Source organism: Mariniflexile sp., assembly GCF_041583155.1.
Lineage (GTDB): Bacteria > Bacteroidota > Bacteroidia > Flavobacteriales > Flavobacteriaceae > Mariniflexile.
Window position 1 is genome coordinate 1 of the sequence record NZ_JBFHGK010000018.1, and the last position, 57,387, is coordinate 57,387.

Sequence of the window (57,387 nt, forward strand, 5' to 3'; positions counted from 1 at the left end):
TAAAAGTCAAGAAGAACCAGATATTGTAAAAGCCTTGCTGTGGGCAGCTTTTATTTGGCAGTCTCTTCTTATTATCTTAATGCTTATTTTTTAAAACACATTCCAATTACAAAACTTATAACATTAGTTATTACTAATAGTATTAAAGCAATTTTTACTTGTTTTTCTTGAATTAAAGTCTTTCCTGTATATATCTTTATTAACCAATATCTTATCCAACTTAAGTTAAGTAAAATTTTTATTGCTTCGTTTTCTGTTCTAAATCTAAGCGCATATTTGTAATCTGTAAAATGGAATTCATTTTTTTTATAATAATACCTATTTAAAGTAAAATCAACGTCTTCAATATCGAAAAAGCCCATCATTGGAATATCACTGTCAAATGTGATTTGATTAAGTTTTCTGTTTTGTATTTCTACCGTACAGTCAAGGAAGGAAACAACATCTTTTTTATATTTACCTTTTATATCCATTCTTCTTCTTTACTCATTTGTTGGTGGTTTTAAATTAAACACAACTTGTTTATATCCGTAACTTTTATCCTTATATACAACCAATTTGGTTGGCTATGCAGAAGTTTTGATAGTTATTATCATTTTTATCTACCATTTCTAAAAAGATGAAAATTCGTATATTATGAAATATAAATATGTTTTATAAATTATCAAATGGATTTTTTATTTTTCTTACACTTGTTTCACTTACATGTGTATAAATCATGGTCGTTTTAGGACTACTATGACCGAGCAATTCTTGAATGTATCTAATATCCGTTCCGTTTTCCAATAAATGTGTTGCAAAACTATGTCTTAAAGTATGCAACGTTACCTGTTTTCTTAGACCTGCTTTTTCTACAGAACCTTTCAACACTCTTTGTGCACTAGAACTACTGTACTGTTCGCTATTTTGTCCTTCAAATAAATATTCCTTTGGTTTATACTGTTTGTAATAAGCTCTCAGCAAGTTCAAAAACACCTCCGAAAGCAATGTATATCTATCTTTTTTGCCTTTAGCTCCCTTTATATGTACCAACATCCTTTTACTATCTATATCCTTAACTCTAAGATTAATGGCCTCACCTATTCGTAATCCTGCTGAATATATAAGGCTTAGCAGAGTTTTATGCTTTAGATTATGCGTTTGGTCCAAAACCCGCTTTAACTCTTCAACACTTAAAACTACCGGCAACTTTTTTTCCTTTTTAGGTCGCTGTAATTCAAACCGTTCCACTTCCAACCCTTTATATTCTAGATATTTCTTAATCCCATTTATACATTGATTTTGATAAGAAACGGACTTATTGGAATGTACAATAAAATCATAATTGAATGACTCAATGAGACGCTTGCTATAATCTACAGTGTTCTTTAAAATCGAGTATCTAATAAAAAATGATGTCACTTCAACATAGGTATTTACAGTATTTTCGCTTAATCTTTTCTGCTGAAGCCATTTTCTAAATTTTTGAAGATTTTTTTCTTGACCCTCATTTAATTTGGGTAATTGTATGTTCAGCGTTTTAGAAATATTAGGCTTTTTTATTATTAACTCACTATAATTTATATAACAATTAATCAGCCTTAAATGATTATAAATTTTTGATTTGTTTTCTGTGGAGTTTTTTATGTAAAACGTTTTATGCGTGTTGCTCCATTTTATATCCAACAACTTCTTCAAATGAACTCTTATAGCATCGTCATACCCAAACTTAACAGCTATTTGCTCTTCATTTTTATGATTAAAAGGAACCAATTTCACTTCTTTCATAGGCGTAGTTTCACACATTTAAAGTAATAAAAAATTTTCAATTTATATAAAATTTAAATCTTATTTTTTCCTGTAATCTTTATCTTTAAAATTATTGATGAAATCAATTGTAAAGCAAGAGGGTAACACGCTGCGCGATGTTACTTATTTCCATCTATTTGGTTTTCAGTCGATTAAATCGTTAATTTTATTTGCCTATTTTTAAAATTGCGTTAACTTGAACGCTGAGACCAATAGAATCAGCGTTTCATTGTAACAATCTCATAAAATATGGATGATTTTAATACCATTCGGCTAAGGAAAAAGACCATCAGTAATTTTAAGGAATATTCGAAAATGATAAGCCCTAACTATTCGGAAACCCTGGATTATATGGTTGCCTACTTTAAGGACAACAACATTTCACCCTACGACCTACCAAATAAGTTTGGCCTAAAGCCTCTCATTAATGACCTCAATAAAAGAACGAATGCCATTGCTACCATATTAAGGGACATTGAGAAGAACCAACTTGAACCGAACAGACAAAGATTGGAATCGCTCTTTGATGCTATGGACGAGATAAAGGAGCCTATTTATATAGCTAAAAGCCTGTCGGAGATTGAAGCTTCAAAATCTGACACAGAAAGGATGCTGGACTATTATTCCAATGCCTATGAAAATAAAAATAGAGAGCTACACCTTGTTAAGACCGAACTTAAAAACCTTGTGAAAAATTTATCTTATGTAAACAATACATTTGGCAAAGATTATTTCAGACTGGATATGTCTAAAGAAAAATTAGAAGATATCAAGACCAGGTTGCTTTGATGTTATCTTACAAGCCTAAATGATGTTTACCATTACTTGATTTCCTCCTTCTCCAAAAACACTTCATAGTATTAGTTCGATAGATGTTGGGGCTTTTAATCCGTAAAAGAATTAAAATGCAACATCTATTCGTATTATGCTTTTATACCTGCTTTTGGTTCTTAGACAATATTAGTTTTTCAATGGCGTCATAGCTTGCCAACTGTGCATCGGGCAATATACTATCCACCAGTTCCAATACGGTTGCTATGGTCAGTTCCTTGGAACAATGGTTCAATCTGGGTGATGCAAAGTCGTTCTCACTGTCCAAAGCCAAAATACATACCCGTAATAGACTTGAAATAATATAGCGCAGTTCACCATTGTCAGTTACTTCAAAGGTCACTTCCTGCATAACAGGGTTGCCCTCCCTCCTATAGTATTTACGCTCCCGGGGGTTCAATAGCCTAAAGACTGTTTCCAATGTTTCCTTGTCCTTTTTATGCTTTTTGCTTTTTGTTTTCATCAGCTTGGGTTTTTAATTAAATTGGTGCATGAGCTTCACAGTGGACTTCCTTTAGATGTTTCAGTTGTTTTTCTCCTAACTGGTGGGCTTCCTTTAAGAAATGCTTACAGCGTTTCAAAACCTTGTCCACATCCTTTAACCCAAAATCATTTGTTCCGTTTGTGCCTTTAAATCGCATGATTTCAGATGCGTTACAAAGCATATAGTACTGGCGTTGCAGGCCAAAGGTCGTTTGGGGGAATATGTTATTGGGCAGGGATGTAAAAGTGCTGCAAAGGTGCAATAAATAGGACAGGGCATAATGATGGGGCATAAACTCCCAAAACACATACAACAGCCCCAAACATATTTGTTCCATCGCATCTTGGAGTACCGCAAGCTTCGATAATGGCTCTTCATCTTCATGGATAACATCAATAACCGAGAACAAATATTTTGACCGTTTCATACGGTGCTTCCAAATGGTTTTGATCTCTTTATAAATTGATACATGGTACATTAACCCGTATTGGCTATATCTTGACAACCCTTTATCTTGTTTATACATACAGGGGGTTTCTTTTAAAGTCCGTGTTAAAAAATTATCGCCAATATCAATCCGCTCCATGAGGTTGGACAAGGTGACATATATTATATAGACCTTGCAACGCTGTTCCATTTTATTATAAACTTCTTCCATAAAATCATCAAGGTTTTTGTGAAGTGTCTTATCAGCTACAATTAATATAATGTAGATTGCTTCCTTGTGAGCTTGTCCGTCTTTTGGTGATAAATAAGCAAGGTGCCCCTGCTTTTGCACGTATTCATATGAATAACATATACTGAATGCAATGGGATCAAGCTCTTTAAAAGGGGCAAGAGCTCCTCTCCTAAAGGAAATTTTATCGGTGCCATTATCTTTTTATTCATTTTTGCAATTATAAATTGAACAAGTTGTCATGTTACTATACGACAAATATAATGAAAAAATATTAATGTCATATTATTATATGACAAAAATGTAATAGAATAATATGACATTTGTAATATGAATAAAGAGCAGTTAAGTAAAAAAATTGGAAAAAGGATTATTGAAATTAGAACCTTAAAAGGTCTTAATCAATCTGATTTAGCTCGTGCCTGTGGAAAAGATCGCCAAGCAATTGAAAAAATTGAAAATGGTAAGGTAAACTCGACCATTCACTCATTATATATAATAGCATTGGCTTTAGAAGTTGATTTATACGAACTTTTTAAATTCAGTTAGACCTAAAAATCCTTAAATTTGGATATAATTGTTTTTTTTATACAATAAATTTCCTTTCAATACGCTCCCGTCTTCTTGTAAAGAGCGTATTGAAAGGAAATTCTTTTTTTATCCTTAAAAAATATTGGTTTAGGACTGTCCTTCGCATTTCCGCTTCTTGGTTTCAATTCTTGCAACCAAATTGTTTATATCCTCGCTTATCTTGGTCTCCACTACCCTGGCATAAATCTGTGTTGTGGACAGTTTGGTATGCCCCAAAAGCTTTGATACCGTTTCTATGGGTACGCCATTGGAAAGCATAACGGTTGTGGCAAAAGTGTGTCTTGCAATGTGAAAGGTCAAGTTTTTATTGATCCTACAAACATCTGCTATCTCTTTTAAATAGGAGTTCAATTTTTGATTTGAAATGTTTGGAAATAAAGTCTGTTTGTTTTCAGTGTTTGCATGGGTTTTGTACTTATCGATAATATCCAAAGCTTTCGATAATAAAGGAATTTTAATTGGGATGTTTGTCTTCTCCCTTTGGGAATGTATCCATTGCTTTCCGTCTATACCTATACATAGATCATTTGAGGATAAATGCATCACATCGCGATAAGAAAGTCCCGTATAACAACTGAACACGAATAGGTCTTTGATCAATTGCAACCTTGGTATCCCAAAGATTTTGTTTTCTATACGGTCCAACTCTTCCGAAGTCAGGAATTCCCGTTCCTTTCTTTCATATTTTGCTTCAAACTTCACAAAGGGATCCTTATCTATCCACTCCATCTTAAAGGCCAGACTTACCATTTTCCGTAACCGTTCAATGTGCTTCATAACGGTATTGTTTCCCATCTTTTTCTGGCCTCTTAAAAAGCGTTCAAAATCTATGATGAACTTATAGCCCAATTCAGATAGGAACATATCTGTGGTTTTATACTTTTCCTTTAGAAAGAGATAAATATATCTATGCGTTGTATAATAATTCTTTTGTGTACCCCAGCGCAAGGTGCTTTCCATATGGGTATTATGGTATGCTATGATATCGGATAATGCGTGGCTGCTTTCTGTATTTCCCAAAAAATGGGCTTTGATAACGTCCGAGGTCACCAATTTGTTCCTGTTCTCCAATTGTTGGAAGCATTCGAACAGTTTTACATTAACCTGTTCTAAGTAAGCATTGATCAACTTGTTTTCATCGCTTACGGCTTTTAATCTGCTTTTGTTGGAATCCCAATCCGAAATATAGACCTTTCGCTTTAGGGAAAGCTCAGAACGCTTGCCATTTACCGTAATTCTGGCATAAAGTGGGGCTTTCCTGTGTTTGGCACTTGCCAGTTTTAACCAAAACAGGATACTGAAGGTGTTTGAACGTGTCATAATCTTTCATTTTTAAATTAAACATTAAAAACAAAAGTCAAATCAAGTCATCCGGTTACCTTTTTTATGGCCTTTTAGTATTGGTAACCGAATAGGTCACTTTTTTTACCAAACCAAAGCAAATTAAATGAGACCCTTTAAAATGCAAAAACTTGATAATCATTCGATTACCAAGTTTTTAACACTATCTGATATACTAAAAAGTCGGGGTGGCAGGATTCGAACCTGCGACCTCCTGCTCCCAAAGCAGGCGCGATAACCGGGCTACGCTACACCCCGAAGGTAATTCTAACGGGATGCAAATATACTTTTTTATCTTATATAGAAACTAATTATTTAATTTAATTTTTAAAAATATATATTTATAGCAAATTGCAGACTAATCTTTTTCAATACGATAAAAACAATGGGCAACCTCCATGCTTTCTTTTTAAGAAAAACACGCTTTATCATAGTTTTTTTAGCAATTACTATAAAAACTTATTCCCAAGAAATCATAAAAGGCAAAATAATTGATAGTGAAAATGGCACGGCAATACCCAATGTTTCAATTCAAAACTCGACAACAAATACTTTTGTTGTTTCAAATAATTTAGGTGAGTTCCAATTAATAGAATCTGGTACATACTATTTCTCAAAAACCAGTTATCAGTCGAAAACCGCATTTTTAAAATCCGGATATGTAATTATACAACTAGACCTAAGTCCTTCAAATTTAAATGAGGTTATTGTTAGTACCAACCATATCCCTCAAAACCTAGGGAAAGCAAATACAACCATAAACATAATTACCTCAAAGGACATTGAACGCGGAAACACAACCAATGTACTGGACGCACTAAATAGAATCCCTAGTGTGTTCATGCAATCGGGCGCATTGAATACCAATAAAATTTCTATCAGGGGTATCGGCTCAAGAAATTTATATGGTACTTCTAAAATACGGGCTTATTTTCAAGACATACCTCTTACTTCTGGAAATGGAGAAACCACAATTGAAGATTTTGAATTGGCTTCCATTGCGCGTTTCGAAATCATTAAGGGCGCTGGTTCTAGTATTTATGGTGCTGGCTTAGGAGGTACTATTCATTTAATTCCAAAAAGTGCTTATTTAAATGAAACCAATTTTCAAAGCGATATCTCTTTTGGGTCATTCGGATTAATGAAAGGTATCTTGAATATAAATCATGGCTCAACCAAAAACAGTTTTAGAGCTGTTTACAGTAATACGCATAGCGATGGATACAGAGATAATAATCAGTACGACCGCCAAACTCTAACTTTAAATTCAAATCACTTTTTAAGCAACAAAGACGACATCTCCTTTTTAGCCAGTTTAGTTAATCTAAAAGGTTTCATACCAAGCTCTCTTAATGAAACTGATTACCTAAACAACCCAACATCGGCCGCTTTTACCTGGCGGCAGTCTAAAGGTTACGAAGATTCAAAACGTGGTATTTTAGGTCTTTCTTGGAATCACCAATACAACAACAACCTTAAACAAGCCTCTAGTGTTTTTACTTCTTTCAAAGATGCTTATGAACCAAGACCTTTCGACATTTTATCTGAAAACACTTCAGCCATTGGTTTTAGAAGCCGTATTATAGGAACTTTCAAAAAATTAAATTGGACACTTGGAGGCGAACTATTTAAAGATATTTATATTTCAAGAAATTATGAAAACCTATATCAGGATTATCCGGCAGGAACAGGCAGTGTGGAAGGTGAAAAATTTACAGATTTAAAAGAAAATCGACAGTATTACAATCTGTTTATGGAAACTAATTATGAGCTTTCTGAAAAAACCAAGCTTTCTATTGGTTTGAATTTTAACAAAACCTGGTATGATTTAATGGACAGGTTCATTTCTGAGAACAATGCCGACCAATCAGGTGCATACAGTTTTAAAGGAACACTTTCACCAAAGTTTGGTGTATCACATATTTTTTCAGAAAATATAAATTTTTATTCGAATGTTAGTCATGGGTTTTCACCACCAACAACCGCCGAAACCCTATTACCCGATGGCCTAATTAACACGGACATACAACCAGAAACAGGCTGGAATTTTGAAATAGGGACGCGAACAGCATTCTTAAATAACCGCTTGCAAATTAATTTAGCCTTTTACAAGCTAGCCGTTAGAAATTTACTAGTAGCCCGACGTACAGGTGATGATCAATTTATTGGTATAAATGCTGGAAAAACGGTACATAATGGCATAGAAGCTGTTTTGAAATACCAATGGATGAAAACAGAGTTTATGTCCTTAAACCAATACGTCTCTTACACTTTAAACGATTACAAGTTTAAAGAATTTGTAGATGATGGCACTAATTTCTCTGGCAATAAGTTAACAGGCGTTCCTTCCAACTTATTAAATACAGGCATAGATTTTGATACTAAATTAGGCTTCTACGCAACTGTCAATTATCAATACACTGGAAGTATTCCCATGACGGATAGCAATGCTCTTTTTACAAAGGATTACGCCCTAACCAACATGAAATTAGGATACAAACATCATATCAACAAATACCTGAAATTAAATGCTTATTTTGGTTTGGACAATGTATTCAACAAACACTATGCATCCCAAATTCTTATTAATGCTACGGGCTTTGGCGGTGCTGCTCCTAGATATTATTACCCGGGAAACCCATCAAATTATTATACTGGAATTAACATAAGTTATATGTTTTAACTATTTTTAAGGAAAAAAAATCATGAAACAGTTACATTTAATACTAACATTTATTTTACTCTCCTTCTATTCTTGCGCACAACAAAGTGAATCTAGCGTAAAAGCTGAAGATCCTACCACTGTAAATTACACTACCGAATTGGTGGTGCCTGACATAAGTATTCCTTGGGGTATTGCCTTTTTACCAGATGGAAGCATGCTAATTACCGAAAAGGCTGGTGAACTTATTCATTTTAAAAACGGCAAAAAAACCTTAATTGAAGGTGTTCCTGAAATTTATGTTCGTGGTCAAGGTGGTTTTATGGGCATCAAATTACATCCTAATTACGAAACAAACGGTTGGATTTATTTTGCATACGCTTCCGCAGAGGGTGAAGGCGAAGGTGGCAACACAGCTATTATGCGAGCCAAATTGAATAATAACAAATTAACTGATAAAGAAGTACTTTATAAGGCGAGTCCTAACTCCAAAAGGGGGCAACATTTCGGTGCTCGTATCGAATTTGACAATGAAGGCTATTTATATTTTTCAATAGGTGAACGCGGTGAAGGCTCCGCTAACGCTCAAGACCTAACACGCGATTGCGGTAAAATTTACAGACTACACGACGATGGTCGCATTCCGAAAGACAACCCATTTCTGAACGTTCCAAACGCTAAAACAGCTATTTACACATACGGTAACAGAAATCCACAAGGCTTAATAAAAAACCCATACACCGGAGATATTTGGTCGCATGAGCATGGTCCAAAAGGCGGCGACGAAATAAACATCATAAAAAAAGGGGCTAATTACGGATGGCAAATCGTTTCGTATGGTATCAATTACAATGGCACATCATTTACCGATATAACCGAAAAAGAGGGTATTGAACCACCTATTTTTTATTGGGTTCCTTCTATCGCACCTAGCGGAATGGCCTTTGTTACATCAAACAAATACCCCGGTTGGAAAGGTAACTTATTAGTCGGTTCGCTTAAATTTGCATACTTAGAACGCCTTGTTTTAGAAAATGAAAAAGTAGTAAAACGTGAAAAATTAATAGAGAAAACAGGCCGAGTTAGAGATGTAGTACAAGGTCCAGATGGTTACATTTATGTAGCAGTTGAAGGCAAAGGCATCGTAAAAATTGTTCCAAAAAATTAATAAGTAAAATTTATCAATTTATGAAATCACTTTTAATTAGCATTGTTGTTATTAGTTCTTTTGCATTCACAAGTCATTCTCAATCTGCAGAATTAAAATCCAGCATCACTCGTGGCGAGGAAATTTATACTGATTTTTGTGTGTCCTGCCATTTACCTAATGGAAAAGGAGTTGAACGCGTGTACCCTCCGCTTGCAAACTCCGATTATCTTAAAAAAAACAGAGAAGCCAGTATTAAAGCCATTAAATATGGTCTTGAAGGAAGCATTACTGTTAATGGAAAAAAATACAATAGCAGCATGGCACCTATGGGTTTAAGTGATGATGAAGTAGCAGATGTTATGAACTACATCACCAATAGCTGGGGAAATAAAAATGACAAAATGATTACTGAAGCTGAAGTTTCCAAAATCAAAAAATAAAATAGGACACGTTAAATGACTTTCATTTAACTAACTTTGCAGTTTAGTTAATAAAACTTATTCACACATGCTTATTATAGGAATTGCTGGAGGCACTGGTTGCGGCAAAACAACCGTTGTAAATCAAATACTTAACGAACTCCCAGAAGGTGAAGTTGGTGTTATTTCACAAGATTCTTATTATAAAGACACCACGCATTTAAGCTACGACGAACGGATAAAAATAAATTTTGACCATCCAAGATCCATCGATTTTGAACTTTTAGAAAATCATCTAAAAGAATTAAAAAAGGGCACACCCATACACCAGCCCGTTTATTCATTCGTTAAACATAACCGAACTGGTGATACCATTTTAACACACCCTAGAAAAGTAATGATTGTTGAAGGCATCTTAATTCTTACAAACCCTGAATTACGAGATATGTTCGATATCAAAATTTTTGTTCATACGGATACGGACGAGCGTTTAATACGCCGATTAAAACGAGATATTACTGAACGTGGTAGAGATTTAGATGAAGTTTTAACACGCTATCAAACAACCTTAAAACCCATGCATCAACAGTTTATTGAACCAATGAAGGAGTATGCAGATATGATTATCCCTAACAATAAACACAACACCGTTGCGGTTGATATGGTGCGTACTATTATAAATAACAAACTGTAAATGGGTATTTTAAATCATAAATTACTTAAGCCGTTCCGAAACATTTTTATTCTAATTTCGGCAGTTTTTATTGTATGGATGTTATTTTTTGATGCCAATTCCTGGTTAATTCATCACGAATTAAACACAGATATTGATGCTTTAGAAAGTGAAAAAGAGTATTACCAAAAAGAAATAGAGAAAGATAATAAAGCTATAAAAAACCTAAACAACGAGGAAGGTTTAGAAAAATTTGCACGCGAAGAATATTATATGAAGCGGGAAAATGAAGAAATTTATATTATTGAATATGAAGATAGCTTGAAAACGGAAGACGATGAATAATGGGTTATTTGATGAGTTTAATGACGTTTCGGCAAAACAATGGAAACAAAAAATCCAGTTCGATTTAAAAGGCGCAGATTATAACGAAACCCTTATTTGGAATACGAACGAAGCTATCTCTGTAAAACCTTTTTATAATTCTGAAGATTTAAAAAACCTTCCAGAAGTCTCAAACACCCAAGCAACCGAATGGCAAATTTGCCAACCTATATTTGTTGCCAATATAGAAAAATCAAATAAAAAAGCCCTAAAAGCTATTGAACTTGGCACAGAAAGCATCAAATTTATCATACCTAACGACACTGTTTCTATTGAAGATTTATTAAAAGATATTCAAAATACCCCCATTTTTCTGGAACTTCAATTTCTTTCTGAAAAGTATATAGAAAAAATTAAAACCATTTCTACGGAAACACCTATTCACATTCAAATTGATACCATTGGAAATTTAGCAAAGTCCGGCAATTGGTTTAATAATTTAAATGACGATGTTTCTAAATTCAAATCCATAATTAAGCACACAGAATCCTGCTATATTGATGCTTCATTATACCAAAACGCAGGCGCAACTATGGTTCAGCAGTTGGCTTATGCCTTAGCTCACGCCAATGAATATCTCAATGTTTTGGATAGTGAAATCTCGTTTGAAACAAAGGCCTCACTAAAAGTTACCTTCAATGTTTCTGTGGGAAGCAATTACTTCTTCGAAATCGCCAAATTACGAGCACTACGCTTGTTATGGAAAACATTAGCATCCGAGTATAAGGTAAATACTGAATGTTACATAATTGCCACACCTTCAAAACGGAATAAAACAGTTTTCAATTCTAGCACCAACCTACTACGAAACACTACAGAATGCATGAGTGCCATACTTGGTGGCGCCAATACCATTTGCAATTTGTCTCATAACGCCATTTTCAAAAAAACCAATAGTATAAGTGAACGAATTGCACGCAATCAATTGCAAATATTAAAGCAAGAAAGTTATTTAAACAAAGTGAATAACCCTGCCGATGGCACCTACTATATTGAATCACTTACACAACAACTTGCGGAAAAAGCATTAATACTTTTTAAAGACGTTGAAAATAACGGTGGTTTTTTAAGACAATTAAAGGAAGGTACAATTCAGCGTAAAATAAAGGAAAATGCGTCCAAGGAGCAACAACAATTTGATGCTGGCGAACTCATTTTGGTGGGCTTAAACAAAGACGCAACCCCAATTGAAAGTATAAAAAATGAGTTGGAACTGTATCCGTTTGTTAAAATAAATCAAAGAAAAACCTTAATAGAACCTATAATTGAGAAGCGTTTAGCAGAAACTTTTGAACAAATAAAATTAAAAGAGGAAGATTAAAATGGCTAGAAAAAATCTTCAACATATTGTTTTAAAATCCGAATCCGGTGAAAGGATTTCTACAGTTCCTGAAACATTTACAACTTCAGAAGGCATTACTATAAAATCGAACTATTCAAAGCGGGACATAGCTAATTTAAGGCACCTCAACTTTGCTGCCGGAATTCCGCCCTATCTCCGTGGCTCTTACAGCACTATGTATTTACAACATCCATGGACAATTTGTGAACACATTGCACTCCTTAAAACTGATCGCAAAGAACTTTCGACTCATTTAGATTTTGAAATTCCATACAATCAGAACCGCGATAATAAGGTTTTAGTTTTCGATTTTGAAAAGTCTGATCTAAACATCATTACAGTAGAGGACATGACCTTACTTTTAGATCAATTTGCTTTTGATAACAGTAGCGTTTCAATACCCTTAAATAGCACCACTTTACCATTAATGGCATTCTTTATTGTAGCTGCAGAAGAAAAAGGAATAAAACTTGAACAGCTTTCCGGAACGTTTCAGTTGAACGTTTTTAAGGTTCTCATGGCACAGGAAACTGATAGCGCTTACCAAAAACTCCTTGAAGATATTTTAAAATTTAACACGCAATACATTCCAAAATTCAACGGCATTACTATTTCAGGTTACCAACTTCAGGAAGCTGGCGCAACTTGTGATATTGAATTGGCATACACCTTGGCTTTTGGTTTAGAATCCATAAAAAAAGGTATTAAATCGGGCTTAGATATTGATAGCATAGCTCCTCGCCTCTCCTTTTGTTTTGGCGTTGGGATGAATCATTTTATGGAAATTGCGAAAATGCGAACGGCACGAATGCTTTGGACTAAATTGGTAAAGCAATTCAATCCAAAAAACGAAAATTCATCCATACTCCGTATGCATTGCCAAACTACCGAGTTGTTAAAAAAAGAAAATTCACACAACACTATTACCAGAGGTACTATTGAAACTGCTAGCGCTATTTTAGGAGGCACGCAATATTTGCATACTACCGTTTTAAACACCAATAACAGCTTAGCCCCTCATGGCGTTAAAAGTAGCACAACCCATGTCCAATCATATTTACTTGAAGAAACAAACATCACAAAAACAGTTGATCCTTGGGCAGGAAGTTTTTACTTAGAAAAACTGACTCATGATCTTGCAGAAAAAGTATGGGGTCTACTTGAAGAAATTGAAGCTTTAGGCGGCATAAGTAAAGCTATAGAAGCCGGTGTTCCACAATCGCGGATAAAAGATGCTTCTGAAAAAGAGTCCATTATTGAAGCGAACAGTTATAAATCACAAGAAAAAGACTCATTTTTAAGTTCGAAAACAGATATTCAATCAGAACAACTACAGCTTATTAAAGCGGAACGGAATCTAGAAAAAGTAAATAGGGCATTATTAAAAATAAATGGTTACTCTTTAAGTGAAAAGTCCGATGTATTAACTTTGGTTATTGAGGCTGCCAGAGAGCGTGCTACAATAGACGAAATTAGGGAGGCCCTCGATATTATTTCAAAATAAAAAAAGGTAGCGCATGTATAATAAAGAAATAAAAGTAGACGAATCCTTTAAAAAAGCCCAACAACTGGCTGATGTATTTTCAAAATTGGATGGTAGACGTCCACGTATTTTAATTGCTAGTACCAAAAAAAATGAACAAGATAATCGCGCACAAGTTGTTGCCGCAGGGTTTGCCGACGTTGGCTTTGATGTGGATATTAGTCCTGCCTTTCAAACAACAAAAGATTTGACAAAGCAAGCCTTGGAAAATGATGTACATGTATTGGGCATCTTGTTATCTGAACTAGAAAACAACGCTTTTGCCGCAGAAATTATTGAGGATCTCACAAAACATGGTCGTAAAGATATCATGGTAATTGTTGGGGTTGAGACTTTAGAAGCTAATAATCAGTTATTACTGGATGCGGGTGTAACCTCTATATTCGGACCAGATACTAAAATTAGTACTATTTCAATAAACCTATTAAACAATTTAATAGATTCAGAATAAAAAAACGCCAATTTGAGAAATAAACTGGCGTTTTAAATAATTTATTAAGATAAAATTAATCTACTTTTTTCTCTTCATTTTTAATTTCCTGTTCTATAAAATCACCCGCATTTACAACCGTCCATTTATCAAAAGGTTTAAAATATTTTTTAATTACTTTATTTACATCTGCCACTGTTAGCGATGTAATTTTACTTTCAATAGCCTTATGGAATGCCATATCTCTGTCATAATATAGATTGTTATTTATAAGCGATGACAACTCATTATCTTTAGCTCTCGATACATTTTCACCCTGCACCCAACTAGTAACGGCCACTTTTAATTCCTCTTCAGTAATACCATCTGTAATAAAACGAGCAATTTCTTCTTTAAACCCAGTTTGAACTTTAGCTGCATTTTCTGGAGCATAAATAGCATAAACTAACATTGAAGAATTTTTATCACTTTTATTGGCATCAACATTTACACGACCACCAGCACCATAACTAATCCCATCTTGCTGACGTAAACGTGTTGTAATCCTAGAACTTAAAACCCCACCTCCAAAAATTTCACCTGCTATTTGCAATGCGGCATAATCTTCTTGTTCCTGACTGCCTTCAAAGGCTAAAATACCTATGCTTATGGCATTCTTTTTATCTGGTGTTTTAATATTTACATTCACAGGGGTGTTTTGAGAAAATGTATCGGCAATGTTGGTAAAAGATTTGTTCGATTTAAAATTAGCATATTCGGTTTCGAAGTAGTTTTTAAGAGCCGATTCATCTATATTACCAATGGCTATTAAGGTAGCACTGTCAGAAAGTCCATAAAATGTATTGTAATAATCTTGAATCCCTTTAACAGAAACAGCTTTGATAGCTTCTATATCTTCTTCGATAGTGGTAGCATAAAGCGGGTGTCCCTTCTTATATTTCTGATTTAGTAACGATAATTTCTTGCTAGCTAAAAATTGAGGTTCTGTTTTATTTTGCTCAATCCCAGCCAACTCTTGAGTTTTAAGTTTTTCGAGTTCATCGGCATCAAACTTTGGATTTTTCAACATATCCGTCATTAAAGCTAAGGTTTCCATCAAATATTCCTCGGTTGTATTAATATTTGCAGTTACCCGACCATTAGAGCCTCCAAAACTAATAGAAGATTTAATAGCACTCAACTTATCTTCTATGGCTTGTCTAGAATTGTTTTTTGTGCCTTTATTAAGCATCCTTGCTGTGTAACTAGCAATTTTACCTTTGTTCATAAAATCGTTAACGTTTCCTGTTCTAAAGGTAAATGATAAGGTTACCGTTTTTCCACGGTTGTCTTTTTTAATAAAACCGTATTCAATAGGGGTTTTTGGCAAAACACCTGTATCTAATCTACTTTGGATATTATCATAAGACACATCGAAGGCCTCCCCTTCACCTAAACCTTGTTTCCCTTTGTAACTAGAAACCAAGGCTTCAACACCTTCAGTATGTTCAATTTCTACACGAATTGGCTGTTTGCTTGGTATAAAATTTCCAATTGTTCTATTGGTATTAATTAAATAACGTTGAATAGCTGCATTAACTTTTTCTGCTGTCATATTTTCAACTCTATCGCGCTGTATGAACGATAAACGCCAATCGCCTGCACCAATAAACTCACTCATATACGTTCCTAAATAGCCAGAATTTCTACTAATTTGGTCGTATTGTTTTAACAAATTAGCTTTCGCTCTGTTCAATTCCTCATCAGTAACTGGGTTATCTTTTAACCCATCTAGCAATGAAGTGAGCGTTGTTTCTGCTTCTATCAATGATTTATCGGAAGGCACATCTACATTAAAATATAAAAATGAAGGCTCCTTAGTAAACGGTGAAAAAGACCAAATTGATGATGCTTTTTTACCATCAACTAAGGCTTTATAAATTCTACCGGAGGGCTGGTCGGTTAAAATAGCTTCAGCAACGGCCATGGCTGCAAAATCTTCATGCGAACCTGCAGCTATATGGTAAAGCGCCGATACTATTTGCAAGTCGCCAACTCTACTAATTGTTACACGCTTTTCACCATCTTGAGCAGGCTCAACGGTGGGTATATCCTTTAGAGGAATACTAGGGTTTTTTATTGGCGAAAACTTTTTATCAATTAGTGCTAATGTTTTTTCAGTTTCAAACTTTCCGGTTACCATTAAAACGGCATTATCCGGACGGTAATATTTTTTATAAAATGCCTGTAAATTTTCAATAGGCACACGCTCAATATCCGAACGATTCCCTATGGTAGAATTTCCATAGTTATGCCATAAATAAGCTGCATTAATCACTTTTTCCATCAAAACACGTGTAGGTGAATTTTCTCCACTTTCAAATTCATTTCTTACTACTGAAAATTCAGACTCTAAATCTTTTTTGGCAATGAATGAATTTACCATTCTATCGGCTTCCAAATCTAATGCCCAATCTAAATTTTCATCATTTGCATTAAAAGTTTCAAAATAATTTGTTCGGTCATACCAAGTAGTTCCGTTAGGTCTTGCACCCCTTGCGGTTAATTCTTTTGGAATATCTGGGTGATTTGGAGTACCTTTAAACACCATGTGTTCAAGTAGATGGGCCATACCTTTTTCACCATAACCCTCTTGTCTAGAACCCACTAAATAGGTAATATTTACTGTAATGGTTTGCGATGAATTGTCTGGAAACAACAGAACTTTCATACCGTTATCCAATATGTATTCCGTAATACCTTCAACAGTTGCCGACTTCTTAATCTGTGCTTCAGTAATTGTTGAAAATGTAAATAAGACTAATAATAGTAGTAACTGCCTCGCTATCTGATTGCTATTTCTCATAAAAAGTATTTTGTGTTTTTGTAAAAATATTAAATTCCTCGCTACAAAAGTATAATTAGGACTACAAATAATGCCGAATTTTAAAATTACTCCATATCTAAGAGCTAATTATAAACCGTAAAATTTCTTTTCGCTAACTGTTAACAATTAGGATTTTTATTCCTAATAAATAATTGTATTTTTACCGTTCATAAAACCGAATCAATTAATGGGCAAAATAATTGCAATTGCAAATCAAAAAGGAGGCGTTGGAAAAACGACAACATCTATTAATTTAGCTGCTTCACTTGGTGTATTAGAAAAAAAAGTGTTACTTATTGACGCTGACCCTCAGGCAAATGCAACATCTGGAATAGGACTCGATGTAGAATCTGTTGAGATAGGAACATACCAACTTTTGGAACACTCTAGTAGTGCCAGAGAAGCGATTCTTAAAACAGAAACGCCTAATTTGGATATTATTCCGGCGCACATTGACTTAGTTGCTATTGAAATAGAGCTAGTTGATAAGGAATCTAGAGAATACATGCTAAAAAATGCATTACAAGAGATTAAAGATGATTACGATTATATTTTAATAGATTGTGCTCCATCTTTAGGCTTGTTAACATTAAATGCGCTTACTGCTGCAGATTCTGTTGTAATCCCAATTCAATGCGAATATTTTGCACTTGAAGGCTTAGGCAAACTATTAAACACTATAAAAAGTGTTCAAAAAATACATAATCCAGATTTAGATATTGAAGGATTATTACTTACCATGTACGATTCGCGTTTAAGGCTTTCTAACCAAGTAGTGGAAGAAGTTCAAAAACATTTTAACGACATGGTATTTCAAACCATTATACAACGTAATGTTAAATTAAGTGAAGCACCAAGTTTTGGAGAAAGCATTATTAATTATGATGCTGCAAGTAAAGGCGCTTCAAATTACTTAAGTTTAGCAAAAGAAATTATCAATAAAAACGCTTAATTATGGCTAAGGCAATAAAAAAACAAGCTTTAGGTAGAGGTTTATCTGCACTTTTAAAGGACCCCGCTAACGATATTCAATCGGCACAAGATAAAAATGCCGACAAAGTTGTGGGTAATATTATTGAGTTAGATATCGATTTTATTGAAGTTAATCCATTTCAACCCCGTTCTAACTTTAGTGAAGAATCATTGCGTGAATTAGCATCTTCTATTAAAGAATTAGGTATTATTCAACCTATAACCGTTCGTAAATTAGGGTTTAATCAGTACCAATTAGTATCGGGTGAACGTCGTTTTAGAGCATCAAAACTTATTGGCTTAGAAACCATACCTGCATATATTCGTATTGCTAACGACCAAGAATCATTAGAAATGGCATTGGTTGAAAATATCCAACGCCAAGATTTAGATCCTATTGAAATTGCATTATCATACCAACGATTAATTGACGAAATAAACCTAACACAGGAGCAAATGAGCGAACGTGTAGGCAAAAAACGTTCTACCATAACCAATTATTTACGTTTACTAAGACTAGACCCCATCATTCAAACTGGTATGCGCGATGGTTTTATTTCGATGGGTCATGGCCGTGCGTTAATTACTGTTGAAGATCAGTCTATTCAATTAGATATTTATGAAAAAGTACTTTCAAACGAATTATCGGTAAGAGATACTGAAAATTTAGTACGCAATTATAATACAACTCAAGAAGTAAAAGTAGCTCCTAAAAAAGAAAAAGTACAGGTTCCAAGTTATGTTAAAAATGGCATCAATGTATTCTCTGAATACTTTGGACACAAAATAGACGTTAAAGTTTCTAAGAATGGTAAAGGGCAAATTACAATTCCTTTTCATTCTGAAGAAGATTTTAATCGTATTAAAAAATTAGTTGAAGGTGCTAAATAAACTTTTTATAACCTGTGTATCCACACTATTATTTTGTTGTTTAATAACAGCACAAGAAAAAAACAAGAAAAAAGACGTACTTCCAGAAGCAATATCGGCAGACACGTTAGTTTTAAAAAAACCTATTAACCCTTTATCCCCAGCAAAAGCCGCCTTTTATTCGGCTGTACTCCCTGGGTTAGGGCAAGCATACAACAAAAGGTACTGGAAAATCCCCATCGTTTATGGCGGTTTAGCAACGGGAATTTATTTCTATTCTACTAATAATAAACAATACAACCGTTACAGAGATGCCTACAAAAGTAGGCTTGCAGGTTTAACAACCGACGAATTTTACTTGGATGTGAACGGAAATCAATTAACAACCCCTAGGGTTACTACCGATGGATTACAACGTGGACAAGAATTTTACAAAAAAAACAAAGAAATTTCACTGCTAGTAACCATTGGTATTTATGCTTTAAATATTATCGATGCCAATGTTGATGCGCATTTAATGCAATTTAATGTAGATGAAAACTTATCTTTGGCTCCACATTTTAGAATAAACGAGTTGGACAGAACAAGCAATCTTGGTTTAACATTAAATTTTAATTTTTAATTATGAAAATAGCATTACTTGGATACGGAAAAATGGGTAAAACCATAGAACAAATTGCTATTAAACGCGGACACACCGTAGTTTTAACAGTAGATAAGGATGATGAAGGTTACGATATCACAAAAGCTGATGTTGCCATCGATTTTAGTATTCCAACAGTAGCATTTAATAATATTTCCAACTGCATTAACAACAATGTACCGGTAATTTCCGGAACTACGGGTTGGTTAGAAAATTACGACAATGCAGTTGCCTTATGTAAAGAAAAAAAAGGTGCTTTTATATATGCATCCAACTATAGTTTGGGGGTTAACATCTTCTTCGAACTTAATAAAACCTTAGCTAAAATGATGAGTACTTTAAAACAGTACAAGGTTACTATGGAAGAAATTCATCATACTCAAAAATTAGATGCACCAAGTGGAACCGCTATTTCTTTAGCTAACGATATTATTGCTAATAATGCAAATTTCGAGCAATGGAAACTCGATGAATCTGCCGAAAAAACAATTCCTATTGTAGCAAAACGTATTGCAGAAGTTCCAGGAACGCATACTGTAAATTATGAAAGTGAAGTGGATACTATTACCATAGAACACGTAGCGCATACAAGGCAAGGTTTCGCATTAGGAGCCGTTATTGCTGCAGAATGGATTGTGGGAAAAACAGGTGTTTTCACAATGAACGATGTGTTAAATATTGGTTAATAGTTACAAAACACGTAACATCGGTAGTAAGTTTAACTACAAACAGAACAATTAAAAATTACGATTATGACATTGATGCAATGGTTTATTTTCATCTTGATTATTCAAGTAGTACATGGTTTAGGTACTTGGAAATTATATATTAAAGCCGGAAAACAAGCATGGGAAGCCTTTATTCCTGTTTATAATGGTGTTGTTTTAATGAGAATTATTAATCGCCCATGGTGGTGGGTTATTTTGTTATTCTTACCAATTGTGAATCTTATAATGTTTCCTGTTATTTGGGTTGAAACTGCCAGAAGTTTTGGTAAGAATAGTCAATTAGACACTGTTTTGGCTGTTATAACCTTAGGCTTTTACAACTACTACCTAAACTATGCTACCAACATAACTTATATTGAAAACAGAAGTTTACATCCTAAATCGGGTGCAGGAGATTGGGTAAGTTCCATTCTTTTTGCTATTGTAGCCGCCACTATTGTTCACACCTATTTTATTCAACCGTTTACCATTCCATCGTCATCTTTGGAAAAATCACTTTTAGTTGGCGACTTTCTTTTTGTAAGCAAGTTTCATTATGGCGCTAGAGTCCCTATGACAACCGTAGGTGCTCCGATGGTACATGATACCATTCCTGTTTTACATAAAAAATCGTATTTGTTTGATGACCATAAAGGTAGTAGCTCGTGGAAAAACAAATTACAATTACCTTACCTCAGAATTCCAGGGTTTGAAGATATAGAAAGAAACGATATTGTAGTTTTTAACCAACCTGCCGATACACTGCTGGATATGAATGATTTTCATCCGGACAGGAACTATTACAAACCTATAGACAAAAAAACTAATTTAGTAAAACGTTGTGTGGGAATAGCAGGTGATTCTCTAGAAGTTCGAAATGGGTATGTTTATATTAACGGAAAGAAAAACGAGTTGCCTGATAGAGCTCATTTACAATTCAGTTATTTTGTACAGCCAAAAACCACACAATTTAATCCATTATACGTTAAGGAACGCTATGATATTACTGATGGTTTTGGTATTATTCCAAACTCTAATAATACTTATTATTTCGCTGCAATTTCAGATGAAGCTTTAGCTAAATTTAAAAACAATCCTAACGTAGTAAGCATTACACCAAACATTCAAGAAAAAGGTGTTAGAGACGCTGGAATTTTTCCGCATCACCCAGATTACAATTGGAATGTGGATTTCTTTGGTCCATTATACATTCCTGAAGCGGGAAAAACCATTGCTATTAATTTAAAAGTTTTACCACTTTACAAACGTGTTATTACGGAATACGAAGGCAATACATTACAAGTAAAAGGCAATCAAATTTTAATTAATGGTGAAGTAGCCACTACCTATACCTTTAAACAAAATTACTATTGGATGATGGGTGATAATCGTCACAATTCGATTGATGCACGTGCCTGGGGCTTTGTGCCTTTCGACCATGTAGTGGGGAAACCAGTATTTATTTGGATGAGTTGGGATGGCAAAAAGCCACGATGGGATCGCTTCTTTACCACCGTTAGTGGTGAAGGAAAAGCAACATCCTTTTTAATTCCATTCTTAGTATTATTAGCAGGATACTATGGTTTTAGTAAATGGCGAGCTCGTAAAAAAGCAAATGGTTAAACTGTAAAGTCGTGTGCTGGTAAGTTGATTTACACTTTCACTATGCAACCACAACTAATCAAATGAACACAATATTACATCCTACATATTTTCCTAACATAGCGCATTTTGTTGCTATTGCCAATGCTAGCGAAATTACGTTTGAAACGGATGATAATTTTTTAAAACAAACCTATAGGAACCGTACCTATATTTACGGGGCAAACGGTAAATTGGTTTTAAACATTCCTGTAATTCACAGTCAAAAAAACAGACAAAAGTATCGGGATGTTAAAATTTTTAATGAAGAAAAATGGCAAAATAATCATTGGAAATCACTGCTATCGGCTTACAAAACCTCACCATTTTTTGAATATTATGAAGATGAATTGCAACCTTTATTCCAATTAAAAGCTGATTTTATTTTAGATTTCAACTTAAAATGCTTTGAAGTTATTTGTGATTGTTTGCAATTGGATTTGCCTATTTCAAAATCGGAAGTCTACAGAAAAAACATTGAAGACATCTTGGATTTTAGACCATTAGTAAACGCTAAAAAAGAACAAAAATATAATTTTGATAGTTATACCCAAGTTTTTGGCGATAAACATGGTTTTATTCCTAATTTAAGCATTTTAGACCTACTTTTTAATGAAGGACCTAATACCTTGAATTATTTAGAATCGCAAACTATAGCTCCTTTATAATGCTTCAAACAGTAGCTCATTACAGCTGTCATTTCGTATTGCCTCTGGCAGTTGCACTTCTATTTTACAAATCTAATTGGAAATTTGCTTACGTTATTATGGTGTTGGGTATATTGATTGATTTGGATCATTTATTAGCTACACCTATTTTTGATCCAAATAGATGTAGCATTAATTTTCATCCCCTTCATTCGTATTACGCAATGGTAGTTTATTTGCTACTATTAATTCCTAAAAAAACCCGATTGATTGGAATAGGTTTGGTTATTCATATTATTGCTGATACTGTTGATTGTTCACTGATGTAACTCCGCCTTTGAAGTGTAAAATACGACAAAGCTCTTTGTTTCATAATACAAATTTTAGAAGGACTATTATTCCCACTTAAAACTACTTTCCTAGACTTAACATGGTTGAGATAGGATAATGGTCGGAATAATGCTCATTATAAGCCTTAAAGCCATTTACAGCAAAAGCTGGATCCGCAAAAATAAAATCGATACGTACTGGGAAGAACTTGAAGTCATAGGTGCGCCCGAAACCATTTCCTGCCTCTAAAAAAGTGTCTTTCAAATCGCCTTTAATTTTTCTGTATACATAAGAAAAGGCTGTATTATTAAAATCACCACAAATAATAGTTTTGTAACGAGATTCCGACTGGTGCTTTAAAAGCATTTCCGTTTGCGATTGTTGCATTTTAAATGTAGAACTAACACGTTTAAAAATACGTTCAGAATTTTCCTTTGTTAAACTGTCGATTTGGGTGTTAATTCGAAGCGATTCTAAATGAATATTGTAAACCCGGATGGTATCTTTTCCCTTAACAATATCAGCAAAAATAGCATTGTTAAACGTATTAGGAAATTCTACAGAACCAGAATTAATAATTCGAAACTTTGAAAATATAGCTTGCCCATTTTTAATTTTCTTTCCTGAAAGATGTTCATACTTGTATTTAAAAAAGGCTAAATCATTATTTTTCCGAGGATGATAATCTTGAATACATAAAATAGCAGGATCTTCTTTTTTTATAAATTCAATTATTTTTGTGTCAATTTCTTTATCAGGAATCCATTCAAACAAATTGAATAACCTAACGTTATAATTCATCACTTTAAAATTATTAGGGTCTTCATTTTTTTTGGAAGAAGAAAACTTATATAACGATCCGAATACCAACTGACCTATTACCAATATTACTAAAGAAAGAAACAACTGTTTTCTAACCCTGAACAACCAATATAGAAAAAATAACACATTCACTAAGATTAGAAAAGGGACTCCCAAATTAACCACGGACAACACAGAAAATGTTTTGGGAGGAAGAAATGGCAAAACAAAAGCCAACAACAACACAAAGGCAACCAAAATATTGATAATATATATAAGCTTATTTATGGTGCCTAAATCCTTCATGTGTTAATGCTATTGCTTTTTACTGGCAAATGCGCCTTGCTGTGAATCATTCTAATTAGTATGGTTCTGAATTGCTAGCTTCTTCCTATTTTCCTGCTCTAAATAAAAACTCTTTTTCTTCGGTTGTTAAACTATCGTATCCACTTTTACTAATCTTATCTAAAATAACATCAATTTTCTTTTGATTATTAAACTCGTTAAAATCAGATTTAGTATAACCACCAATTTTACTTTTATTTTTATGTACGGTTTTTAGAGGTCCTTTTTTTGAACGTTTAAACATGTTTGAAAACAATGCTATTAAACTTTCAACACCTTTACCTATATCATTTCCTACCAATAGTTGCTTCGCATAAAAATAACCCAGCATCGCACCTCCAAGGTGCGCCAAATTACCTCCTGCATTTCCTGAAACAGGGTTACTAATACCAGAAAACACGCCTAAGATATCTAAAATAACTATTACTAAACCAACATGCCAAAGTTTTATATTAAACATAAAAAGCTTAACGTCCTGACTTGGCATATAAGCACAAAGAAAAATCAATAAAGCTCTAACAGCTGCCGAAGCCCCAACTAAGTTAGAATTACCACCAAAAGTGTTTGGAAATAATGTATAACAAAACATGAACAACAAACCGCCAGACATGGCCCCGAGCACATAAATATTTAATGCCATTTTAACACTAAATAAATTTAAAAACATACGTCCAATAACAAAAAGCCACAGCATATTAAACAGGATATGCAAAAAATCGTAATGAACAAATGCATAAGTAATAATGGCCCATGGTTTTGCAAAAAAATCTCCAAAACCACTTGGTAATTCAAACCAACTTAGATTTAAAAATAATGCAAGAATATACACTATCAAATTGATAGCTATAATCTTTTCTAATACGTTCAGATTAGATAATTTGTATTTTATATCGTTTGTTAAACTCATTTAGTACCATCTATTGTTGTTAAATTGATTTTTTTTCCAATACCACATAATAATGAAACCGGTTAAAGCACCACCTACGTGCGCCATATAAGCCGTATTACTTGGGCTAAAAAACGATTGTCCGGTAATACCTGAAATCAAATCCAAAATAATAATTCCAGGAATAAAATACTTCGCCTTAATTGGAATAGGCAAAAATATAAGCATCAATTCTGCATTAGGATTCATCATACCAAAAGCAGCCATAACCCCCATAATACAGCCAGAAGCTCCAACCATAGAGGCATTGAAAACTTGAAACATATCCTGCAATTCTAAAAATTGTGCTTGTGTTACACCTTCCAAAACTTTACTTGAAGTAAGCATATAATGAATATTATCGGGTGTTAATCCGGAAGCTATTAATGAATTGTAATTTGGTAAATACTGCGAATAATAATACCCCACCTGTAAAGCTACAGCACCTAAACCTGCCGATATATAAATAAACAAAAATCGCTTAGTTCCCAATACCTGCTCTACGGGTGAGCCGAACATCCATAAGGCGAACATATTAAACAACAGGTGCATGATGCTTAAATTCTCAATATAACCACCGCCATGCATGAACATATGCGTGATAATTTGCCATGGTTCGAACAAATCATTTTTGGGGAAATACATCGCAAACCACTCGTAAAAAGCACCATTGCCGATAAATATAGTACCTATAAACATAAGTACATTAATTATTATTAAATGCTTAACAGTTTCTGAAATTCGCATCATAGTTATATAAATTTTTTATCTAATTCGTCAACACTCATAGTTATAAATGTTGCTCGGTTAGTTGGTGACACATTTGGCTCCTTACAAGCAAAAAGTTTATTTACTAAATGCTCTTGCTCGTCTTTCAATAGAGATTGTCCGCGTTTTATCGCTAAACTTTTTGCCATCGATTTGGCTAATAAATCGGTGGTACTAAAATGAGTATCAGGCACATCATTTTCAACATCGCTAATTAATTGTTCAAGTATGATAGACACTTCACTATCCGGAACCGTTACAGGCACTCCTACGATCTCAATCGTTTCTTTGGAAATGTTTGAAAACACAAAACCAGTATGTTCTAAATCTTCTTTTAACTGATTTAATATTTCAATTTCTTGTGATGAAAAATGCAGTTCTAAAGGGAATAATAATTGTTGACTTACTCCTGACTTGATAGTTAAACTCCTAAGAAAATCTTCGTACAACACGCGCTGGTGTGCTCGGTGCTGATCAATTACCAGCATCCCCGATTTAATAGTGCTTACAATATATTTGTTATGAAGCTGGTAAGTAGTTTGCAATTTATCTACCTCCTTATCGTCAGTAAAAACAGAAAGTGTAGTTTCTTCACTCTCAAAATGAACTTCACTAAAATCGGGTTCTGTTTGTGTGCCTTTAGATTCTAAACCAACATACAAACTATCCCAATTATTGGTAGTTTGTTTTTTAAAAGCGGTTGTTTGCTTCCCTGGAACATAATTATTTTCCTTAAACGGATTATAACTTCTATCCACCTCAATAACTGGCGATTTTGTTTCTTTGCTACTATAATCATAAGGCATGTCTAAATTAGCATCTCGCTCAAAATCGAGCACAGGCGCTATGTTAAATTGCCCCAAACTATGTTTAACAGCCGATCGTAACAAGGCATATAAGGTATGCTCATCATCAAATTTGATCTCCGTTTTTGTAGGGTGAATGTTAATATCTATAGTTTGCGGATCTACCTTTAAATTCAAAAAGTAACTGGGATGGTTACCCCCTTTTAACAAGCCCTCGAATGCGGAACCAATGGCATGATTTAGATAAGGGCTTTTAATAAATCTATCGTTCACAAAAAAGTATTGCTCTCCTCTGGTTTTTTTAGCAAACTCTGGTTTTCCAACAAATCCAGAGATGGTTAAAATTTCGGTTTCCTCTTCAACCGGCACCAATTTTTCATTGGTTTTAGCTCCAAAGATATTAACTATACGCTGTCTATAATTGCTAATAGGCAAATTAAATGCTTCGCTTCCGTTGTTATAAAAGGCAAAACTAATATTAGGATGTGCTAGGGCTACACGATGAAATTCATCAAAAACATGGCGTAATTCTACTGTATTCGACTTTAAAAAATTTCGTCGAGCAGGAATATTGAAAAATAGGTTTTTTACAGAAAGTGATGTGCCCTTTGGAGTTACAACCACTTCTTGAGAAACAATGGTACTCCCTTCGATAACAATAGCTGTACCAACATCATCATGCGCTTGTTTGGTTTTTAGTTCTACATGTGCAATAGCCGCAATACTTGCCAAAGCTTCACCACGAAAGCCCTTGGTGTTTAGGTGAAACAAATCATCTGCAGAACGAATTTTTGAAGTTGCATGACGCTCAAAACTTAATCGGGCATCGGTTGCACTCATGCCTTTACCATTGTCTATTACTTGAACAAGGGTTTTTCCGGCGTCTTTAATAACAAGTTTAATAATGGTAGCATCGGCATCTATGGCATTTTCTAGCAATTCTTTAACCACAGAAGCTGGACGTTGCACAACTTCTCCAGCAGCTATTTGATTTGCCACATGGTCGGGTAATAGCTGTATAATGTCTGCCATAAATTATTTAGAAAAGAAAATAGTTAAATCAAAATCGATGATAAAAAGGAAAATTAAAACCAAAACAGCCACAATAATTAAAATCCGTCTATCGGTTTGCTGGTCTCTGTTATTTTTAAAATCATCTAAAGCATTATTTAACTTGGTTTTGAAGCCAGTATTAGCGCCAACAGTTTTTCTATATTCGTCAAATTTATGTTTAATTTCAAACGGGTTACCTGCACCTTTGTCATCAAAGTAACGAGGTGTATAGCTAAATTTTTTGTTTTTTCGCTGTTTTAAAATTCCCATAATTCCTAAATTAATTGAATTTTGAATCCAATATATACATACATATCAATAATAATACCAAAGCGAGGATTAATATTGGTAAAGACATAGCGCCTTTTACTTTCCGACTTCCAGCATTTTCACGCCTCCATTTAGAAACAAAATCTCTTTTTTTAAACGATTCCTCCACAGTATCAGTGTTCTTTTCTTCAGAAAAAAAAGATGGAGGATTAAATGTTTTATGTTTGCGTTGTTTAAACAAAATTGTTGCTACTTTTAGCTCAAAAATACTTAAAAATAGGCAGAAAGCGAAGATTGAAATGCTAAAAAATTCCAAAAAGCGATTTGCATTACGCCTTTAGAATCTGGGATTTTACAATAAAATTTTTAATTAGCTGTTTTTTCTTAACTCAGCCATCTTGATAGCTGCAATGGCAGCCTCGGTTCCTTTATTGCCATGTTTACCACCAGAACGATCGATAGATTGCTGCATGGTATTATCGGTTAGCACACAGAAAATTACAGGTGTTTCGTGTAATACATTTAAATCTTTGATACCTTGAGCAACACCCTCGCAAACAAAATCAAAATGCTTGGTTTCGCCTTGAATTACACAACCAATAGCAATAACAGCGCTAACCATCTGCTCTTGCATTTTTTTACTTCCGTAGATAAGCTCGAAACTTCCAGGAACATCCCAACGAATGATATTATTTGGCAAGACACCATTCTCAACCAAAGCATTGTAAGCCCCTTTATATAAGCCTTCTGTTATGGTATCATTCCATTCAGAAACAACAATCCCAAATCGAAACTTGCTCGCATTTGGGATTGTTGTTTTATCGTAATCGGATAAATTTTTGTTTGCCGTAGCCATATTATTTGTTTGCCAATACCTGAGCTTTACCAATAAAAACTTCAATAGTGGTAGCCTCAGATGAATTTGGATATTCTTCTTTAATTTTATTAAAATAAGTAAGTGCTTTATCAGCATTTCCTAATTCTAGAGCAATTGCGCCTGCTTTATATAAATACATTGGAGTTGTATATTCATTATCACGCAATTCAGCGGCTTGCTCATAATAATCCAAAGCGTCTTCAGATTGGTTTAATTGTGCAAATGCATCGCCAATATTGCCTTTTGCTAAAGGCGCTAAAATTTCGTCGTCACTTTTAAACTCACTTAAATGCTCAATCGCTTTTTTATAATCTTTTAAATGCAAATAAGCAGTTCCAGCATAATAATGAGCCAAGTTAGCCGATGGTGTACCGCTATGCTCTTCAATAACGTCTAACATGCCAAATTTTCCCTCTCCCCCTTTTAATGCTAACATATAAAGTGAATCTTTTGCAGTACCATTCACAGCTTCATTAAAATATTTTTGCGCTTGAAACATATCGTTCATCGCAGTTACTTGCTTCGGTTTGGCAATAAACTCATTATAGCCTAGATACCCTAAAACAACAGCCGCAACAACACCAATTATTATGAAAATGTATTTTTGGTTTTTTGCAACAAAGTCTTCTGTTTTTGATGCACTCTCGTCAAGTGAATTAAAAACTTCCGCAGTAGTAGAATGTTGTTCTACTTCTTCCACCTTTTCTTCCTTTGTTTTTGGTTTGTACCCTCTCTTATTATAAGTCGCCATGTATTTAGTCTAAATTTTTAATGCGCCGCAAAAATATAATTTTTCTTCATAACTAAAAGGGTATTTATTTGATATTTTTCAATAATTTGCACATCCTTAATTAAGACGCCTCTGGTTCTTATTGCCTTTAAGTTACTTTTTATATGATTTTAAAATCACTTTCATTATTAAATTATAAAAATTTCGATAGCAAGTCGTTCATTTTCAACGAAAAAATAAACTGTATTGTCGGCAATAATGGCATTGGAAAAACTAATGTTTTAGATGCTATTTATCATTTATCCTTTGGAAAAAGCTATTTTAATCCAGTAGCATCTCAAAACATAAAACATGACGAAGCTTTTTTTGTGATTAACGGAGAATATGAAAAGGAAAACAAAACCGAAAAAGTAGTTGTTAGCTTAAAGCGAGGACAAACCAAAGTAATTAAGCGAAATGGAAAACCATATGAAAAGTTTAGTGAACACATTGGCTTTTTGCCTTTGGTGATTATTTCACCCGCTGATAGAGATTTAATTATTGAAGGTAGTGATACGCGGAGAAAATTTATTGATAGTGTTATTTCACAAAGTGACAAAGGCTATTTAAGTAGCTTAATTAATTACAATAAAATTTTAGCTCAGCGCAATGCACTTTTAAAATATTTTGCTTTAAACCATACGTTTAATAAAGACACTTTAGAGGTTTACAATAATCAGTTAAACGACTATGGGGTTGTGATATTTGAAAAACGGGACGCTTTTCTTAGAACATTTATTCCCATTTTTAAAGAACGATACCAAGCCATAAGTAATGGAAATGAAACAGTTGAGCTGCAATATCACAGCGATTTATTTGAAACCGATTTAAACACACTCTTACAAAAAAACATTAACAAAGATAAAACGTTGCAATACACTAGTGTAGGCATTCACAAAGACGATTTACATTTTAATATTGAAAATCATCCCATTAAAAAATTTGGAAGTCAAGGGCAGCAAAAATCGTTCTTAATTGCATTGAAGTTGGCACAATTTGATTTTATAAAAGCACAAAGTAATGTAAACCCTATATTGCTTTTAGATGATATTTTTGATAAATTAGATGAAAATAGAGTTGCTCAAATTATCAAATTGGTTGATAATGAAAATTTCGGTCAGCTTTTTATTAGTGATACACATGCAGAACGCACGGAGAATGCGGTAAAACAAGTACATCAGTCCTACGAAATTTTTAAGTTGTAAATTAGCATAGAAAACGAAATAGATAAGCAATAAAACGTTGATTAAAGGAGCCGATTAACCAAATTACTTTCTACTTTCAAACTTTCTTCAATTAAACTTTAACCTGAAACAAAACCATGGCAAAACGCAATAACGAACATATTAGCATCTCAGATGCACTCAAAGAATTTGTAGAAACCAATAAATTAGAAACTGGATTAAATAAAGTAAATGTTGTTGATGCTTGGGCAGACTTAATGGGTAATGGTGTAAACAATTATACAACCTCTGTAAATCTAGAACGCGACACACTTTATGTACAATTAAGTTCCAGTGTTTTGCGCGAAGAATTAAGTTATGGAAAGGAAAAAATAGTAACCATGCTTAACGAAGCTTTAGGAAAAGAAATCATTAAAAAACTGGTTCTGCGCTAATTAGATATTACTACCAAAAATAAAAAAAACAACAAAAAGCAAGGATGTATGAATAATTATACTACCTTTGGCACTTAAATTTTTTATAAATAAACACAATGAGTAAAGGTACCGTAAAATTCTTCAATGATTCTAAAGGTTTTGGATTTATCACTGAAGATGACAACAACAAAGAACATTTCGTACACATTTCAGGACTTATCGATGAAATTCGTGAAGGTGACGCAGTTGAATTCGATCTACAAGAAGGTAGAAAAGGTTTAAACGCCGTAAACGTAAAAGTAATCTAAACATATACTTTAACAATTACATTAAAAGTCTATCAATCATTTTGATAGACTTTTTTGTTTTTATAAAACTTTCTGGAAAAAACATTTTTTTTTTAATGTTTTTTTATACTACATTTAGAGGATTAATTTAATAATTTAAAGTATGAGTAAAGGGACAGTAAAATTCTTTAACGATGCCAAAGGTTTTGGTTTTATAGTTGAAGAAGGTTCGAAAAAAGAACATTTTGTTCACATTTCAGGTTTAATTGACGAAGTTCGTGAGGGCGACGAAGTTGAATTTGAATTAAAAGAAGGTAAAAAAGGATTAAACGCAGTAAATGTAAAAGTAATTTAATATATACTTTTTAATTTTTTTTAAGACACAAAAAATCCCGCTGATGCGGGATTTTATCGTTATATATGGTTCAGTTCTTAAAACTGTTCTCTTCCTGAAAAATGAAATGCACCTTCAATAGCAGCGTTTTCATCACTATCACTTCCATGAACGGCATTTTCACTCATCGAGGTAGCAAACAACTTTCTAATAGTACCTTCTGCCGCGTCTGCCGGATTTGTAGCACCTATTAGAGTTCTAAAATCTTGAACTGCGTTTTCTTTTTCTAAAATAGCAGCTACTATTGGGCCGCGCGTCATAAATTCAACTAAATCTGGAAAAAATGGACGCTCATTATGTACTGCATAAAAGACTTCTGCATCAGCTTTAGTCATTTGTGTTAATTTCATCGCAACAATTCTAAATCCTGAAGCTGAAATTTTTTCTAATATTGCGCCAATATGCCCGTTTTCAACAGCATCTGGTTTAAGCATTGTAAATGTTCTGTTTGTTGCCATTCTGTTTTTATTAAATTTTAATCAAAAATACTACTTTTATATTTAATTGGTATATTAATAGTACTGTAATAATTGCTGTTGCAGTTTATTCCCTTTACCTCGCATTTCCATTAAAACGGCACCTGTTTTAAAATTAAATTTCAATAGTCCGAAACTTAATTCGGCCACAACCTTACCAACTCTAAACTCATTAATTTCGCCTTTAAAACCGCTGTATGCATGTGTTAACCCACTTGAGGTAAAATCGATTAATGGATAGTTAAGCCCTTCAAATGTCGTTTTTGAAAATTCTGAGATATGCCTATCTCCAGAAAGTAACAGCACATTTTTAGCTTTTGAAGTGGTAATCAGTGTTTTTAATTTATCAACTTCATGTGGAAAATTGCCCCAAGTTTCAAATCCATGTGCTCCAGATAACACCTGAATACTACTTACTATAATATTAAAATCGGCTTCAGAATCATTTAATTCATTTGCCAACCATCCCCACTGCTGGGCACCTAAAATGGTGCCTTCACCATATTTATTGGGTTGAAACCTCTTGTCCTTATCATCCGATTTAGTGAGTGCCGTTCTAAAGTACCGAGTGTCTAAAATTAAAATTTTAATAGTCCCACCCTCCTTTTCAATTATTTCTGAACTATAAACACCTTCGCGTTCACGCCTAGGATCGTTTTTAGGTATATCCATAAAATCCAAAAATAATTGCTGACTTACTTTTTTGAAATGAAACTCTTCACCTCCGTCATTCAATCCATAATCATGGTCGTCCCAAGTACCTACTACATTAGTAGCATTTACAAGTTTAGAATAATCTGCCTGTGTTTTTTGAACATTATAATCTCTTTGCATCTTATCCTTTTTATCGGTGTCAGAATAAATTATATCCCCACCCCAAATCCACATTTCAGGTTGGTGTTTTATAATTTCTTTCCACAATTCATTGTTCTTATATTGCATGTTGCAAGAACCGAAAGCTAGCACCAAATCGGAGGTTTCCGTTACTTTTACAGCATCTACCGATTTACACGATGCAACAAACACAACAAGTATACAAACGATGCATAACTTAATTGCAAGCTTCATTTTTTAAATTTTTGGTTAATTTTCTGTAAAAGTAACATAATCGTTATTAAAGCTTATATTATTAAATTGTATCTTCGCACTCTATGACAAAACAAGCTATTGAAGACATTAAACAGCTATTATCTACCCATAAAAAGATAGTAATTGTTCCTCATAAAAACCCCGATGGCGATGCTATTGGTTCTACCTTGGGGCTGTATCATTACTTAAAAAAAGGAAATCATGACGTGCAAATAATCACACCTAATGATTATCCAAACTTTTTAAAATGGATACCAGGTGAACGCAGTATATTAAAGCACGATTCACAGACTAAAATTTGCAATGGTTTAATTAAAGATGCCGATATTATTTTCACTCTAGATTTTAATGCACTACATAGAAGTGGCTACATGGAACCCGTACTTGCCGAAAGTAAAGCTATTAAAATAATGATCGACCACCACCAAGCGCCAGACGACTATGCAAAATACATGTTTAGCGATGTAAGTATGAGTTCTACTTGCGAGATGGTTTATCATTTTATAGATATGTTAGGTGATTTAGATGTAATTGACACCAATATAGCAACCTCTTTGTATGTAGGTATTATGACGGACACTGGTTCTTTTAGATTTTCATCAACCACAAGCAAAACTCATAGAATTATAGCACACCTTATTGAACGTGGTGCCAACAATTCGCAGATCCACAATAATATTTACGATTCCAATAGCTACAAAAGCTTGCAGTTATTAGGTTGCGCACTAACCAACTTAAAGGTTGTTCCAGAATTTAGAACGGCATACATTACATTATCGCAAGAAGAATTAAACAAATTTGATTACAAAAAAGGGGATACCGAAGGTATTGTTAATTACGGCTTATCTTTAGAAAATATTGTGCTAGCCGCCATTTTTATTGAAGACAAGCAGGAGGGTATTATTAAAATTTCATTGCGCTCAAAAGGCCATTTTTCGGTAAACGATATGTCGCGTTCCCATTTTGAAGGTGGCGGCCATATAAATGCCGCTGGAGGCAAAAGCTATTTATCATTAAACGATACGGTTGAGAAATTTATTAGTATATTGCCTAGTTATAATAAAGCCCTGAATGATGAATAAATTACACCTATTTACCTTTATTTTACTAGCTGCTATCAGCTGTAAATCGCCAGAAGCGAGACGCCCTGTTTCAGTAAAATCTGGTTCTTTTATTGATGCTTCCGTTGCGCGTAATAAAAAACTATATGCTAACGAGAAATCTCAAATTGAGAAAATCATGAAGCAACATAAAGACCGTAAATATATAGCTTCTGAAAGTGGATTTTGGTATTATTACAACACAAAAGTTGAAGTTGATTCAATAAAAAAACCAACTTTTGGAGATATTGTAAACTATGATTACAACGTAAAATCGCTTAATGGCAGTGTTATTTATTCCAAAGAAGCTCTTAAAACACAAAATTACGCCATGGATCGTGAAGAGCTATTTACTGGTTTACGAGAAGGCCTAAAACTTATGAAAACTGGCGAGACTGTAACCTTTTTATTTCCGTCTCAAAAAGCCTATGGTTATTATGGTGACGAAAATAAAATAGGTAGCAACATGCCATTAATGTGCGAAGTAACTATCAATTCAATTACCCAAAATCAAGCAGATTAAAATGAATCACCTCAGATTATCTTTTCAACTATCCATTGTCGTCCTATTAATCACATTTTCATCTTGTAAAGCACAATACCCAGATTTAGAAGATGGTATTTATGCTGAATTTATAACAAACAAAGGTTCAATGGTTGCCAAATTAGCGTTTGATAAAGCTCCCGTTACGGTTGCTAATTTCGTATCATTGGCTGAAGGCACAAACACCATGGTGGACAAAGCTTACAAAGACAAAAAGTTTTATAATGGTACTATTTTCCATAGGGTTATAGATGGTTTCATGATTCAAGGCGGCGACCCACTAGGCACCGGGGAAGGAAGTCCTGGATATAAATTTATGGATGAATTTCATCCAGATTTAAAACATGATAAACCTGGTATTTTATCTATGGCCAACTCTGGCCCTAAAACCAATGGTAGTCAGTTTTTTATAACCGAAAAACCAAAACCCCATTTAGATAACAAACACTCGGTTTTTGGTGAACTTATTTTAGGTTTAGACGTACAAGACAGTATCTCCAACGTAAAAACAGGAGAAGGCAACAAACCTATTGTGGATGTAGTTATCAAAGAATTAAATATCATAAGAAAAGGAAAAGCGGCTAGAGAGTTTAATGCCCCCAAAATTTTTATTAATCATTTCGCTGAAGCTGAAAAAATTGAAAAAGAGAAAATAGCTAAAGCTGAAGCTCTATTACAGGCTACCAAAGACAGATTCAAGGCTCAAGAAGCAGAAGCAGTTACCTTACCTTCAGGTTTAAAATACACGGTTACAGAAAAAGGAACTGGCGAAAAACTAAAAGTAACTTCAAAAGCTTTAGCAAATTACACTTTGTATTTTGAAGATGGCAGACTTTTAGATACCAGTAAATTAGAAACGGCCGAATTACATAACATGGTTAATGAATACCGAAAGGAAGCTAACCAATACCAACCTATTGTGTGCGACATTAGCCCAGATGCTCAAATGATTGCTGGTTTTAAAGAAGGCTTGCAACAACTCCATGTTGGCGATAAAGCAACCTTATTTATTCCGTATCACTTAGCATATGGCGAAACAGGAAACAGAGGCATTCCCCCAAAAACTAACTTAATTTTTGAAGTTGAAATTTTAGAACTCCAAAATTAATATTTAAAAAAAAAGTAAAATTACAACGCATGTACCTATTAACATTTGATTGGAATCCTATAACAGGCATAGACATTATTGGAAACTTTAAAATACACTTTTACAGCCTTATGTGGGTTACAGCCTTCGTATTAGGTTGGTACATTATGAAGCGTATTTTTATTAAAGAAAAAGTATCTCTTGAATATTTAGATCCTTTATTTATCTACACGGTTTTGGCTACCATGATTGGTGCTAGGTTGGGGCATGTGCTGTTCTACCAATCGGAATTAATTTCAGAAGACTTTTTCAGCATCTTTTTACCATTTCGTTTTAAAGGCGGCATAGAATTTACCGGTTTTCAAGGACTTGCAAGTCACGGTGCTGCTATAGGTATTATTGTCGGGATGTATTTGTACCGGAAAAAATACAATTACAAATCATTACTTTGGATTTTAGACCGTGTGGTTATTTCAGTAGCTTCTGGTGCCATCTTTATTAGAATTGGAAATTTTATAAATTCTGAAATTATTGGAAAAGTAACAGATTCATCTTTTGGTGTTCGTTTTATTCAAGATGAATATTACAAAAGCCAAATTGTACAATTAACGGGAATTAATGATGTGCAGAAGGCCTATAACGCCGTTACTAATAATCCGCAATTTGCTGAGTTACTAAATGCAGTCCCATATCGCCATCCAGCACAATTATACGAATCGTTTTGCTATATTTTTGTGTTTTTAATTTTATGGTATTTCTATTCTAAAACTACGAAAGGAGACCAACCAGGATTCCTATTCGGTTTGTTTTTAATTTTATTATGGACCATCCGTTTCTTTGTAGAGTTTGTAAAAGAACCGCAGGGTGACGAATATATAAACTGGTTAGGATTTAACACCGGCCAATGGTTAAGCATTCCATTTATTATTATTGGACTTTACTTTATGTTTGTTTTCAAACCAAAAACAACTTCTAAATAATATGCGTTTCAAACGGTTTTCGTTACAAATTGCTTTAACTTTAAGTCTATGTGCTTTAAGTATCTTGGCTTGTAAAGACGACAAAAAGGTAATTAAACAAACCGAAATCTCTTTTAAAAAAGAAGGTGAACTTACTATTTTTAAAACAGATTCAACAACAGTAACCTTAGATATTGAAATAGCTGATACCGATTTTGATATTCAAACGGGATTGATGTACCGAGATGCGATGTCTGAAAAGCAAGCCATGTTATTTGTGTTTGAGGATGAAACCGAACGTTATTTTTATATGAAAAATACGAAAATAGCTTTAGACCTCATCTTTATAAGCGCGAACAAAACCATAGTAAGTTTTCAAAAAAATGCAAAACCTTTTGATGAAAGCTCACTACCATCCAATGTTCCTGCCCAATACGTTTTAGAAGTAAATGCAGGACTGGTTGACTCTTGGGGACTTGCCATTGGAAATACGATAAGTTATTCAGAAAGTCAAAGTCTTCAATAAGAAATAATAGCAAAAAAAACACTCTTACTCTTCCAAACCTTGATGCTTAGAGTAGGTACGCCATTTTTCAATACACTGCTGCATATCTTCAGGAATTTCTGTATTAAATCGCATAAACTCACCAGTTTTGGGATGTACAAACCCCAATGTTTTAGCATGTAAAGCCTGTCTTGGTAAAATTTTAAAACAATTATCTACAAACTGTTTGTATTTAGTAAATGTGGTTCCTTTTAACACTTTTTCGCCACCGTAACGCTCATCATTAAACAAGGTGTGCCCAATATGCTTCATGTGCACGCGTATTTGGTGCGTACGTCCTGTTTCCAGCTTACAAGACACTAAAGTAACATATCCCAAGCGTTCCAATACTTTGTAATGTGTAACTGCAGGTTTACCTTTATCGGCTTCATCGTCTAAAAATACGGTGTTTTGTAACCTATTTTTTGGATGTCTACCAATATTACCTTCAACAGTGCCTTCGTCCGCTTCAATATTACCCCAAACAATTGCCACGTATTCACGTTCACTCGTTTTTTCAGCAAACTGTAACGATAAATGCGCCATAGCTTGTTCCGTTTTGGCTATTACTAAAAGACCACTTGTATCTTTATCAATTCTGTGTACCAACCCTGGGCGTTCGCTAGAGTTATTAGGTAAATTTTCAATTCGGTATATAAGCGCATTAATAAGTGTTCCTGAATAATTACCATGACCTGGATGCACTACCATTCCCGCTGGTTTATTTACAACTAGCAATTGGTCGTCTTCATAAACCACATCTAAGGGAATATCTTCACCAACCAATAAATTTTCGTGTGGTGGATGGGTAAAAAGCACTCGGATATTATCGTGAGGTTTTACTTTGTAATTTGATTTTACAGGTGCTCCATTAACATAAATACTTCCGTTTTTGGCTGCTTCCTGAATTTTGTTTCGGGTAGCATTCTCAACAAAATTCATTAAATATTTATCTATTCGAAGTGGATTTTGACCTTTATCTACGGTAAACGCATGGTGTTCGTAAAGATCGCTTTCATCATCAATAAAATCTGGGGTATAATCTTCCATCGCAATATATCAACTGTGTTAACCACAGATAGGGTTATTTTAAAAATTTAAATCGGAAGCTGATTCGTTATAATCAGTTTCATTTAAAGGAATACTGTCTGAAACTGCTTCTGATCCTGGTCTGTTACCATTACCAAGCACTAAATCGATTGCTGTTGTTTTAGGCAACTTTGCCCCTTGTTTAATTTCAGAACCTTTATATTGAACTTTAAGTACTAGATCTTTAGCTATATTATCAATATATGTAAGCTTGCCAACCTTAAAACCTAAAGCCTCCAAAGTTGGTTTCGCTTGCCTAAAGGTACGATCTTTTAAATCAGGAACCGTAATTTTTCTATAGCCCGAAGGATTCACCGTTATATATATTTTACGGTCTTCCTTTACCTTAGCACCCGCTTTAGGCTCCTGATCAATAACAGAAAACTTTGGGTAATCAGGATTATAGTTTGCAGAATCCTGAATTTCCAGAATAAGGTCTTGCTCCTCTAATTCTATACTGGCAACGCTTAAAGATTTCCCTTTTAGTTCCGGAACAGTTTTAAACTCTCCGTGATTTGTTGTAAAGTTTAACCATCTCAAAATAATAAAACTAATAACAACTACTGCTCCTACAGCAAGCAATACTTGTTTGAAAAACACTTTACTGGTTAGAAATTTTTTAAGGCTCATTTATAAAATTTTCGATGAGGCAAAGATATAAAAACAGAACTGTTTTTTCTTTTCCAATTTAAGTGATATTTTAGCTTAACTATTAATAGATACAAAATATAGTCGTTTTTAGACACAAAATTGATTTTTCCTTTACAGGAAGCGACAAATAATTAAGACATGAAAAAAAATATTGCTATCATTATGGGAGGGTATTCAAGTGAATATCAAATCTCATTAAAAAGCGGAAATGTAGTTTATGACACCCTTGATGCTTCAAAATACAACGCTTTTAGAATTCATATTTTTAAAGAAAAATGGGTATATGTGGATAGCAATGAAGCTGAATTCCCTATTGATAAAAACGATTTTTCAGTTACAAAAAACAATTCAAAAATAACATTTGATTGTGTTTTTAACGCCATTCATGGTTCCCCAGGCGAAGATGGTTACATGCATGCTTATTTTAAATTACTAAACATTCCGCAAACAAGTTGCGATATGTATCAGGCAGCACTAACCTACAATAAACGCGATTGTTTAAGCACTTTAAAACCCTATGGCATCAAAACTGCTGAATCCTACTACCTAAATTTAGGTGATGAAATTAATGAAGATACTATAATTTCTAAAGTAGGATTACCGTGTTTTATAAAAGCCAACAAAGCTGGAAGTAGTTTTGGTGTGAGTAAAGTGCACAAAAAAGAAGACATTAAAAACGCCATAGATGTAGCTTTTAAAGAAGATGATGAAATTATTATTGAATCTTTTTTAGATGGTACAGAAGTTTCGGTTGGGGTTATTAACTTTCAAGGAGAAACCAAGGTATTACCAATAACTGAGATCGTGAGTGAAAATGATTTTTTTGATTATGAAGCTAAATATTTAGGAAAATCAAAAGAAATAACCCCAGCTCGATTAACGAAAGAAGAAGAAACAAAAGTAACGGCACTTGCTAAAAAAGTATATGAAGTTTTAAAAATGAAAGGTTTTAGTAGGAGCGAATATATTTTTAAAAATGGTGAACCTCATTTGTTAGAAGTAAACACAGTACCCGGATTAACGTTAGCAAGTATTTTACCGCAACAAGCAGCCGCAGCAGGCATTACTTTGAAGGAACTGTTTGATAATGCGATAGAAGAGGCCTTGAAAACCAAATAATAATTGTTATCTAAATTTTTAGAAATTGTCGTACCTATAATACAATTCCAATTAGAGCAGAAATAAAAAAGAATGAAAAAAGCCTTATTTCCAGGGTCGTTTGACCCATTAACTTTAGGACACTACGATATAATTAAGCGTGGCGTAACACTTTTTGATGAAGTCATTGTCGCTATTGGAGTGAACTCCGAAAAAAAATACATGTTTTCACTTGAAGAACGCACTGCGTTTATAGAGAATGCCTTTAAAGACGAACCTAAAGTAAAAGTAATAACTTACAAAGGCTTGACTGTTGATTTTTGTAAGGAAATAAATGTTGAATTTATTTTACGTGGTTTAAGAAATCCAGCCGATTTTGAGTTTGAAAAAGCCATTGCTCATGCCAACAGACGTTTAGCAACCATTGAAACAGTGTTTCTATTAACTTCCGCTAAAACCTCTTTTATTTCATCCTCAATTGTGCGAGATGTAATTAAAAATGATGGTGATTACACCAAGTTTGTACCTAATAGTGTAAGGGTAAAATAGTTTTAGTTAAATGTATATCTTACATACTAACCTTGTGCCTTCTAAATTTTAAACTGCCTTAAAACTTATACTCTCTTAATGATTTTGGAAAATTCTCTGGATTTTCTGCTAAATAATAACGCGGATCATCAACTGCTTCAACAATAACCTCTTTAAATTTAGGGTTTGCCTTGTAAAGCAAGATTTTACAATCTTCACTTAAATGTTTCAGCTTAATGGTTTTTCCTTCCGCTTCATATTTGTTCACCAAATTAAATATGGCTTCTAAAGCAGAATGATCGCTAATTCGTGATTCAACAAAATCAATTTCAACATGGTCTGGGTCATTTTTTACATCAAATTTTTCATTAAAAGCTAAAATAGAACCAAAGAATAGCGGCCCCCAAATTTCATACGTTTTAATTTTCCCATCTTCAGAAAAACGTTTTCTGGCTCTAATTTTTTTCGCATTTTCCCAGGCAAATACTAAGGCCGAAATAATAACACCAACAAAAACCGCAATAGCCAAATCGTAAATAACAGTAACGGCAGAAACTACAACCAAAACAAATGCATCCGATCTTGGTATTTTTCTAATAATTCGGAAACTTGACCAAGCGAAGGTTTCAATAACCATCATAAACATAACACCAATAAGTGCCGCAATCGGCACTTGTTCAATATATTTATCCGTAAATAAAATAAAGGTTAATAGGGTTAATGCCATCATAATACCAGACAATCGGCCACGACCACCTGCATTCACGTTAATAACAGTTTGACCAATCATTCCACAACCGCCTGTACCTCCAAAAAGACCACTTAGTATATTTCCTGCACCTTGAGCAACACATTCTCTGTTACCGTCTCCACGGGTTTCGGTTAATTCATCCACCAGATTCATGGTCATTAACGACTCTATTAATCCAACCGATGCAGCTAGAAATGCGTATGGCAATATAAATTTAAGCGTATCTAAATTTATAGGTAAATGCTGCCATAATTCTAAATTCGGAGTCGGAAATTCTCCTTTCAAACCTTTTCCACCACCCTCTATAATATAAGAACCAACAGTACTAACATCCAAACCGCCAAATACAACAATAGCTGTGGTAATAAGAATGGCCGTTAAAGCTGCTGGAATTTTAGTTGTTAGCTTAGGTAAAGCCCACATTACCCCCATGGTTAATAAAACTAACCCTATCATAACATACAACTCAGATCCTTGCATTGGGATGTTAATATATTCCTTAACCCCTTCTGCACTTATCTCTAATTTTTTATGTGAAAACATACGTACTTGGGCAAGAAAAATAACAATAGCCAAACCATTAACGAACCCGAGCATGACTGAATGCGGAATTAAACGTACAAAGCGCCCTAACTTAAACACCCCTGCCCCTATTTGGAATATACCCATAAGAATAACAGCTGCCAATAAATAGAAGTAGCCCATATTTTCTACTGGCACATCAAATAGCATCTCTTTGGCGTGACCTTCCGAAATTAAATGCACAAAAATAACCGCAACCGCACCAGCAGCACCTGAAATTAAGCCAGGTCTACCTCCAAAAGCAGCGGTTATTAATCCTATAATAAAGGCTCCAGACAAGGCCACTAGAGGATCTATTTGAGCCACAAAAGCAAAAGCCACAACTTCTGGAATCATGGCTAATGAAACGGTTATACCCGCCAAAACATCATCTTTAACGTTTGGTGTAATCTTCCTTACTAATTCAGTCATGAGTTCTTATTTTGAAGGCGCAAATTTACATTTAATAAATAAGTTTCACGAATGAAACCTATATTAAAGGTTATAAAACTACTAAAACGTTTGAGGATAAACCGTTATTTAGATGTTTCTAAGACATTTAGCCAATTGAGTGCTTCAACCCTGTCTCGAAATAATTGAATATTCCAATTGCTACTTTTATTAATATTAATTAGAGTTTCGGTGGACATTAAACCTGCAGTAGAAGACACCACAACCGCCATAGCTTCTATTTCCTTTAGATTGATAATAGTTCTTTGCGCTTGAAAATTATAGCTGTACGAATTTTTTTTATTGATTAACAAAAAGATGGGAGGTTTTAAATAAGTTAGTAAAAAATCATGATATTCATCTATCAAAACTTCATTCATTTCCACACCTTCATTTACAATAACTTCTGCTAAATTCTCCTTGATAACAATAATTTCTCCAAATGACAATTTATAAGTTTTCATGTAATTTCTTTAAATTTTTGAGAGATTTAAAAAATTACAACGACTTCAATATGTTTAATAATAGCAAATTAATTTAAAAAGAGAGCTTACGCGTTTTTGTTAAGATACAAAAATTAAATTAAACTCTTAATATTCGCATAAGAGTTTTCAAGAGCAACAGGCACTTGCGCTTCGTTTAACCATTCTACTTTGGTGATACCTTCTTCTTCTTGTGCGTACAAAACGCCGGCAAAACTTGTTTTCATTTCAAACCAATAAGTCACCTTAATATTATGGTTTCCATTCCGTTTAAAAATATGATAGGTAGTTTCTAATGGTTTTGTAATTTCTAAACCGGCAACGCCAGTTTCTTCGGTTACCTCTCTAATAGCAGTTTTTTCAATACTTTCATTACCTTCTATCTTGCCTTTAGGTAAATCCCATTTGTCGTTTCTGTAGATAAAAAGTATTTCATTTTTATCATTAAACACTTTTCCGCCACCAGCAACAACGTTTGGGAGCTTTTTTAAAAACTTCTTCAAAAGCTTTTCAGCATTCTTGTGGATTAAGCGAACTTCTTCTAATTTAGTTGTATTGAGTTCTTTTATAACCTTCCCAATATTAACAGTATCAAGCAAATAGTTCTTAAAATTTGTTTCTTGCTCAACCTTAGTAGTTAAAATTATGGGCTTATCACCTACAAAAACTTTATACATTCCTTAATTAATAATTACAATTTTTGTAAAAATATCATTTTTAGTTACAAACTATGCATTGTTGAAAAAAATATTTTTTAAATCAATTTATCGCCACCATGTAAAACTAAATTTATGTTATTTTTGTGGCTATGATTTTTAATAAAGATACCGCTCGAAAAACTGCTGAAGTTTTGTTGCAAATTAATGCTATAAAACTTAGCCCTAAGGAGCCATTTACTTGGGCTTCTGGCTGGAAATCACCTATTTATTGTGATAACCGCATTGTATTATCGTTTCCACCTGTTAGAAATTACATTCGCGAAACTATGGCGAAACAAATTGAAAATCAATATGGAAAGCCAGATGTAATTGCTGGTGTTGCAACAGGTGCCATTGGTATTGGCATGTTAGTTGCAGAATATATGGGGTTACCTTTTGTTTATGTAAGACCTGACGCAAAAAGCCATGGGAGAAAAAACCAAATTGAAGGTTTTTTACAAAACGGACAAAATGTTGTGGTGGTTGAAGATTTAATAAGCACCGGAGGCAGTAGTTTAAATGCTGTAAGAGCTTTAAAAGAAGCTCGTGTAAATGTAAAAGGCATGATTGCTATTTTCACATATGGGTTTAACATTTCTGTTAAAAATTTTGAAGCTGAAAACATCAAACTTCAAACCTTAAGTGATTATAATAGTTTATTAGAACAGGCCTTAAAAACAAATTACATTACTGAAAAAGAATTAGCTACTTTAACGGAATGGAACACCAATCCGAGTGAATGGAACGCTAAATAACACTAGGGTTAGAATTTAACAGGTCGTTTAGAGTACTAAACACCTTTCGTTCAATAACCGCTGTAACAATTAACCAAATAAAATGAATTTAGAATCTCCAAAAATAAGTGTTGAAAAATCTCCGGAAGCCGTTTTTGACTTTTTAGCCGATGTTAAAAATTTTGAATCGTTAATGCCGGACAACATTAGCAAATTTGAAGTATTAGGTGAAGATACATTTCTATTTGCATTAAAAGGGATGCCGGAAATTATCCTTAAAAAGAAAGAAGTGATTCCCCCAAACAAAATCGTTTTAGGTGCTGCTGGTGGAAAAATAGATTTTTCATTAGTAGGTAACATTACTAAAAAAGGCGACACTTCAAGTGACGTGCAATTGCAATTTTCGGGAGATTTCAACCCAATGATGGCAATGATGATAAAAGGCCCAATAAGCAAATTTATTGAAACCCTGGCCACAAGTATTCCAAAAGCTATTTAATATAATAAAGTAATCGTTTTAAATTCGAATTCCTTTAAAATACTATCTTCCAGCAGTACTTGAAGACATCCAGAATCTGAAACACTTTTTATAAAACCAGAAAACATATTACCTTCAGCATCTTTAAATGTTGAAGGTTTATTTTTTCTAAAAAGGCAGTTTTCATATTTTGATTTTAATTTATCCAACTCACCCTTCTTTAACATATTAAAATAATATTTTAGATTTTTTACTACCGCATGAGCCACTTCATCTAAATCATAAACTCGTCCAGAAACAATTCGTAAAGAAGATGCTTGCGGCAAATTATCAAAGGCTAATTGATTTACATTCAAGCCAATACCAATTATTGAATTTGCAAATTTTCCTTGCTTTATCACATTTTCAATTAAAATGCCACATATTTTTTTGTTCTCTGACAAAATGTCGTTTGGCCATTTAATACTTAATTTGTTAATAGAGAGTCCTTTTAAGGTTTTAATTATAGCCAATGAAGTTACAATGCTAATATGAAATGGATTTTCTAAGTCAAAAACCGAAATATCCTTATAAACACTGAATGTCAGGCTTTTAGACTCTTGAGAATCCCAAACCGTTCCCATTTGCCCTCTCCCTTGCGTTTGTTTATTGGCTATTACAGCAGTATAATCGGCCACCAAGACATCATTACATAATTGCCTTAAATAGCTGTTTGTAGAATCGGTGGCATTAAGTTTGATTATATGCATTATAGGTTATTATGTAGTATATAAAATCTTATGATAATTTTAAACCATAAAGAACTAAAAAAATAATAACTTTGCAAAAATTTAAAAAATTTTAATGACGAAAAAAAATACAAATGCAGACCAATTGATATCTGTTATAATTAGTGGCATTGAAGACGTTAAAGGAAAAGAAATAAATATTCTTGATTTAAGAGAAATTGAAAATACTGTTTGCGATTATTTTATAATCTGCGAAGGAACTTCAAACACACAAGTTAACGCTATAGTTAATTCTGTTCAGAAAAAAGTAAGCAAAGAACTTAAAGATCACCCATGGCATACCGAAGGTCTCGATAATGCTGAATGGGTATTAATGGATTATGTGAACGTTGTAGTGCATGTTTTTCAAAAACAAATACGACAATATTATGATATTGAAAGTCTTTGGGGCGATGCAAAAACAACGGTTATACAAACTAGTTACTAAAAAATAGAATGGCAAAAGATAAAAAAAACATAAACGATAATAAACCAAAATTCAGTCCGTACTGGATTTATGGTATTTTAATCGCCCTATTTTTAGGGTTTCAATTGTTTAGTAATAACTCCTATCAAGATGGTAGTTCTACAACGCCTTCAGAATTTTTTAGATTTCTAGAAAACGGTGATATTGCACAAGTAGATATTATTAAAAACACCCGTGTTGCTAAGGTATATTTAACTTCGGAAGCTGAAACACAAGAGATTCATAAAAAATCGAAGCCAACTTCTTTATTACCAACGGCAACCAAACTTCCTAACTACAAATTCGAATTTGGAGATCTTCAAAATTTTGAAAATCAATTGAATGAAGTTGCTAAAGATTTACCAAACAAGCCAATTATAAAATTTGATACTGAAACTGATAATTGGGGCAACCTTCTTATGAGTATCCTACCTTTTATATTACTAATTGGTGTTTGGATTTTTATAATGAGACGTATGTCTGGTGGTGCCGGAGGTGGTGCCGGAGGGCAAATTTTCAATATTGGAAAATCCAAAGCAAAACTTTTTGATCAAAACACAGAAGTTAAAACAACATTTAAAGATGTAGCTGGTTTAGAAGGAGCTAAAGAAGAAGTACAAGAAATAGTTGACTTCCTAAAATTCCCTGAAAAATACACATCTTTAGGTGGAAAAATACCTAAAGGAGCGCTACTTGTAGGACCTCCTGGAACAGGTAAAACCCTATTAGCGAGAGCCGTTGCTGGTGAAGCTAAAGTACCTTTCTTCTCTTTATCAGGGTCCGATTTCGTGGAAATGTTTGTGGGTGTGGGCGCCTCTCGTGTTCGTGACTTGTTCAAACAAGCAAAAGAAAAATCGCCATCAATCATTTTTATAGATGAGATTGATGCTATTGGTCGTGCCAGAGGTAAGAATGCCATGTCTGGAAGTAATGATGAACGTGAAAACACCTTAAATCAATTACTTACAGAAATGGATGGTTTTGGCACAAATACTAATGTAATTGTGCTTGCAGCAACCAATAGAGCTGATATTTTAGATACTGCCTTAATGCGTGCAGGACGTTTTGATAGACAAATTTATGTTGATTTACCAGACGTTCGAGAGCGTAAAGAAATTTTTGAAGTTCACTTAAGACCTCTAAAAAAAGCAGAAAATTTAGATCTAGATTTCTTATCAAAACAAACACCTGGTTTTTCAGGTGCTGATATTGCCAATGTTTGTAATGAAGCCGCTTTAATCGCAGCTAGAAATGGTAAAAAATCGGTAGATAAACAAGACTTTTTAGATGCCGTTGATAGAATTATTGGTGGTTTAGAAAAGAAAAATAAGATCATAACAACTAGTGAGAAACGCGCCGTTGCATTTCACGAAGCTGGACATGCTGTGGTAAGCTGGATGCTAGAGCATGCTGCACCACTTGTAAAGGTAACTATTGTGCCTCGTGGACGTTCATTAGGTGCTGCGTGGTATTTGCCAGAAGAACGTCTAATTGTTCACCCTGAACAAATGCTAGACGAAATGTGTGCTGCTTTAGGTGGTCGTGCTGCAGAAAAAGTTATTTTCAATAAAATTTCCACTGGTGCATTAAGCGATTTAGAGAAAGTTACTAAGCAAGCAAGAGCCATGGTTACCATTTATGGCTTAAGCGATAAAATTGGGAATTTAACCTATTACGACTCGTCTGGACAAAATGAATATGGCTTTACGAAACCTTATAGTGAACAAACTGCGGTATTAATTGATAAAGAAATTTCGGAAATAATTGAAACACAATATCAACGCGCCATTAAACTTTTGGAAGAACATAAAGACAAACTTATTGAACTGGCAGAGGTTCTTCTTGAAAAGGAAGTAATTTTCAAAGATAACCTTGAAAAAATATTTGGCAAGCGTTCTTTTGAAAAAGAAGACGTTGAAACCAAAGAACAGTAATTTTTAAAGTTACTACAACAAGCTTTAAGTAAAAATCTTAAATTAATCGCATGGTTAATTTAAGATTTTTTATATTTGATAACCTCAAAAAGAATTATATTAATAGCAGCTTACTAAATGAGTCTTTTTAGAAAAATTTTTGGTCTGAAACCAGACGAATCATCGCAAGATGAAAAATCTAATGATAGAGGCAAGTATATGCCCGAAATCAAGCTACCTATAGACGAAAAGTTTACCATAAACTTTAAAGCCAATGGTGGAAAATTCTTGTATTGTGAAAATTTAAATGAAATTTACGATAATCTTGAAAACATTATCGAAGAAAACAATTGGACCAATAAAGAGACTTTGATATTAGACGATAATATGAAAGACCGATTTAAAAATTCCGAGCTGCTCCCTACAACAAAAGTATCCGAGGCTACCATTTTTTTAACAACTTGCGAAAATTTAATAGCAAATGATGGGTCTTTACTAATTTCATCAAAGCAAATTTTTGAAAAAAAACTACAAGAATTACCAGCAAACTTTATCGTATTTGCTACAACTAGTCAAATAGTTGAAAACATTGGAGAAGGTTTAAGAGGAATCAAATCTAAAAACAAACAAAAAATCCCAACCAACATTACCACCATAAAGCATTTTAAATCTAACGATGAAAAAGACTTTTTAAGTTATGGTAGTAGTGCAAAAAATCTATACTTACTCCTTTTAGAAGATTTATAGAATGAAGGAAATGCTTATTCGGTCTTGTTCTGGCTTACTCTATGTACTGCTTTTACTTCTGTGTTTTAACAATCAGCACTTGCTAATTGCGCTTTTCTTTGTGTTTGGCATTATCTGTTTGTCGGAATTTAAGAAGTTAATTCAACTAAAAAGCATTGTTCCTTACATTATATTCAGCATCCTTTACATCGTATTTGTGTATTGGAAATTGCTTTTAAAAACAAAAATGGGTATTGATGAAGCCATACAAATACTTATGGTTCTAACTATTTTTATTGAGTTATTTTTAATTAAAGACTTATTCTCGGAAAACACAACGCCTCTTTTTAGTTCGAAACAATTTGTGCTTACAACCTTTTATATCTCTAGCGCATTTGTTTTTTTAATTTTAATTGCCGATTACCACGACGTTTATAATCCAAATATTCTTTTAGGCTCTTTTATTTTGGTTTGGGTTAATGACTCTTTTGCTTATTTGGTGGGCAAAAATTTTGGCAAACAAAAGCTTTTTGAAAAAATTTCACCTAAGAAAACAGTAGAAGGTTTTCTTGGTGGTTTGTTTTTTTCGTGCATAGCTAGCTATTTTATTGCTACCTTTACCGAAACATTAAGCTTTACAAGCTGGCTTGTTTTAAGCATCGTAGTAAGTGTTTTTGGCACTTTAGGAGACTTAATAGAGTCCAAGTTTAAAAGACAAGCAAATGTGAAAGATAGTGGTATTATAATGCCCGGGCATGGAGGCTTGTTAGATAGGTTAGATAGCATTATTTTTGCAGCACCATTTATATATTTATTTTTAAGAATTTTACATTATGTTTCATAAAGAGGGTCATAAAATTATTTTTTTAACATTCGTTTTCGTTGTTGGGTGTTCTTTGTTGGTAGATAGTTTTATACCTGTTATGTGGTTGCGTACCATTGTTTTATTAACGCTAATAGCATTCTTAATACTTATTCTTCAATTTTTTAGAAACCCTAAACGTAATACCGTTCCAAATAACAACCAAGTTTTTTCTCCAGTTGATGGTAAAGTCGTTGTTATTGAAGAAGTATTTGAAAAAGAATATTTTAATGACAAACGCTTACAAGTAAGTGTATTTATGTCTCCTATAAATGTTCACGTTACACGCTACCCAATCGGTGGAACAGTTGTTTTTAGCAAATACCATCCAGGAAAGTTTTTAGTAGCATGGCATCCAAAAGCAAGTGAAGAAAACGAGCGTACTACTGTGGTAGTTGAAAACCAAACCTACGGCAAAGTATTATACCGCCAAATAGCTGGTGCACTCGCAAAACGTATAGTAAATTACGCTAAACAGGGCGATATCGCAACACAAGGGGCTGATTCTGGTTTTATTAAATTTGGCTCTAGGGTTGATTTATTTTTACCTTTAGACACTAAAATTAAAGTTGAACTGAACCAAAAAGTACGTGGTGGAGAAAGTATTATTGCGGAGTTACATGACTAATGACGAATTAGAAATAGAATTTCAGGATGCTGTTGACCGTGTAAATGCTTACACCGGGCGTTTCCCTGCTGATGTTTTGTTGAATTTATATGCTTATTACAAAAAGGCGACCAATAATTATAGCCAGCCTAGAGGCAAAAAAGCCATAATAAATGCTTTTAAAACCAACGCCTTATTTCAGGTAAAAGATGTTTCTCAAAATGAAGCGAAACGCTTGTACATCGATTTGGTTAATAAATACTTCTTATACGGCAAGTAAGCCTTTCAAATATCAAAATTTCAAGATTCCAAAAAAGCAACATATTTCAGAAAGCAAAATTCTGAAAATGAATGAAAACATATTTTTTTTCTAACAACTTACATTCTTTCAGGTACTTGAATTCCTAACACATGGAATGCATTCTTTATTGTAGATGCTACTTTTTTAGATAATTGCACTCTAAATACTTTTTCATTTTCCTTATCAGCTCCTAAAATAGATACATTTTGATAAAATGAATTAAACTCTTTTACCAAATCATAAGTGTAATTAGCCACCAATGCAGGACTGTGTGCCGAAGCTGCATTTTGAATGACTTCTGGAAACAACTCTAATTGTTTAATAAGTTCTTTTTCTTTTGGATGAAGTGGCATTTCAATATTAACAGATAAATCAAAATCTGCCTTTCTTAAAATAGCCTGTATCCTTGCATAGGTGTATTGAATGAATGGCCCTGTGTTTCCTTGAAAATCAATAGAATCTTTCGGGTCGAATAATATTCGTTTCTTAGGGTCTACTTTTAAAATGAAATATTTTAAGGCTCCTAAACCAATAGTTTTATATAATGCTTGTTTTTCGGTATCTGTATAACCATCAAGTTTTCCCAATTCTTCCGAGATTTCACCTGCTGTTGAAGCCATTTCATCAATTAAATCATCAGCATCAACCACGGTACCTTCCCTACTCTTCATTTTTCCACTAGGCAAGTCAACCATACCATAACTTAAATGGTATAGGTTTTTAGCCCACTCAAATCCCAGTTTTTTCAAAATTAAAAACAATACCTGAAAGTGGTAATCTTGTTCATTACCAACGGTGTAAACCATACCACCTACATCTGGAAAATCTTTAATACGTTGAATGGCTGTGCCAATATCTTGCGTCATATATACCGCAGTACCATCGGAACGCTGAACTATTTTTTTATCTAAACCTTCATCGGTTAAATCGCACCAAACAGAACCATCGGTTTCTTTAATAAAAACACCCGACTTTAAACCTTCTGCAACAAACTCTTTACCTAATAAATACGTGTCGCTTTCATAATACAAAGTATCAAAATCAACTCCTAAGTTTTTATAAGTTTCGGCAAACCCGTCATACACCCATCCATTCATCAACTTCCAAAGTGATACAACTTCTTCATCTCCCGCTTCCCATTTTTGAAGCATTGCTTGCGCTTCAATTAATAATGGTGCACTTTTTTTAGCTTCCTCTTCCGTTTTACCAGATGCTTTTAAACTTTCAATCTCTTTTTTATATTCCTGATCGAATTTCACGTAATAATTCCCGACCAACTTATCTCCTTTTAATCCCGTGCTTTCTGGTGTTTCTCCATTTCCAAAACGTTTCCAAGCTAACATACTTTTACAAATATGAATCCCTCTATCGTTTATAATCTGGGTTTTGTAAACTTTTTTACCTGCTGCTTTTAAAATTTCGGCAACACTATATCCTAATAAATTATTACGAACATGTCCTAAGTGCAAAGGTTTGTTGGTGTTTGGTGAAGAATATTCTACCATAATAGCCTTGTCGTCCACATTAGGGGTTACATACCCATATAAGGATTCATCTTTAATACTATTAAAAAATTGCGTGTAATAAGTATCACTAATTTCAATATTTAAAAAGCCTTTTACAACATTAAAAGCCTTAACCTCCGTAACATGTGCTACCAAATAGTTACCAATAGTTTCACCAATTTGAACTGGGTTTCCTTTAATAAAACGCAACATTGGGAAAATAACAACGGTAATATCACCTGCAAATTCTTTTCTGGTAGCTTGAAATTCTACCGTTTCTAAGTCAATATTAAAAGATGACAAAACTGCTTGTTTTACTTGGTTTGATAACGTCTCTTGAAGGCTCATTTTATAGTCAATTTTTAAAGTGAGCAAAGATAAAACTTTTATTATAGCTATGCTTCAAATTTTAGTTTAATAAAAATAGAGACCTTAAGTATTACCTTTAAAATAGGCTTATCTTACCAATTAGTAAAAAACACTCAAATTTAGAACATTAAAAAACAACACCTCAAATTTCATAAATAAGGCAACAATTCACTTACAAATTTTTCATTTTTCTATGTTATTTGCCGTTAATCTATTCATCGAATTTTTGGTTTTTTTTAATCTTTCCTTTCAACTAATTTATTGGCATTAAAACGCCGAAATTAGATTTTACAGACACTTTTTCTAACTTTTGTATGGTAAAGCTATTAACATCTCTTCGGAGATTTTTATTAACCAACAACACCATTGCAGCTTGATAGGTAAGCGCTTATTTCCCTCAAATAAGACACTCTTAATTATGGCTATTTTTTTAGTTGTAATATAATATTGTATGAGGAAAATAATTACATTATTTACAATACTGTTTGTATTCTTAAGTCAATCTCAGACTAAGGAATTGGATAGCCTATCCATACAACTTGCTTTTGAAACACAAGATGCTTCTAAAATTGAAACGTCTTTAAAACTTATTAAATTACTTTATGATATCAAAGATTATGATAGAGCCTTAAAGTATATTATTGAAAGTGAAAAACTATCAACAAACTTAAATTACACCAAAGGAATTGCTGAAACTAATTACTTTAAAGCCCTTATTTATGCAGAAAAAGGTGATTATATAAATGCTGTTACTGGGTATGAAAAATCTAAATCACTTTATAAAAGTTTAAGCGACACCTTAGGCATTGCAAAAGTTAATAATAGCATCGGTTTAATTGAAATTAAGCGTGGTAATTACTCCAAAGGTATCCAATACTCTTTAGCTGCAATAAAGGAACTTGAAAAAAGAAATTTAAAAAAAGAACTGAGTACTGCCTATAGCAATTTGGCTAAAGCCTATCAAAATATCAACGCTTCAGATAAGGCTATAAACTTTAATATGAAAGCTGTTGAAATCCAAACGGAGTTAAGAGACAACGCTGGTCTCACACAATCCTACAACCAATTGGCAGACTTGTATTCAAGTAATAATGAAAACCGAAAAGCTATAGAATTTTATGAAAAAGTTCTAAGAGGTAAAAATTCAGATGTCGACTCTCTTAAAGGTAGCATACTACCTAAAATAGGTGCTGAGTATTTAAAATTTAATGATTATGATAAAGCCGCTAAATATTTATTGGAAGGCCTAAATATTAATAGAAAAGCAGACAATAAACTTGGAATTCTTACAGCACTTAACAGTCTTGGGGAGTTAAATTTACAAACCAACAGACTAAAGATAGCCCATTCCCAACTTTATGAAGCAGGTATTATTGCCAAAGGCCTAGATAACAAAGTGGAGTTACTTAAGTATTACAGGCTAATGATGAAATTAGACTCTACAAAAAATAATTTTGACAGAGCATTTATATGGCAACGCGAATATTACAATCTAAAAAACAGCCTAAACAACAGTTATAAGTTAAAAAGTTCCGATTCAGTCTCCTTAGATTTCGATCCTAATTTCGAAAATGATTTGGCCTTAAACAACTCAGAAGAAGGTTCTATAGACACTCTTGTGGGATTAGAAGGTAGCACCGACAAATTCAAACTTATATTTTACGGATTATTGGCAGCACTAGCTATTGTCTCAACATTTTTAATTCTTATATATTTAAAACGAAATAACAATATCAAATACACCCAGGAACTAGAGGAAAAAAACCTAAAAATAGAATTACAAAACGAGGCCTTTGTTGAACAAACTAAACACTTAGAAAACGTAAACAACGTAAAAGATAAACTTTTTTCTATTGTTTCTCACGACCTAAAAGACTCGTTATCATCCATTAACGGGTTTATCGATTTATTGAGAGACGGATCATTAAGTAAGGAAGAATTCGATAATTTAATACCGGAATTAAGTGAAAATGCAAACAACGCATCCTTATTACTTTTCAATCTGTTAAATTGGTCGAAATCGCAAATGCAATCTTTGGAACCAAAACCAACCTTATTTGATGTCCAGGAAGTTTTTGAAGAAAAAGTAAAATTAGTTTTACCGCGTATGGAAAGTAAGGGCATTCAGTTAATAAACCATACACTACGTGATTTTACTTATGCGGACCGAAGCATGTTCGAAATAGTCATTCAAAACCTATTAGCCAACGCTTTAAAATTTTGTAAAAAAGGCGACACCATTACCATTGCAAACCATATAAGCAACGGAAATTGCATTATTAGTATTGCAGACACTGGCATAGGAATCTCCAAACATAATTTAGACAAACTATTCAAAAATAGCTCATTTACCACCGTAGGCACAAATAACGAAAAAGGCACTGGCCTAGGATTATCTATTTGTAAAGAATTGGTAGAACTAAATCATGGTAAAATTTGGGTAGAAAGCACGGTAAATGAAGGTAGTACATTTTATGTGCAGCTGCCAAAATCAAGGCCTGCTTAAAAATTTAGTTGGACGTTTCCCAAAAGGGTCTGGCTATCTATTACAATCATTTTTTGCAGCCTTCACCAAAACTATTTCATATGATTTTAACACTTTGAAAACCCAAACATCATTACCTCCAATTAAAAGTAATAAAAGATTTCCACTCCTATCCCTAAGGCAGAGCTATTTAGATTAACAATACTAAAAAACCTAAGATTGATAAAAAGTTTAGACCATTAACTTACCATTAACTTTGTAACCCTGAGACTCTAAACCCTAGGTAAAAACACTTCAGCCATCATACAACGAGCACTACCACCACCACAAGCCTCAATAGTATCTAAAGAACTAGATAGTATTTTAGTATGCTTTTCTAGTTGCTCAACTTGACTTTTTGTTAAAGATTTATATGCCGAATCACTCATCACCAAATAACTCTCGGCATCTGCACCTTTTACCTGCAGCATATTACCCGCAAAATTAGTAACCTGAGCTTCAGTGATATCAATAATAGCCTTACCATCTTCCTTTAAATGGTTAACTAGGTTTTTACGTTCCGATTTATCATCAATACAACTTAAACAAACCACTGCAAACGTGTCTCCAATACACATCATAACATTGGTATGATAAATAGGTTTCCGTTGCCCATTTACGGTCTGGTATGCTGTAAAAACAACAGGTAAATATTCAAAATCTTCACAAAACTCGATAAATAAATCCTCGTCAGCTCTTGCTGATAATGCGCAATAGGCTTTTTGGTTTACACGATCCAATACCACACTACCAGTGCCTTCAAGAAACACTTCTTCAGTCTCAGCATCTGTATAATCCACAATATTATTAATTACAAACCCAGCGTTTTCTACCGCCTCCAACACATCTTCACGGCGCTCTAAACGTCTGTTCTCGGCAAACATGGGGTATAAACCCACATCGCCATTTTCATGAAAGGACACCCAGTTATTCGGGAAAATAGAATCGGGTGTATCAAATTCGTTGGTATCTTCAACAACAATAACATTTACCCCAACACTTCTAAGCTTTTCAACAAAGCAATCAAACTCCTTTTGCGCTTTGGCATTTACAGTTTGAGGCAATAAATTTTCAATTACTTTTTGGTAATAATTGTTTACGGCAGTTTGTTCGTTCATCCTAAAATTAATAGGCCGAATCATTAAAATAGTATTTGTAGTTTGTTGCATAACACCATAGAATTAGATGGTAAAAATAACACAATTTAGTTTATTAATATTGAAGTATTTATCTTGCGCTTGTAGGGATTTTTGACTAACTTCGTTTAGCGTGGTGATATTGAAATATTAAAACGATTTTATATCATAAACGTTAGCTTTCATTAAAAACTTGAAAAGGAAATGAAAAATTTTAAACTAATTGTAGTTCTAATAAACCTAATTTTTATCTCTTGCTCAAAATCAGATGACAAAATGGATTCATATATTTACCATTTTTTTAAAGATAAAAATTTGAGTATTATATCAAATAATGAAACCTACATAAAATATGGACAGATTGATGACGGAGATAATCTTGTGTTCGAATACAGATATTCTACTCAAGGAGAAGTTGATATTATAGATGATGAATATTTTGAAAATATACGCTTTGAAATTTACAATAACATTGATGAGTTTAGTTTTACAAATGAAGAATTAACTACAAATTCAAAAATTGTTTTATGGAAAGGATGCAATTGTTTTTTTGAATATTACCCTGAAAAAGATATTTTGCCTACAGGAACAATAAGTGGGAAAAAATTATCTGATACAGAATGGACTATTTCAATTGATGTTACTTTTTACGGAAATGAAAATAGGAAAATTAAAAATATTTTTAAACTAAAAGAATAACGAAATGCCAACAATAGTTATGAGTAATTACTAGTTCTCGCTTACTTCTGAATATCTTCACAACTACTCATAGCCCGAGACAGTTAAACGACCCAATCCCAATCCCATTAAATTACACCCATAATAAAAAAAACATCCAAATGTGACATTTGTCACATATCAACTAAAAAACCCATCGTATATTTGCGATTAGAGATATGAAACGAAATTTAGAACCTATAGCATACCAAGAAAATACTGAAGCCCTAGCAAAATTTGCAAAAGCTTTAGCCCACCCTACCCGTATTGCCATTTTAAAGCACCTTGAA

Annotated in this window: 63 protein-coding genes and 1 tRNA gene (1 of these 64 only partly in view); 39 read left to right on the forward strand and 25 right to left on the reverse strand. The window is 33.5% G+C overall.

The features are described 5' to 3' along the window. Positions 1-83: 83 nt before the first annotated feature. Positions 84-473, reverse strand: a complete 390-nt coding sequence (locus ABYI63_RS08535; protein ID WP_372755474.1) for a hypothetical protein — start codon at positions 471-473, stop codon at positions 84-86. Positions 474-654: 181 nt separating this feature from the next. Continuing rightward, on the reverse strand, positions 655-1,767 hold the full coding sequence (locus tag ABYI63_RS08540) for a tyrosine-type recombinase/integrase (RefSeq protein WP_372755476.1): 1,113 nt from the start codon (positions 1,765-1,767) through the stop codon (positions 655-657). 270 nt (positions 1,768-2,037) lie between these two features. Here ABYI63_RS08540 and ABYI63_RS08545 point away from each other — a divergent pair, with 270 nt between their 5' ends. Continuing rightward, complete coding sequence (locus tag ABYI63_RS08545) at positions 2,038-2,577, forward strand: BfmA/BtgA family mobilization protein (RefSeq protein WP_372755478.1); 540 nt, start codon at positions 2,038-2,040, stop codon at positions 2,575-2,577. Positions 2,578-2,719: 142 nt separating this feature from the next. Here ABYI63_RS08545 and ABYI63_RS08550 read toward each other — a convergent pair whose 3' ends face one another. Beyond that, positions 2,720-3,082, reverse strand: coding sequence for a hypothetical protein (locus tag ABYI63_RS08550; protein WP_372755480.1), 363 nt, complete (start codon positions 3,080-3,082; stop codon positions 2,720-2,722). Between the two features lie 16 nt (positions 3,083-3,098). Beyond that, entirely contained in the window at positions 3,099-3,881 is a 783-nt protein-coding gene (locus ABYI63_RS08555; protein WP_372755482.1) for a hypothetical protein, read from the reverse strand. Positions 3,882-4,109: 228 nt separating this feature from the next. Between ABYI63_RS08555 and ABYI63_RS08560 the strand changes: the two genes are divergently transcribed. After that, the gene (locus ABYI63_RS08560; protein ID WP_372755484.1) at positions 4,110-4,328 is read left to right on the forward strand and encodes a helix-turn-helix domain-containing protein; all 219 of its coding nucleotides are present in this window, start codon (positions 4,110-4,112) and stop codon (positions 4,326-4,328) included. 129 nt (positions 4,329-4,457) lie between these two features. Here the strand turns inward: ABYI63_RS08560 and ABYI63_RS08565 are convergent, their stop codons facing one another. Together ABYI63_RS08565 and ABYI63_RS08570 are read right to left on the reverse strand one after the other, a co-directional pair. Beyond that, positions 4,458-5,690: a site-specific integrase gene (locus ABYI63_RS08565; RefSeq protein ID WP_372755486.1), complete on the reverse strand. Its 1,233-nt coding sequence runs from the start codon at positions 5,688-5,690 to the stop codon at positions 4,458-4,460. Between the two features lie 204 nt (positions 5,691-5,894). After that, positions 5,895-5,969: transfer RNA gene (locus ABYI63_RS08570), tRNA-Pro, on the reverse strand. A 127-nt stretch (positions 5,970-6,096) separates the two neighbouring features. Between ABYI63_RS08570 and ABYI63_RS08575 the strand changes: the two genes are divergently transcribed. The 8 genes from ABYI63_RS08575 (at position 6,097) to ABYI63_RS08610 (ending at position 14,335) form a co-directional block, all read left to right on the forward strand. Next, positions 6,097-8,394, forward strand: coding sequence for a TonB-dependent receptor (locus ABYI63_RS08575; RefSeq protein ID WP_372755488.1), 2,298 nt, complete (start codon positions 6,097-6,099; stop codon positions 8,392-8,394). A gap of 22 nt (positions 8,395-8,416) precedes the next feature. Then, complete coding sequence (locus ABYI63_RS08580; protein WP_372755490.1) at positions 8,417-9,541, forward strand: PQQ-dependent sugar dehydrogenase; 1,125 nt, start codon at positions 8,417-8,419, stop codon at positions 9,539-9,541. Positions 9,542-9,561: 20 nt separating this feature from the next. Beyond that, positions 9,562-9,963, forward strand: a complete 402-nt coding sequence (locus tag ABYI63_RS08585) for a cytochrome c (RefSeq protein ID WP_372755492.1) — start codon at positions 9,562-9,564, stop codon at positions 9,961-9,963. A gap of 67 nt (positions 9,964-10,030) precedes the next feature. Beyond that, entirely contained in the window at positions 10,031-10,636 is a 606-nt protein-coding gene (gene udk, locus ABYI63_RS08590; RefSeq protein ID WP_372755494.1) for a uridine kinase, read from the forward strand. Beyond that, positions 10,637-10,960, forward strand: a complete 324-nt coding sequence (locus ABYI63_RS08595; RefSeq protein ID WP_372755496.1) for a septum formation initiator family protein — start codon at positions 10,637-10,639, stop codon at positions 10,958-10,960. It abuts the gene before it with no gap. Next, positions 10,953-12,320 (forward strand): methylmalonyl-CoA mutase subunit beta, encoded by a 1,368-nt coding sequence (locus tag ABYI63_RS08600; protein ID WP_372755498.1) that lies wholly within the window; start codon positions 10,953-10,955, stop codon positions 12,318-12,320. Before ABYI63_RS08595 ends, ABYI63_RS08600 begins: the two co-directional genes overlap by 8 nt. 1 nt (position 12,321) lies before the next feature. Further along, on the forward strand, positions 12,322-13,845 hold the full coding sequence (locus tag ABYI63_RS08605; protein WP_372755500.1) for a methylmalonyl-CoA mutase family protein: 1,524 nt from the start codon (positions 12,322-12,324) through the stop codon (positions 13,843-13,845). Positions 13,846-13,858: 13 nt separating this feature from the next. Continuing rightward, on the forward strand, positions 13,859-14,335 hold the full coding sequence (locus tag ABYI63_RS08610; RefSeq protein WP_372755502.1) for a cobalamin-dependent protein: 477 nt from the start codon (positions 13,859-13,861) through the stop codon (positions 14,333-14,335). A gap of 55 nt (positions 14,336-14,390) precedes the next feature. On the opposite strand, the gene ABYI63_RS08615 is transcribed toward ABYI63_RS08610, so the two are convergent. Further along, positions 14,391-17,159, reverse strand: coding sequence for a M16 family metallopeptidase (locus ABYI63_RS08615; protein ID WP_372755504.1), 2,769 nt, complete (start codon positions 17,157-17,159; stop codon positions 14,391-14,393). Between the two features lie 208 nt (positions 17,160-17,367). Here ABYI63_RS08615 and ABYI63_RS08620 point away from each other — a divergent pair, with 208 nt between their 5' ends. From ABYI63_RS08620 to ABYI63_RS08650, 7 genes are all read left to right on the forward strand, one after another. Then, positions 17,368-18,132, forward strand: coding sequence for a ParA family protein (locus ABYI63_RS08620; protein ID WP_372755506.1), 765 nt, complete (start codon positions 17,368-17,370; stop codon positions 18,130-18,132). A 2-nt stretch (positions 18,133-18,134) separates the two neighbouring features. Further along, the gene (locus ABYI63_RS08625) at positions 18,135-19,043 is read left to right on the forward strand and encodes a ParB/RepB/Spo0J family partition protein (RefSeq protein ID WP_372755508.1); all 909 of its coding nucleotides are present in this window, start codon (positions 18,135-18,137) and stop codon (positions 19,041-19,043) included. Beyond that, entirely contained in the window at positions 19,033-19,644 is a 612-nt protein-coding gene (locus tag ABYI63_RS08630; RefSeq protein WP_372755510.1) for a DUF5683 domain-containing protein, read from the forward strand. Before ABYI63_RS08625 ends, ABYI63_RS08630 begins: the two co-directional genes overlap by 11 nt. Before the next feature lie 2 nt (positions 19,645-19,646). Next, positions 19,647-20,351, forward strand: a complete 705-nt coding sequence (gene dapB, locus ABYI63_RS08635) for a 4-hydroxy-tetrahydrodipicolinate reductase (RefSeq protein WP_372755512.1) — start codon at positions 19,647-19,649, stop codon at positions 20,349-20,351. A gap of 66 nt (positions 20,352-20,417) precedes the next feature. Continuing rightward, complete coding sequence (gene lepB, locus ABYI63_RS08640) at positions 20,418-21,995, forward strand: signal peptidase I (protein WP_372755514.1); 1,578 nt, start codon at positions 20,418-20,420, stop codon at positions 21,993-21,995. A 62-nt stretch (positions 21,996-22,057) separates the two neighbouring features. Continuing rightward, the gene (locus ABYI63_RS08645; protein ID WP_372755516.1) at positions 22,058-22,681 is read left to right on the forward strand and encodes a WbqC family protein; all 624 of its coding nucleotides are present in this window, start codon (positions 22,058-22,060) and stop codon (positions 22,679-22,681) included. Next, entirely contained in the window at positions 22,681-22,989 is a 309-nt protein-coding gene (locus ABYI63_RS08650; RefSeq protein ID WP_372755518.1) for a DUF6122 family protein, read from the forward strand. The genes ABYI63_RS08645 and ABYI63_RS08650 overlap by 1 nt, the downstream gene beginning before the upstream one ends. An 82-nt stretch (positions 22,990-23,071) precedes the next feature. Here ABYI63_RS08650 and ABYI63_RS08655 read toward each other — a convergent pair whose 3' ends face one another. From ABYI63_RS08655 to ABYI63_RS08690, 8 genes are all read right to left on the reverse strand, one after another. After that, a complete protein-coding gene (locus tag ABYI63_RS08655) occupies positions 23,072-24,097 on the reverse strand; it encodes an endonuclease/exonuclease/phosphatase family protein (RefSeq protein WP_372755520.1) in 1,026 nt (341 codons plus the stop codon). 85 nt (positions 24,098-24,182) lie between these two features. Beyond that, positions 24,183-25,043 carry a rhomboid family intramembrane serine protease gene (locus ABYI63_RS08660; protein ID WP_372755522.1) on the reverse strand — a complete coding sequence of 287 codons (861 nt, stop codon included), beginning with the start codon at positions 25,041-25,043 and terminating at the stop codon, positions 24,183-24,185. Beyond that, on the reverse strand, positions 25,044-25,811 hold the full coding sequence (locus ABYI63_RS08665) for a rhomboid family intramembrane serine protease (protein WP_372755524.1): 768 nt from the start codon (positions 25,809-25,811) through the stop codon (positions 25,044-25,046). It abuts the gene before it with no gap. A gap of 2 nt (positions 25,812-25,813) precedes the next feature. Continuing rightward, positions 25,814-27,667 (reverse strand): DNA mismatch repair endonuclease MutL, encoded by a 1,854-nt coding sequence (mutL, locus tag ABYI63_RS08670; RefSeq protein ID WP_372755526.1) that lies wholly within the window; start codon positions 27,665-27,667, stop codon positions 25,814-25,816. 3 nt (positions 27,668-27,670) lie between these two features. Then, positions 27,671-27,958, reverse strand: a complete 288-nt coding sequence (locus ABYI63_RS08675) for a riboflavin synthase subunit beta (RefSeq protein ID WP_372755528.1) — start codon at positions 27,956-27,958, stop codon at positions 27,671-27,673. Between the two features lie 10 nt (positions 27,959-27,968). Then, positions 27,969-28,199 (reverse strand): hypothetical protein, encoded by a 231-nt coding sequence (locus tag ABYI63_RS08680; RefSeq protein WP_372755530.1) that lies wholly within the window; start codon positions 28,197-28,199, stop codon positions 27,969-27,971. A gap of 129 nt (positions 28,200-28,328) precedes the next feature. Then, on the reverse strand, positions 28,329-28,814 hold the full coding sequence (gene ribH, locus ABYI63_RS08685; RefSeq protein WP_372755532.1) for a 6,7-dimethyl-8-ribityllumazine synthase: 486 nt from the start codon (positions 28,812-28,814) through the stop codon (positions 28,329-28,331). 1 nt (position 28,815) lies between these two features. Next, positions 28,816-29,586, reverse strand: coding sequence for a tetratricopeptide repeat protein (locus ABYI63_RS08690; protein ID WP_372755534.1), 771 nt, complete (start codon positions 29,584-29,586; stop codon positions 28,816-28,818). Positions 29,587-29,729: 143 nt separating this feature from the next. On the opposite strand from ABYI63_RS08690, the gene ABYI63_RS08695 reads away from it, so the two are divergent. The 4 genes from ABYI63_RS08695 to ABYI63_RS08710 all read left to right on the forward strand — a co-directional run bounded on the left by ABYI63_RS08695 (position 29,730) and on the right by ABYI63_RS08710 (position 31,846). Next, positions 29,730-30,809, forward strand: coding sequence for a DNA replication/repair protein RecF (locus ABYI63_RS08695; RefSeq protein ID WP_372755536.1), 1,080 nt, complete (start codon positions 29,730-29,732; stop codon positions 30,807-30,809). Positions 30,810-30,925: 116 nt separating this feature from the next. Then, positions 30,926-31,222 (forward strand): DUF721 domain-containing protein, encoded by a 297-nt coding sequence (locus ABYI63_RS08700; protein WP_372755538.1) that lies wholly within the window; start codon positions 30,926-30,928, stop codon positions 31,220-31,222. 98 nt (positions 31,223-31,320) lie between these two features. Beyond that, positions 31,321-31,512: a cold-shock protein gene (locus ABYI63_RS08705; RefSeq protein WP_034044451.1), complete on the forward strand. Its 192-nt coding sequence runs from the start codon at positions 31,321-31,323 to the stop codon at positions 31,510-31,512. A 142-nt stretch (positions 31,513-31,654) separates the two neighbouring features. Continuing rightward, positions 31,655-31,846, forward strand: coding sequence for a cold-shock protein (locus ABYI63_RS08710; protein WP_132217323.1), 192 nt, complete (start codon positions 31,655-31,657; stop codon positions 31,844-31,846). 77 nt (positions 31,847-31,923) lie between these two features. Here ABYI63_RS08710 and ABYI63_RS08715 read toward each other — a convergent pair whose 3' ends face one another. Beyond that, on the reverse strand, positions 31,924-32,343 hold the full coding sequence (locus tag ABYI63_RS08715; protein ID WP_372755541.1) for a nucleoside-diphosphate kinase: 420 nt from the start codon (positions 32,341-32,343) through the stop codon (positions 31,924-31,926). Positions 32,344-32,397: 54 nt separating this feature from the next. After that, positions 32,398-33,429: an alkaline phosphatase D family protein gene (locus ABYI63_RS08720; protein WP_372755543.1), complete on the reverse strand. Its 1,032-nt coding sequence runs from the start codon at positions 33,427-33,429 to the stop codon at positions 32,398-32,400. An 83-nt stretch (positions 33,430-33,512) separates the two neighbouring features. Between ABYI63_RS08720 and ABYI63_RS08725 the strand changes: the two genes are divergently transcribed. Genes ABYI63_RS08725 through ABYI63_RS08745 form a run of 5 tightly spaced genes read left to right on the forward strand, consistent with a single transcriptional unit; the run spans position 33,513 to position 37,666 of the window. Beyond that, a complete protein-coding gene (locus ABYI63_RS08725) occupies positions 33,513-34,532 on the forward strand; it encodes a bifunctional oligoribonuclease/PAP phosphatase NrnA (RefSeq protein ID WP_372755545.1) in 1,020 nt (339 codons plus the stop codon). Next, a complete protein-coding gene (gldI, locus tag ABYI63_RS08730) occupies positions 34,525-35,073 on the forward strand; it encodes a gliding motility-associated peptidyl-prolyl isomerase GldI (RefSeq protein WP_372755619.1) in 549 nt (182 codons plus the stop codon). The genes ABYI63_RS08725 and gldI overlap by 8 nt, the downstream gene beginning before the upstream one ends. Position 35,074: 1 nt before the next feature. Then, positions 35,075-36,202, forward strand: coding sequence for a peptidylprolyl isomerase (locus tag ABYI63_RS08735; protein WP_372755547.1), 1,128 nt, complete (start codon positions 35,075-35,077; stop codon positions 36,200-36,202). Between the two features lie 29 nt (positions 36,203-36,231). Further along, positions 36,232-37,161, forward strand: coding sequence for a prolipoprotein diacylglyceryl transferase (lgt, locus tag ABYI63_RS08740; protein WP_372755549.1), 930 nt, complete (start codon positions 36,232-36,234; stop codon positions 37,159-37,161). A gap of 1 nt (position 37,162) precedes the next feature. Beyond that, positions 37,163-37,666, forward strand: a complete 504-nt coding sequence (locus tag ABYI63_RS08745) for a DUF192 domain-containing protein (protein WP_372755551.1) — start codon at positions 37,163-37,165, stop codon at positions 37,664-37,666. Positions 37,667-37,690: 24 nt separating this feature from the next. Here ABYI63_RS08745 and ABYI63_RS08750 read toward each other — a convergent pair whose 3' ends face one another. Further along, positions 37,691-38,734 (reverse strand): RluA family pseudouridine synthase, encoded by a 1,044-nt coding sequence (locus tag ABYI63_RS08750; RefSeq protein WP_372755553.1) that lies wholly within the window; start codon positions 38,732-38,734, stop codon positions 37,691-37,693. 39 nt (positions 38,735-38,773) lie between these two features. Further along, complete coding sequence (locus ABYI63_RS08755; protein WP_372755555.1) at positions 38,774-39,403, reverse strand: PASTA domain-containing protein; 630 nt, start codon at positions 39,401-39,403, stop codon at positions 38,774-38,776. A 159-nt stretch (positions 39,404-39,562) separates the two neighbouring features. Between ABYI63_RS08755 and ABYI63_RS08760 the strand changes: the two genes are divergently transcribed. Beyond that, positions 39,563-40,543: a D-alanine--D-alanine ligase gene (locus tag ABYI63_RS08760; protein ID WP_372755557.1), complete on the forward strand. Its 981-nt coding sequence runs from the start codon at positions 39,563-39,565 to the stop codon at positions 40,541-40,543. Between the two features lie 72 nt (positions 40,544-40,615). After that, positions 40,616-41,071 (forward strand): pantetheine-phosphate adenylyltransferase, encoded by a 456-nt coding sequence (gene coaD, locus ABYI63_RS08765; protein WP_372755559.1) that lies wholly within the window; start codon positions 40,616-40,618, stop codon positions 41,069-41,071. A 58-nt stretch (positions 41,072-41,129) separates the two neighbouring features. On the opposite strand, the gene ABYI63_RS08770 is transcribed toward coaD, so the two are convergent. From ABYI63_RS08770 to ABYI63_RS08780, 3 genes are all read right to left on the reverse strand, one after another. Next, the gene (locus ABYI63_RS08770) at positions 41,130-42,794 is read right to left on the reverse strand and encodes a SulP family inorganic anion transporter (protein ID WP_372755561.1); all 1,665 of its coding nucleotides are present in this window, start codon (positions 42,792-42,794) and stop codon (positions 41,130-41,132) included. Positions 42,795-42,898: 104 nt separating this feature from the next. Further along, positions 42,899-43,276 carry a hypothetical protein gene (locus tag ABYI63_RS08775; protein WP_372755563.1) on the reverse strand — a complete coding sequence of 126 codons (378 nt, stop codon included), beginning with the start codon at positions 43,274-43,276 and terminating at the stop codon, positions 42,899-42,901. 113 nt (positions 43,277-43,389) lie between these two features. After that, a complete protein-coding gene (locus ABYI63_RS08780) occupies positions 43,390-43,971 on the reverse strand; it encodes an NUDIX hydrolase (RefSeq protein WP_372755565.1) in 582 nt (193 codons plus the stop codon). Positions 43,972-44,102: 131 nt separating this feature from the next. Here ABYI63_RS08780 and pyrE point away from each other — a divergent pair, with 131 nt between their 5' ends. Continuing rightward, on the forward strand, positions 44,103-44,747 hold the full coding sequence (gene pyrE / locus ABYI63_RS08785; RefSeq protein ID WP_372755567.1) for an orotate phosphoribosyltransferase: 645 nt from the start codon (positions 44,103-44,105) through the stop codon (positions 44,745-44,747). Positions 44,748-44,829: 82 nt separating this feature from the next. Continuing rightward, on the forward strand, positions 44,830-45,225 hold the full coding sequence (locus ABYI63_RS08790; protein WP_372755569.1) for an SRPBCC family protein: 396 nt from the start codon (positions 44,830-44,832) through the stop codon (positions 45,223-45,225). Here ABYI63_RS08790 and ABYI63_RS08795 read toward each other — a convergent pair. Then, a complete protein-coding gene (locus ABYI63_RS08795) occupies positions 45,222-45,953 on the reverse strand; it encodes a biotin--[acetyl-CoA-carboxylase] ligase (RefSeq protein WP_372755571.1) in 732 nt (243 codons plus the stop codon). The two genes, ABYI63_RS08790 and ABYI63_RS08795, sit on opposite strands and share 4 nt — an antisense overlap. A 94-nt stretch (positions 45,954-46,047) precedes the next feature. Here ABYI63_RS08795 and rsfS point away from each other — a divergent pair, with 94 nt between their 5' ends. The 6 genes from rsfS (at position 46,048) to ABYI63_RS08825 (ending at position 50,825) form a co-directional block, all read left to right on the forward strand. Then, complete coding sequence (gene rsfS / locus ABYI63_RS08800) at positions 46,048-46,419, forward strand: ribosome silencing factor (RefSeq protein ID WP_372755573.1); 372 nt, start codon at positions 46,048-46,050, stop codon at positions 46,417-46,419. An 8-nt stretch (positions 46,420-46,427) separates the two neighbouring features. Further along, a complete protein-coding gene (ftsH, locus tag ABYI63_RS08805; protein WP_372755575.1) occupies positions 46,428-48,371 on the forward strand; it encodes an ATP-dependent zinc metalloprotease FtsH in 1,944 nt (647 codons plus the stop codon). 117 nt (positions 48,372-48,488) lie between these two features. Continuing rightward, the gene (locus tag ABYI63_RS08810; RefSeq protein ID WP_372755577.1) at positions 48,489-49,097 is read left to right on the forward strand and encodes an LUD domain-containing protein; all 609 of its coding nucleotides are present in this window, start codon (positions 48,489-48,491) and stop codon (positions 49,095-49,097) included. A gap of 1 nt (position 49,098) precedes the next feature. Next, positions 49,099-49,920, forward strand: coding sequence for a phosphatidate cytidylyltransferase (locus ABYI63_RS08815; RefSeq protein ID WP_372755579.1), 822 nt, complete (start codon positions 49,099-49,101; stop codon positions 49,918-49,920). Continuing rightward, positions 49,910-50,566, forward strand: a complete 657-nt coding sequence (locus ABYI63_RS08820; protein WP_372755581.1) for a phosphatidylserine decarboxylase family protein — start codon at positions 49,910-49,912, stop codon at positions 50,564-50,566. The genes ABYI63_RS08815 and ABYI63_RS08820 overlap by 11 nt, the downstream gene beginning before the upstream one ends. Then, on the forward strand, positions 50,559-50,825 hold the full coding sequence (locus ABYI63_RS08825) for an acyl-CoA-binding protein (RefSeq protein ID WP_372755583.1): 267 nt from the start codon (positions 50,559-50,561) through the stop codon (positions 50,823-50,825). The genes ABYI63_RS08820 and ABYI63_RS08825 overlap by 8 nt, the downstream gene beginning before the upstream one ends. Positions 50,826-50,923: 98 nt before the next feature. On the opposite strand, the gene argS is transcribed toward ABYI63_RS08825, so the two are convergent. Continuing rightward, the gene (gene argS / locus ABYI63_RS08830; protein WP_372755585.1) at positions 50,924-52,699 is read right to left on the reverse strand and encodes an arginine--tRNA ligase; all 1,776 of its coding nucleotides are present in this window, start codon (positions 52,697-52,699) and stop codon (positions 50,924-50,926) included. A 472-nt stretch (positions 52,700-53,171) separates the two neighbouring features. Between argS and ABYI63_RS08835 the strand changes: the two genes are divergently transcribed. Beyond that, positions 53,172-55,226, forward strand: a complete 2,055-nt coding sequence (locus tag ABYI63_RS08835) for an ATP-binding protein (RefSeq protein ID WP_372755587.1) — start codon at positions 53,172-53,174, stop codon at positions 55,224-55,226. A 251-nt stretch (positions 55,227-55,477) separates the two neighbouring features. On the opposite strand, the gene ctlX is transcribed toward ABYI63_RS08835, so the two are convergent. Beyond that, positions 55,478-56,413 carry a citrulline utilization hydrolase CtlX gene (gene ctlX, locus ABYI63_RS08840; protein ID WP_372755589.1) on the reverse strand — a complete coding sequence of 312 codons (936 nt, stop codon included), beginning with the start codon at positions 56,411-56,413 and terminating at the stop codon, positions 55,478-55,480. A gap of 243 nt (positions 56,414-56,656) precedes the next feature. Between ctlX and ABYI63_RS08845 the strand changes: the two genes are divergently transcribed. Beyond that, on the forward strand, positions 56,657-57,079 hold the full coding sequence (locus tag ABYI63_RS08845) for a hypothetical protein (RefSeq protein ID WP_372755591.1): 423 nt from the start codon (positions 56,657-56,659) through the stop codon (positions 57,077-57,079). A 197-nt stretch (positions 57,080-57,276) separates the two neighbouring features. Next, positions 57,277-57,387: the 5' end (the start) of an ArsR/SmtB family transcription factor gene (locus tag ABYI63_RS08850; RefSeq protein WP_372755593.1), read on the forward strand. 195 nt of this gene lie beyond the right edge of the window; the window shows 111 of its 306 coding nt (coding positions 1-111); it begins with the start codon at positions 57,277-57,279; the stop codon falls past the right edge of the window.

Bases quoted from the DNA above. Each gene is read 5' to 3' on its own strand.
- ABYI63_RS08605 (WP_372755500.1), top strand. From the start codon at position 12,322: ATGGCTAGAAAAAATCTTCAACATATTGTTTTAAAATCCGAATCCGGT.
- ABYI63_RS08745 (WP_372755551.1), top strand. From the start codon at position 37,163: ATGCGTTTCAAACGGTTTTCGTTACAAATTGCTTTAACTTTAAGTCTA.
- ABYI63_RS08675 (WP_372755528.1), bottom strand. From the start codon at position 27,958: ATGGGAATTTTAAAACAGCGAAAAAACAAAAAATTTAGCTATACACCT.
- ABYI63_RS08810 (WP_372755577.1), top strand. From the start codon at position 48,489: ATGAGTCTTTTTAGAAAAATTTTTGGTCTGAAACCAGACGAATCATCG.
- ABYI63_RS08720 (WP_372755543.1), bottom strand. From the start codon at position 33,429: ATGAAGCTTGCAATTAAGTTATGCATCGTTTGTATACTTGTTGTGTTT.
- ABYI63_RS08710 (WP_132217323.1), top strand. From the start codon at position 31,655: ATGAGTAAAGGGACAGTAAAATTCTTTAACGATGCCAAAGGTTTTGGT.
- ABYI63_RS08735 (WP_372755547.1), top strand. From the start codon at position 35,075: ATGAATCACCTCAGATTATCTTTTCAACTATCCATTGTCGTCCTATTA.
- ABYI63_RS08660 (WP_372755522.1), bottom strand. From the start codon at position 25,043: ATGAGTTTAACAAACGATATAAAATACAAATTATCTAATCTGAACGTA.
- ABYI63_RS08655 (WP_372755520.1), bottom strand. From the start codon at position 24,097: ATGAAGGATTTAGGCACCATAAATAAGCTTATATATATTATCAATATT.
- ABYI63_RS08700 (WP_372755538.1), top strand. From the start codon at position 30,926: ATGGCAAAACGCAATAACGAACATATTAGCATCTCAGATGCACTCAAA.
- ABYI63_RS08775 (WP_372755563.1), bottom strand. From the start codon at position 43,276: ATGAAAACTTATAAATTGTCATTTGGAGAAATTATTGTTATCAAGGAG.
- ABYI63_RS08705 (WP_034044451.1), top strand. From the start codon at position 31,321: ATGAGTAAAGGTACCGTAAAATTCTTCAATGATTCTAAAGGTTTTGGA.
- pyrE (WP_372755567.1), top strand. From the start codon at position 44,103: ATGATTTTTAATAAAGATACCGCTCGAAAAACTGCTGAAGTTTTGTTG.
- ABYI63_RS08790 (WP_372755569.1), top strand. From the start codon at position 44,830: ATGAATTTAGAATCTCCAAAAATAAGTGTTGAAAAATCTCCGGAAGCC.
- ABYI63_RS08815 (WP_372755579.1), top strand. From the start codon at position 49,099: ATGAAGGAAATGCTTATTCGGTCTTGTTCTGGCTTACTCTATGTACTG.
- ABYI63_RS08760 (WP_372755557.1), top strand. From the start codon at position 39,563: ATGAAAAAAAATATTGCTATCATTATGGGAGGGTATTCAAGTGAATAT.
- ABYI63_RS08755 (WP_372755555.1), bottom strand. From the start codon at position 39,403: ATGAGCCTTAAAAAATTTCTAACCAGTAAAGTGTTTTTCAAACAAGTA.
- rsfS (WP_372755573.1), top strand. From the start codon at position 46,048: ATGACGAAAAAAAATACAAATGCAGACCAATTGATATCTGTTATAATT.
- lgt (WP_372755549.1), top strand. From the start codon at position 36,232: ATGTACCTATTAACATTTGATTGGAATCCTATAACAGGCATAGACATT.
- udk (WP_372755494.1), top strand. From the start codon at position 10,031: ATGCTTATTATAGGAATTGCTGGAGGCACTGGTTGCGGCAAAACAACC.
- lepB (WP_372755514.1), top strand. From the start codon at position 20,418: ATGACATTGATGCAATGGTTTATTTTCATCTTGATTATTCAAGTAGTA.
- ABYI63_RS08690 (WP_372755534.1), bottom strand. From the start codon at position 29,586: ATGGCGACTTATAATAAGAGAGGGTACAAACCAAAAACAAAGGAAGAA.
- ABYI63_RS08770 (WP_372755561.1), bottom strand. From the start codon at position 42,794: ATGACTGAATTAGTAAGGAAGATTACACCAAACGTTAAAGATGATGTT.
- ABYI63_RS08550 (WP_372755480.1), bottom strand. From the start codon at position 3,082: ATGAAAACAAAAAGCAAAAAGCATAAAAAGGACAAGGAAACATTGGAA.
- ABYI63_RS08750 (WP_372755553.1), bottom strand. From the start codon at position 38,734: ATGGAAGATTATACCCCAGATTTTATTGATGATGAAAGCGATCTTTAC.
- ABYI63_RS08565 (WP_372755486.1), bottom strand. From the start codon at position 5,690: ATGACACGTTCAAACACCTTCAGTATCCTGTTTTGGTTAAAACTGGCA.
- ABYI63_RS08780 (WP_372755565.1), bottom strand. From the start codon at position 43,971: ATGTATAAAGTTTTTGTAGGTGATAAGCCCATAATTTTAACTACTAAG.
- ftsH (WP_372755575.1), top strand. From the start codon at position 46,428: ATGGCAAAAGATAAAAAAAACATAAACGATAATAAACCAAAATTCAGT.
- ABYI63_RS08835 (WP_372755587.1), top strand. From the start codon at position 53,172: ATGAGGAAAATAATTACATTATTTACAATACTGTTTGTATTCTTAAGT.
- ribH (WP_372755532.1), bottom strand. From the start codon at position 28,814: ATGGCTACGGCAAACAAAAATTTATCCGATTACGATAAAACAACAATC.
- ABYI63_RS08650 (WP_372755518.1), top strand. From the start codon at position 22,681: ATGCTTCAAACAGTAGCTCATTACAGCTGTCATTTCGTATTGCCTCTG.
- ABYI63_RS08615 (WP_372755504.1), bottom strand. From the start codon at position 17,159: ATGAGAAATAGCAATCAGATAGCGAGGCAGTTACTACTATTATTAGTC.
- ABYI63_RS08665 (WP_372755524.1), bottom strand. From the start codon at position 25,811: ATGATGCGAATTTCAGAAACTGTTAAGCATTTAATAATAATTAATGTA.
- ABYI63_RS08795 (WP_372755571.1), bottom strand. From the start codon at position 45,953: ATGCATATAATCAAACTTAATGCCACCGATTCTACAAACAGCTATTTA.
- ABYI63_RS08825 (WP_372755583.1), top strand. From the start codon at position 50,559: ATGACTAATGACGAATTAGAAATAGAATTTCAGGATGCTGTTGACCGT.
- coaD (WP_372755559.1), top strand. From the start codon at position 40,616: ATGAAAAAAGCCTTATTTCCAGGGTCGTTTGACCCATTAACTTTAGGA.
- ABYI63_RS08580 (WP_372755490.1), top strand. From the start codon at position 8,417: ATGAAACAGTTACATTTAATACTAACATTTATTTTACTCTCCTTCTAT.
- ABYI63_RS08620 (WP_372755506.1), top strand. From the start codon at position 17,368: ATGGGCAAAATAATTGCAATTGCAAATCAAAAAGGAGGCGTTGGAAAA.
- ABYI63_RS08725 (WP_372755545.1), top strand. From the start codon at position 33,513: ATGACAAAACAAGCTATTGAAGACATTAAACAGCTATTATCTACCCAT.
- ABYI63_RS08585 (WP_372755492.1), top strand. From the start codon at position 9,562: ATGAAATCACTTTTAATTAGCATTGTTGTTATTAGTTCTTTTGCATTC.
- ABYI63_RS08600 (WP_372755498.1), top strand. From the start codon at position 10,953: ATGAATAATGGGTTATTTGATGAGTTTAATGACGTTTCGGCAAAACAA.
- ABYI63_RS08535 (WP_372755474.1), bottom strand. From the start codon at position 473: ATGGATATAAAAGGTAAATATAAAAAAGATGTTGTTTCCTTCCTTGAC.
- ABYI63_RS08695 (WP_372755536.1), top strand. From the start codon at position 29,730: ATGATTTTAAAATCACTTTCATTATTAAATTATAAAAATTTCGATAGC.
- ABYI63_RS08715 (WP_372755541.1), bottom strand. From the start codon at position 32,343: ATGGCAACAAACAGAACATTTACAATGCTTAAACCAGATGCTGTTGAA.
- ctlX (WP_372755589.1), bottom strand. From the start codon at position 56,413: ATGCAACAAACTACAAATACTATTTTAATGATTCGGCCTATTAATTTT.
- ABYI63_RS08820 (WP_372755581.1), top strand. From the start codon at position 49,910: ATGTTTCATAAAGAGGGTCATAAAATTATTTTTTTAACATTCGTTTTC.
- ABYI63_RS08845 (WP_372755591.1), top strand. From the start codon at position 56,657: ATGGATTCATATATTTACCATTTTTTTAAAGATAAAAATTTGAGTATT.
- dapB (WP_372755512.1), top strand. From the start codon at position 19,647: ATGAAAATAGCATTACTTGGATACGGAAAAATGGGTAAAACCATAGAA.
- ABYI63_RS08595 (WP_372755496.1), top strand. From the start codon at position 10,637: ATGGGTATTTTAAATCATAAATTACTTAAGCCGTTCCGAAACATTTTT.
- ABYI63_RS08645 (WP_372755516.1), top strand. From the start codon at position 22,058: ATGAACACAATATTACATCCTACATATTTTCCTAACATAGCGCATTTT.
- ABYI63_RS08575 (WP_372755488.1), top strand. From the start codon at position 6,097: ATGGGCAACCTCCATGCTTTCTTTTTAAGAAAAACACGCTTTATCATA.
- ABYI63_RS08560 (WP_372755484.1), top strand. From the start codon at position 4,110: ATGAATAAAGAGCAGTTAAGTAAAAAAATTGGAAAAAGGATTATTGAA.
- mutL (WP_372755526.1), bottom strand. From the start codon at position 27,667: ATGGCAGACATTATACAGCTATTACCCGACCATGTGGCAAATCAAATA.
- argS (WP_372755585.1), bottom strand. From the start codon at position 52,699: ATGAGCCTTCAAGAGACGTTATCAAACCAAGTAAAACAAGCAGTTTTG.
- gldI (WP_372755619.1), top strand. From the start codon at position 34,525: ATGAATAAATTACACCTATTTACCTTTATTTTACTAGCTGCTATCAGC.
- ABYI63_RS08540 (WP_372755476.1), bottom strand. From the start codon at position 1,767: ATGAAAGAAGTGAAATTGGTTCCTTTTAATCATAAAAATGAAGAGCAA.
- ABYI63_RS08545 (WP_372755478.1), top strand. From the start codon at position 2,038: ATGGATGATTTTAATACCATTCGGCTAAGGAAAAAGACCATCAGTAAT.
- ABYI63_RS08625 (WP_372755508.1), top strand. From the start codon at position 18,135: ATGGCTAAGGCAATAAAAAAACAAGCTTTAGGTAGAGGTTTATCTGCA.
- ABYI63_RS08610 (WP_372755502.1), top strand. From the start codon at position 13,859: ATGTATAATAAAGAAATAAAAGTAGACGAATCCTTTAAAAAAGCCCAA.